52 protein-coding genes and 1 riboswitch (2 of these 53 only partly in view) are annotated in these 56,470 nt (G+C 74.9%); of the genes, 34 read left to right on the top strand and 18 right to left on the bottom strand.

Annotated elements, in window-relative coordinates; translation table 11 throughout:
• Window positions 1-643 carry the 3' portion of an acyltransferase gene (locus tag O7628_RS05105; protein ID WP_278128728.1) on the top strand. Its footprint begins 512 nt before the window's first position, so 643 of the gene's 1,155 nt are visible here — the last part of the coding sequence; its start codon lies beyond the left edge, outside the window; it ends in the stop codon at window positions 641-643.
• Here O7628_RS05105 and O7628_RS05100 read toward each other — a convergent pair.
• Entirely contained in the window at window positions 630-1,439 is an 810-nt protein-coding gene (locus tag O7628_RS05100) for a DUF4097 family beta strand repeat-containing protein (protein WP_278128726.1), read from the bottom strand. The two genes, O7628_RS05105 and O7628_RS05100, sit on opposite strands and share 14 nt — an antisense overlap.
• Window positions 1,440-1,540: 101 nt before the next feature.
• Between O7628_RS05100 and recO the strand changes: the two genes are divergently transcribed.
• Together recO and O7628_RS05090 are read left to right on the top strand one after the other, a co-directional pair.
• Complete coding sequence (gene recO, locus O7628_RS05095; RefSeq protein ID WP_278128724.1) at window positions 1,541-2,353, top strand: DNA repair protein RecO; 813 nt, start codon at window positions 1,541-1,543, stop codon at window positions 2,351-2,353.
• Window positions 2,354-2,361: 8 nt separating this feature from the next.
• Window positions 2,362-3,165, top strand: a complete 804-nt coding sequence (locus O7628_RS05090) for an isoprenyl transferase (protein ID WP_141723764.1) — start codon at window positions 2,362-2,364, stop codon at window positions 3,163-3,165.
• A 105-nt stretch (window positions 3,166-3,270) separates the two neighbouring features.
• Here O7628_RS05090 and gndA read toward each other — a convergent pair whose 3' ends face one another.
• The 4 genes from gndA to O7628_RS05070 all read right to left on the bottom strand — a co-directional run bounded on the left by gndA (window position 3,271) and on the right by O7628_RS05070 (window position 7,746).
• Window positions 3,271-4,716, bottom strand: coding sequence for an NADP-dependent phosphogluconate dehydrogenase (gene gndA / locus O7628_RS05085; protein ID WP_178066088.1), 1,446 nt, complete (start codon window positions 4,714-4,716; stop codon window positions 3,271-3,273).
• Window positions 4,717-4,849: 133 nt separating this feature from the next.
• On the bottom strand, window positions 4,850-5,650 hold the full coding sequence (locus tag O7628_RS05080) for an energy-coupling factor transporter transmembrane component T (RefSeq protein ID WP_278128722.1): 801 nt from the start codon (window positions 5,648-5,650) through the stop codon (window positions 4,850-4,852).
• A gap of 31 nt (window positions 5,651-5,681) precedes the next feature.
• Window positions 5,682-7,118 (bottom strand): ABC transporter ATP-binding protein, encoded by a 1,437-nt coding sequence (locus O7628_RS05075; RefSeq protein WP_278128720.1) that lies wholly within the window; start codon window positions 7,116-7,118, stop codon window positions 5,682-5,684.
• A gap of 37 nt (window positions 7,119-7,155) precedes the next feature.
• On the bottom strand, window positions 7,156-7,746 hold the full coding sequence (locus tag O7628_RS05070) for an ECF transporter S component (protein WP_278128718.1): 591 nt from the start codon (window positions 7,744-7,746) through the stop codon (window positions 7,156-7,158).
• Between the two features lie 69 nt (window positions 7,747-7,815).
• Window positions 7,816-7,921: riboswitch (TPP riboswitch) on the bottom strand.
• A 323-nt stretch (window positions 7,922-8,244) separates the two neighbouring features.
• Between O7628_RS05070 and O7628_RS05065 the strand changes: the two genes are divergently transcribed.
• The 7 genes from O7628_RS05065 (at window position 8,245) to O7628_RS05035 (ending at window position 15,263) form a co-directional block, all read left to right on the top strand.
• Entirely contained in the window at window positions 8,245-9,186 is a 942-nt protein-coding gene (locus tag O7628_RS05065) for a permease (protein ID WP_278136218.1), read from the top strand.
• Window positions 9,183-9,953: a TIGR03943 family protein gene (locus tag O7628_RS05060; RefSeq protein ID WP_278128716.1), complete on the top strand. Its 771-nt coding sequence runs from the start codon at window positions 9,183-9,185 to the stop codon at window positions 9,951-9,953. The genes O7628_RS05065 and O7628_RS05060 overlap by 4 nt, the downstream gene beginning before the upstream one ends.
• A 29-nt stretch (window positions 9,954-9,982) precedes the next feature.
• Window positions 9,983-10,813, top strand: a complete 831-nt coding sequence (locus O7628_RS05055; protein ID WP_278128714.1) for an alpha/beta fold hydrolase — start codon at window positions 9,983-9,985, stop codon at window positions 10,811-10,813.
• Window positions 10,810-11,682, top strand: coding sequence for an AAC(3) family N-acetyltransferase (locus O7628_RS05050; RefSeq protein ID WP_278128713.1), 873 nt, complete (start codon window positions 10,810-10,812; stop codon window positions 11,680-11,682). The genes O7628_RS05055 and O7628_RS05050 overlap by 4 nt, the downstream gene beginning before the upstream one ends.
• On the top strand, window positions 11,679-12,428 hold the full coding sequence (locus O7628_RS05045) for an SIS domain-containing protein (RefSeq protein ID WP_278128712.1): 750 nt from the start codon (window positions 11,679-11,681) through the stop codon (window positions 12,426-12,428). The genes O7628_RS05050 and O7628_RS05045 overlap by 4 nt, the downstream gene beginning before the upstream one ends.
• A gap of 143 nt (window positions 12,429-12,571) precedes the next feature.
• Entirely contained in the window at window positions 12,572-13,075 is a 504-nt protein-coding gene (locus tag O7628_RS05040; protein WP_074474597.1) for a DUF6328 family protein, read from the top strand.
• Window positions 13,076-13,349: 274 nt separating this feature from the next.
• Window positions 13,350-15,263, top strand: coding sequence for an acyl-CoA dehydrogenase family protein (locus O7628_RS05035; protein ID WP_278136217.1), 1,914 nt, complete (start codon window positions 13,350-13,352; stop codon window positions 15,261-15,263).
• Between the two features lie 94 nt (window positions 15,264-15,357).
• Here the strand turns inward: O7628_RS05035 and O7628_RS05030 are convergent, their stop codons facing one another.
• Entirely contained in the window at window positions 15,358-15,525 is a 168-nt protein-coding gene (locus O7628_RS05030) for a hypothetical protein (protein WP_278128709.1), read from the bottom strand.
• 91 nt (window positions 15,526-15,616) lie between these two features.
• Between O7628_RS05030 and O7628_RS32650 the strand changes: the two genes are divergently transcribed.
• Window positions 15,617-16,864: a cellulose binding domain-containing protein gene (locus O7628_RS32650; RefSeq protein WP_347405148.1), complete on the top strand. Its 1,248-nt coding sequence runs from the start codon at window positions 15,617-15,619 to the stop codon at window positions 16,862-16,864.
• A gap of 11 nt (window positions 16,865-16,875) precedes the next feature.
• Here the strand turns inward: O7628_RS32650 and O7628_RS05015 are convergent, their stop codons facing one another.
• From O7628_RS05015 to O7628_RS04980, 8 genes are all read right to left on the bottom strand, one after another.
• Entirely contained in the window at window positions 16,876-18,348 is a 1,473-nt protein-coding gene (locus tag O7628_RS05015; RefSeq protein ID WP_278128707.1) for a cellulose binding domain-containing protein, read from the bottom strand.
• A 520-nt stretch (window positions 18,349-18,868) separates the two neighbouring features.
• Window positions 18,869-19,474: a hypothetical protein gene (locus O7628_RS05010; RefSeq protein ID WP_074474927.1), complete on the bottom strand. Its 606-nt coding sequence runs from the start codon at window positions 19,472-19,474 to the stop codon at window positions 18,869-18,871.
• A 48-nt stretch (window positions 19,475-19,522) separates the two neighbouring features.
• Entirely contained in the window at window positions 19,523-19,918 is a 396-nt protein-coding gene (locus O7628_RS05005; protein ID WP_074474599.1) for a transcriptional repressor, read from the bottom strand.
• The gene (locus O7628_RS05000; protein WP_043966807.1) at window positions 19,915-20,214 is read right to left on the bottom strand and encodes a metalloregulator ArsR/SmtB family transcription factor; all 300 of its coding nucleotides are present in this window, start codon (window positions 20,212-20,214) and stop codon (window positions 19,915-19,917) included. Before O7628_RS05000 ends, O7628_RS05005 begins: the two co-directional genes overlap by 4 nt.
• A 43-nt stretch (window positions 20,215-20,257) precedes the next feature.
• A complete protein-coding gene (locus tag O7628_RS04995) occupies window positions 20,258-21,124 on the bottom strand; it encodes a metal ABC transporter permease (protein WP_074474600.1) in 867 nt (288 codons plus the stop codon).
• 2 nt (window positions 21,125-21,126) lie between these two features.
• On the bottom strand, window positions 21,127-21,888 hold the full coding sequence (locus O7628_RS04990) for an ABC transporter ATP-binding protein (RefSeq protein ID WP_278128703.1): 762 nt from the start codon (window positions 21,886-21,888) through the stop codon (window positions 21,127-21,129).
• The gene (locus O7628_RS04985) at window positions 21,885-22,853 is read right to left on the bottom strand and encodes a metal ABC transporter substrate-binding protein (RefSeq protein ID WP_278128701.1); all 969 of its coding nucleotides are present in this window, start codon (window positions 22,851-22,853) and stop codon (window positions 21,885-21,887) included. The genes O7628_RS04990 and O7628_RS04985 overlap by 4 nt, the downstream gene beginning before the upstream one ends.
• 102 nt (window positions 22,854-22,955) lie before the next feature.
• Window positions 22,956-23,330 carry a DUF6703 family protein gene (locus tag O7628_RS04980; protein WP_347405147.1) on the bottom strand — a complete coding sequence of 125 codons (375 nt, stop codon included), beginning with the start codon at window positions 23,328-23,330 and terminating at the stop codon, window positions 22,956-22,958.
• Here O7628_RS04980 and O7628_RS04975 point away from each other — a divergent pair.
• The 3 genes from O7628_RS04975 to O7628_RS04965 all read left to right on the top strand — a co-directional run bounded on the left by O7628_RS04975 (window position 23,265) and on the right by O7628_RS04965 (window position 25,706).
• Complete coding sequence (locus O7628_RS04975; protein WP_074474604.1) at window positions 23,265-23,606, top strand: antibiotic biosynthesis monooxygenase family protein; 342 nt, start codon at window positions 23,265-23,267, stop codon at window positions 23,604-23,606. The two genes, O7628_RS04980 and O7628_RS04975, sit on opposite strands and share 66 nt — an antisense overlap.
• Before the next feature lie 24 nt (window positions 23,607-23,630).
• A complete protein-coding gene (locus O7628_RS04970; protein ID WP_218107339.1) occupies window positions 23,631-24,206 on the top strand; it encodes a hypothetical protein in 576 nt (191 codons plus the stop codon).
• Between the two features lie 120 nt (window positions 24,207-24,326).
• A complete protein-coding gene (locus tag O7628_RS04965) occupies window positions 24,327-25,706 on the top strand; it encodes a glycine--tRNA ligase (RefSeq protein WP_278128697.1) in 1,380 nt (459 codons plus the stop codon).
• 53 nt (window positions 25,707-25,759) lie between these two features.
• On the opposite strand, the gene O7628_RS04960 is transcribed toward O7628_RS04965, so the two are convergent.
• Window positions 25,760-26,800, bottom strand: coding sequence for a type IV toxin-antitoxin system AbiEi family antitoxin domain-containing protein (locus O7628_RS04960; RefSeq protein ID WP_278128696.1), 1,041 nt, complete (start codon window positions 26,798-26,800; stop codon window positions 25,760-25,762).
• 221 nt (window positions 26,801-27,021) lie between these two features.
• On the opposite strand from O7628_RS04960, the gene dusB reads away from it, so the two are divergent.
• Complete coding sequence (gene dusB, locus O7628_RS04955) at window positions 27,022-28,161, top strand: tRNA dihydrouridine synthase DusB (RefSeq protein ID WP_278136215.1); 1,140 nt, start codon at window positions 27,022-27,024, stop codon at window positions 28,159-28,161.
• Window positions 28,162-28,266: 105 nt separating this feature from the next.
• On the opposite strand, the gene O7628_RS04950 is transcribed toward dusB, so the two are convergent.
• Both O7628_RS04950 and O7628_RS04945 read right to left on the bottom strand, forming a co-directional pair.
• Window positions 28,267-28,920 carry a C39 family peptidase gene (locus O7628_RS04950; RefSeq protein ID WP_278128695.1) on the bottom strand — a complete coding sequence of 218 codons (654 nt, stop codon included), beginning with the start codon at window positions 28,918-28,920 and terminating at the stop codon, window positions 28,267-28,269.
• A 450-nt stretch (window positions 28,921-29,370) separates the two neighbouring features.
• Window positions 29,371-31,119: a beta-N-acetylhexosaminidase gene (locus tag O7628_RS04945; protein WP_278128693.1), complete on the bottom strand. Its 1,749-nt coding sequence runs from the start codon at window positions 31,117-31,119 to the stop codon at window positions 29,371-29,373.
• Between the two features lie 312 nt (window positions 31,120-31,431).
• Here O7628_RS04945 and ppdK point away from each other — a divergent pair, with 312 nt between their 5' ends.
• A complete protein-coding gene (gene ppdK / locus O7628_RS04940; RefSeq protein ID WP_278128691.1) occupies window positions 31,432-34,140 on the top strand; it encodes a pyruvate, phosphate dikinase in 2,709 nt (902 codons plus the stop codon).
• 64 nt (window positions 34,141-34,204) lie between these two features.
• On the opposite strand, the gene O7628_RS04935 is transcribed toward ppdK, so the two are convergent.
• Entirely contained in the window at window positions 34,205-34,705 is a 501-nt protein-coding gene (locus O7628_RS04935) for a roadblock/LC7 domain-containing protein (RefSeq protein ID WP_074474930.1), read from the bottom strand.
• 291 nt (window positions 34,706-34,996) lie between these two features.
• On the opposite strand from O7628_RS04935, the gene O7628_RS04930 reads away from it, so the two are divergent.
• From O7628_RS04930 to O7628_RS04845, 18 genes are all read left to right on the top strand, one after another.
• Complete coding sequence (locus O7628_RS04930; RefSeq protein ID WP_278128688.1) at window positions 34,997-36,316, top strand: deoxyguanosinetriphosphate triphosphohydrolase; 1,320 nt, start codon at window positions 34,997-34,999, stop codon at window positions 36,314-36,316.
• Window positions 36,317-36,392: 76 nt separating this feature from the next.
• On the top strand, window positions 36,393-37,223 hold the full coding sequence (locus tag O7628_RS04925; RefSeq protein WP_278128686.1) for a siderophore-interacting protein: 831 nt from the start codon (window positions 36,393-36,395) through the stop codon (window positions 37,221-37,223).
• A gap of 102 nt (window positions 37,224-37,325) precedes the next feature.
• Window positions 37,326-39,200 (top strand): DNA primase, encoded by a 1,875-nt coding sequence (gene dnaG, locus O7628_RS04920; RefSeq protein WP_278128684.1) that lies wholly within the window; start codon window positions 37,326-37,328, stop codon window positions 39,198-39,200.
• Entirely contained in the window at window positions 39,200-39,754 is a 555-nt protein-coding gene (locus O7628_RS04915) for a hypothetical protein (RefSeq protein ID WP_278128682.1), read from the top strand. Before dnaG ends, O7628_RS04915 begins: the two co-directional genes overlap by 1 nt.
• Before the next feature lie 503 nt (window positions 39,755-40,257).
• Complete coding sequence (locus O7628_RS04910) at window positions 40,258-41,436, top strand: ROK family protein (protein ID WP_278128680.1); 1,179 nt, start codon at window positions 40,258-40,260, stop codon at window positions 41,434-41,436.
• Window positions 41,433-43,007 (top strand): sugar ABC transporter ATP-binding protein, encoded by a 1,575-nt coding sequence (locus tag O7628_RS04905; RefSeq protein WP_074474615.1) that lies wholly within the window; start codon window positions 41,433-41,435, stop codon window positions 43,005-43,007. Before O7628_RS04910 ends, O7628_RS04905 begins: the two co-directional genes overlap by 4 nt.
• Window positions 43,004-44,143 carry an ABC transporter permease gene (locus O7628_RS04900; protein ID WP_278128677.1) on the top strand — a complete coding sequence of 380 codons (1,140 nt, stop codon included), beginning with the start codon at window positions 43,004-43,006 and terminating at the stop codon, window positions 44,141-44,143. The genes O7628_RS04905 and O7628_RS04900 overlap by 4 nt, the downstream gene beginning before the upstream one ends.
• A 140-nt stretch (window positions 44,144-44,283) precedes the next feature.
• On the top strand, window positions 44,284-45,342 hold the full coding sequence (locus tag O7628_RS04895; RefSeq protein WP_278128676.1) for a substrate-binding domain-containing protein: 1,059 nt from the start codon (window positions 44,284-44,286) through the stop codon (window positions 45,340-45,342).
• 20 nt (window positions 45,343-45,362) lie between these two features.
• Window positions 45,363-46,589, top strand: coding sequence for a Gfo/Idh/MocA family oxidoreductase (locus O7628_RS04890; RefSeq protein ID WP_278128673.1), 1,227 nt, complete (start codon window positions 45,363-45,365; stop codon window positions 46,587-46,589).
• Window positions 46,590-47,009: 420 nt separating this feature from the next.
• Window positions 47,010-48,221 carry an inositol-3-phosphate synthase gene (locus O7628_RS04885; RefSeq protein WP_278128672.1) on the top strand — a complete coding sequence of 404 codons (1,212 nt, stop codon included), beginning with the start codon at window positions 47,010-47,012 and terminating at the stop codon, window positions 48,219-48,221.
• Window positions 48,218-49,063, top strand: coding sequence for an SCO3242 family prenyltransferase (locus tag O7628_RS04880; RefSeq protein ID WP_278128671.1), 846 nt, complete (start codon window positions 48,218-48,220; stop codon window positions 49,061-49,063). The genes O7628_RS04885 and O7628_RS04880 overlap by 4 nt, the downstream gene beginning before the upstream one ends.
• The gene (locus tag O7628_RS04875; RefSeq protein WP_278128669.1) at window positions 49,060-50,109 is read left to right on the top strand and encodes a sugar phosphate isomerase/epimerase family protein; all 1,050 of its coding nucleotides are present in this window, start codon (window positions 49,060-49,062) and stop codon (window positions 50,107-50,109) included. Before O7628_RS04880 ends, O7628_RS04875 begins: the two co-directional genes overlap by 4 nt.
• 34 nt (window positions 50,110-50,143) lie before the next feature.
• Window positions 50,144-50,821, top strand: coding sequence for an EboA domain-containing protein (locus O7628_RS04870; protein WP_278128667.1), 678 nt, complete (start codon window positions 50,144-50,146; stop codon window positions 50,819-50,821).
• 2 nt (window positions 50,822-50,823) lie between these two features.
• Complete coding sequence (locus O7628_RS04865; protein WP_278128665.1) at window positions 50,824-51,738, top strand: TatD family hydrolase; 915 nt, start codon at window positions 50,824-50,826, stop codon at window positions 51,736-51,738.
• A complete protein-coding gene (gene eboE, locus O7628_RS04860; protein ID WP_278128663.1) occupies window positions 51,738-52,922 on the top strand; it encodes a metabolite traffic protein EboE in 1,185 nt (394 codons plus the stop codon). Before O7628_RS04865 ends, eboE begins: the two co-directional genes overlap by 1 nt.
• Window positions 52,919-54,310, top strand: a complete 1,392-nt coding sequence (locus O7628_RS04855) for a nucleotide pyrophosphatase/phosphodiesterase family protein (RefSeq protein ID WP_278128661.1) — start codon at window positions 52,919-52,921, stop codon at window positions 54,308-54,310. Before eboE ends, O7628_RS04855 begins: the two co-directional genes overlap by 4 nt.
• Before the next feature lie 32 nt (window positions 54,311-54,342).
• Window positions 54,343-55,422, top strand: a complete 1,080-nt coding sequence (locus tag O7628_RS04850; protein ID WP_074474626.1) for a polyprenyl synthetase family protein — start codon at window positions 54,343-54,345, stop codon at window positions 55,420-55,422.
• 331 nt (window positions 55,423-55,753) lie between these two features.
• Window positions 55,754-56,470 carry the 5' portion of a lectin gene (locus O7628_RS04845; protein ID WP_278128658.1) on the top strand. 2,157 nt of this gene lie beyond the right edge of the window, so only the first 717 of its 2,874 coding nucleotides appear in the window; its start codon is at window positions 55,754-55,756; the stop codon falls past the right edge of the window.

Genomic DNA, 56,470 nt, shown 5'->3' with positions numbered 1-56,470 from the left:
CGGCGCGTGGCTGCTCGGCTTCGCCCACCACGACGGGCTGCTGCGGCGTACGGCCAATCGGGTGCTGGTCCCGGCGGCGCTGGCCCTCGGCGTCGCCGGGGCGGCGTGGATCGTCACCCACCCCGGCCCGCGCGGGTACGACCTGAACGACATCCCGCTGGGCAACGCGCTCTGGTCGGCGGCGTTCATCCTCGTGGCGATCGGCCGGGCCCCGGCGTCGGCGGCCTGGGTGGACCGTTCCGCCGTGGCGGGCCGGGCGGTGACGGTGCTGAACCGGCGGGCGCTCACCGTCTACCTGTGGCACATGCCGTTCGTGGTGGCGCTCACCCCGCTGGTCGACGTGGTCGGTTGGTCCCATCAGGACCCGGTGGGCCTGGCGATCCGGGTGGTGCTGGTCTTCGCGCTGGTCGGCGCGGTCACCGTGCTGGTCGGCTGGGTGGAGGACGTCGCCGCCCGCCGGCCCCCGGAGCTGTTCCCCGGGGGCACCCGCCCCGTGCCGGCCCGAGGGGCCGCCGCCGGCCGCCCCGTGCCGGCCGGCGGCGCCCCCGTGCCCGTCAGCCCCGCGCCGGCCGGGTCCGGCCGGGCAGCGCTGCCCGCGCCCCGCGCCCCCGAGGAGCACACGCTCAAGCTCAGCGCGCGGTGACCGCCACGTCGCCGCTGTCGGCGGCCAGGTCGAGCAGCAGCGACGCGCCCGGATCGTCAACGATGCCCAGCTCGGTCTCGCCGGTGCCGACGTCCGAGCGCACCCGGTACCGGCCGGCGGGCACGACGACCTGCACGTCGCCGCTGCCGGCGTGCGCCCGCACCGAGGCCGGGGCGGACAGTTCGACGGTGACGTCGCCGGAGTCGGTCTCGGCGTCCACCTGGCCGCCCAGGCGGCTGCCCGTGACGTTGCCCGACCCGGCGCGCAGGGTCGCCGGGCCGCGCACGTCGTCGACCTCGACGTTGCCGGAGTCGGTCTCGGCGCGTACCGGGCCGGTCGCCCGGGTGATCTCCAGGTTCCCGGAGCCGAGCCGCACGTCCACCACGCCGACCCGGCTCAGCACGACGTTGCCCGACCCGGTCTCGCCGCTTACGGCGATGCCCTCCGGGGCGGTCACCTCGTAGGAGACCGAGCAGCGGTCGCCGCAGTCGGAGTCGAGCACCAGCTCGTCGCCCCGGATCTCGTACCGGGCCCCGGGCTGGTCGCCGTGGTAGCGCAGCACCCGCTTGATCCGGACCTGGCCGGCGGGGCCGCTGCCGACGACCGTCACGTCGCCCGAGCCCGGCAGCACGGTGACCCGGGCGATCCGCGTCGACTCGACGTCGTCGAAGTCCAGCCGGCGCAGCGACAGGTTGTCGCACCCGGCGAGGAGGACCAGGGTGGCGGCCGCCCCGACGGCGACGGCGCGGGCGGGGAGGGCGGGGCGCGTGGCGTGGACGGTCCGGTGCGAGGCCATGATCGGCACGCTACGGCCGCCCCGGCCCGCCGCGCATCGGGGATCACCCGCCGGGCACCCCGATTCGACCCTGATTCCGCCCGTCGGGGGAGAATGATCGGATGGCCGGGTACCGCCGACAGCTCTACCGCGACGACGCGGTGGTCCTGCGCGTGCAGAAGCTCGGCGAGTCCGACCGGATCATCACCCTGCTGACCCGCCGGCACGGGCGGCTGCGCGCGGTGGCCCGGGGGGTCCGCCGCACCACCAGCAAGTTCGGCGCGCGGCTGGAGCCGTTCGGCCACGTCGACGTGCAGCTCGCCGGCGACCCGAAGGGCAACATCGGCAGCTCGCTGCACAGCGTCAGCCAGGTCGAGGGGATCGACCTCTACGGCAAGCGGTTCCTCGGCGACTATCCGCGCTACACGGCGGCCAGCGCGATCGCCGAGACCGCCGAGCGGCTCACCCCGGTCGAGCGGGAGCCGTCGCTGCGGCTGTTCCAGCTCACCCTCGGCGCGCTCAAGTCGCTCGCCCGGGGCGAGCACGCCACGACGCTGGTGCTCGACGCGTACCTGCTGCGGGGGATGGCCCTGGCGGGCTGGGCCCCCGCGCTGACGGCCTGCGCGGTCTGCGGCACCCCGGGCCGGCACCGGGCGTTCTCCGTGCCGGCCGGCGGCGCGGTCTGCCCGGACTGCCGGCCCCCCGGCGCGGCCCACCCCGCCCCGGCGACCGTCGACCTGATGTCCGCGCTCACCACCGGCGACTGGGTGCTCGCCGACGCCACCGAGACCGGCGTACGCCGGGAGTGCAGCGGCCTGGTCGCGGCGCACCTGCAGTGGCACCTGGAGCGCGCGCTACGCTCGCTGCCGCTGGTCGACCGGGGCGGCCCGACGGCCGGCGGTGCCGCCGCCGTGGACAGGGGGAAGACCGAGTGATCCGTTCGATGAGGGCCGGCCGGCGCGAGCCGGTGCCGCCGACTCCGCACCCGTCGGGCGCCCGGCCCCCGGCGCTGCCGGGCGACGCGCTGCCGAAGCACGTCGCGATCGTCATGGACGGCAACGGCCGGTGGGCCAAGGAACGGGGGCTGCCCCGCACGAAGGGCCACGAGCAGGGCGAGCACAGCCTCTTCGACACCGTCGAGGGCGCGATCGAGCTGGGCATCCCCTACCTGTCGGCGTACGCGTTCTCCACCGAGAACTGGCGGCGCTCCCCGGACGAGGTCCGGTTCCTGATGGGTTTCAACCGGGACGTCATCCGTCGCCGCCGCGACCAGCTCGTCGACCTGGGCGTGCGGGTCGTCTGGTCGGGCCGGGCCGGTCGGCTGTGGAAGAGCGTCATCTCCGAGTTGCAGACCGCCGAGGAGATGTCGCGCGGCAACTCGACGCTGACGCTCCAGTTCTGCGTCAACTACGGCGGGCAGGCCGAGATCGCCGACGCGGCCGCCGCGATCGCCCGCGACGTGGCGGCGGGCCGGCTCGACCCGGGCAAGGTCACCGAGAAGACCGTGGCGAAGTACCTCTACCACCCGGAGGTCCCCGACGTGGACCTCTTCCTCCGCCCGTCCGGCGAGGAGCGGATCTCCAACTTCCTGCTCTGGCAGACCGCGTACGCGGAGCTGGTGTTCCTCGACACCCTCTGGCCCGACTTCGACCGCCGGCACCTGTGGTACGCGTGCGAGCTGTACGCCCAGCGGGACCGCCGGTTCGGCGGGGCGCTGCCCAACCCGGTCGCCCCGCCGCAGCCCTGACCCGCCGCGGCCCGAGTCCTGCCGACCGAACCCGATTGTGCCGACCCGACCGCGCCGGTGCCGCCCCCGAACCCTGGGGCGGCACCGGCGCGGTGGCGTCGCTGCTCAGGCCTCCACTTCGGCGCGGCCCTCGGTGGCCCACAGGGTGTGGAACGAGCCGTCCCGGTCCACCCGGCGGTAGGTGTGCGCGCCGAAGTTGTCCCGCAGCCCCTGCAACAGCGCGGCGGGTAGCCGCTCGGCGCGCAGCCCGTCGAAGTACGCCAGCGACGACGAGAACGCCGGCGTCGGCACCCCGGCCCGCGCCGCGTCGACGACGACCCGCCGCCAGCTCGGCACGCCCGCGCTGACCGCCTCGGCGAAGTACGGCGCGACCAGCAGCGACGGCAGCTCCGGCTCGGCGTCGTACGCCTCCTTGATCCGGTCCAGGAAGCGGGCCCGGATGATGCAGCCGCCCCGCCAGATCGTGGCGGTGCCGCCCAGGTCGATGTCCCAGTCGTACTCGCTGCTGCCGGCGCGGATGTGGTCGAAGCCCTGCGCGTACGCGACGATCTTGCTGGCCAGCAGCGCGCGCCGCACGTCCTCGACGAAGGTGTCGCGGTCCTCGACCTGCCACTTCTCCCCGGCGTCGCCGAAGGCGCGGCGGGCGGCCTCGCGCTGGCCGGCGTGCCCGGACAGCGACCGGGCGAACGTCGCCTCGGCGATGCCGGTGATCGGGATGCCCAGGTCGAGCGCGCTCTGCACCGTCCAGCGGCCGGTGCCCTTCTGCTCGGCCTGGTCGAGCACCACGTCCACGAAGGCCCGGCCGGTCGCCGCGTCGGTGTGCCCGAGGACCTCGGCGGTGATCTCGATGAGGAACGACTCCAGCTCGCCGGTGTTCCACTCCCGGAAGATCTCCGCGATCTCCGCCGGGCTCGCCGACAGCCCCGCCCGCAGCAGGTCGTACGCCTCGGCGATGAGCTGCATGTCGGCGTACTCGATGCCGTTGTGGACCATCTTGACGAAGTGGCCGGCGCCGTCGGGGCCGATGTGCCGGCAGCACGACGTGCCGTCCACCTGCGCGGCGATCTTCTCGAACATCGGGCCGAGCTTCGCGTACGACTCGGCGGAGCCGCCCGGCATGATGCTGGGCCCGAGCAGCGCGCCCTCCTCGCCGCCGGACACGCCGGTGCCGGAGAAGTGCAGCCCCTTGGCGCGCAGCGCCTCCTCCCGCCGTCGCGTGTCGGCGAAGTGGGCGTTGCCGCAGTCGACGATGATGTCGCCCTCGTCGAGCAGCGGCACCAGCTCGTCGATCACCGCGTCGGTCGGTGCGCCCGCCTTGACCATGATGATTACGGCGCGGGGGCGTTCCAGCGAGCCGACGAAGTCCGCCAGGGACTCGGACGGCACGAACGTCCCCTCGTCACCGTGCTCGGCGACCAGGCTGCGGGTCCGCTCCGGCGACCGGTTGTGCACCGCCACCGTGAACCCGTTCCGGGCCAGGTTCCGGGCCAGGTTCCGGCCCATCACCGCCAGCCCCGTCACGCCGATCTGCGCCGTCGCCTGTTGCGTCATCCGTACCCGCCACCTCTCGCGTCGCCTGTAGTGCTGCGACGGTATCGCGCCGCCGGGCGGACCGGGACCGGTGGGCGACGCGGTGTCACAGTGTGGTGGCGTCCGCGCCGCAGCCGCCGCGCTGACCTGCGGGTCAGCCGACCAGCGGGCGGAACGTGCCCAGGGCGACGCTGACCGCCAGCGCCGCGCCGGCCAGCGCCGCCGCCCCGGCGACCAGCAGCCCGTCGGCGGGGCCGAACCGCTGCCGCCGGGCGACCGTGCGGGGCGTGGCCGCGTCGAAGCCCCGGGCGTCCATCGCCACGGCCAGCCGGGTGCCCCGCCGGATCGCGCCGACCAGCAGCGCGAACGCGGTCGAGACGAACAGCCGCAGCCGGGCCACCGGGTTGCGGCCGGCGTCCACCCCGCGCGCCCGCCGGGCCATGCTGATCATCTGCCACTCCTGGCCGAGCAGCGGCACCAGCCGGAACGCCGCCAGCGCCCCGATCGCGAAGCGGGCCGGGGCCCTCGCGTTCTGCACCAGCGCGTCGGCCAGGTCGGTCGGGTCGGTGGTGGCGAAGACCATCACCCCGGGCAGCGCCACCGCGAGCATGCGCAGGGCCAGCCCGAGCGCGGTCAGCAGCACCCCGCTGGTGACCGCCACCGGCCCCGCCTCGACCAGCGTCCGGCCGGTGCGCTCGGCGGCGAACAGGACCAGGGTCACCACGATGCCGGCGGCGCTGAGCAGCAGCGGCGCGGCCCGCCGGGCGAGCACCCCGTAGCGGATGCCGAACAGCGGCAGCACGGCCAGCTCCACGCCGATGGCGACGGCCGGCGCCACCGGGTCGAGGGTGGCGAGCAGGGTGAACGAGAAGACCAGCGCGGCGGCGACCTTCGCCACGGGGTTGCGCCGGGCCAGCGGGGCCCCGGGTGCGGCGACCGGCTCGATGCTGATCACGCGACCACCGCCCGTCGGCGGCCGGTGCCGGTCACGCCGCCACCGCCGCCGGGTCTCGGGTGAGGGTGAGCCGCCGGTCGGCCAGGGCCGCCACGAAGTCCGCGTCGTGGGTGACGGCGACGACGCCGTGCCCCTCGTCGCGCAGCTCGGCGAACAGGTCCACCAGCTCCAGCCAGGTGCGCCGGTCCTGGCCGAAGGTGGGCTCGTCGCAGACCAGCAGGCGGGGCGCGGTGGCCAGGGCCGTCGCCACGCTCAGCCGCCGCGCCTCCCCACCCGAGAGGGTGTACGGGTTCGCGCGCGCCAACCGCGCCAGGCGCAGCCGGTCCAGCAGCCCGTCCACGGTGGCCCGGACGGCGGCCTCGCCGTGGCCGGTGCGGCGCGGCCCGAGGGCCAGCTCGTCGTAGACCGTGCCGGTGACGAACTGGTGCTCCGGGTCCTGGAAGACCGACCCGATCCGGCGGGCCAGGGCGGGCGCCCGCCAGCGGTGCGGCGCGGTGGCGGCGTCCCGCCCGGCCAGCTCCCGGGTCGCCGCCACCCGCCCGGCCCCGGGGCGCAGCAGGCCGCCCAGCAGCAGCGCCAGGGTGGACTTGCCCGCCCCGTTCGGGCCGAGGACGGCGAGCGCCTCGCCGGCGCGTACCGCCAGGTCGGTCGGGGCGAGGCGGGGCGGCAGGGCGGCCCCGTCGGCGGTGAGCAGCGCCGCGCCGGGGGCGGCGGCGGCCCGCCGGGGCGGCACCGTCCGGCCGGGCACCCAGACCCCCTCGGCGGCGAGCGCGTCGCCGTGGGCGGCGAAGACGGCCTCCGGCGGCCCGTCGGCGCGCAAGCCGCCGCCCGGCTCCAGCACCACCACCCGGTCGACCAGCGGCAGCGCCTCGGCGACCCGGTGCTCGACCAGGACCAGCGCGGTGTCGGCGGTGACGGCGTCGGCCACGGCCCGGCGGACCAGCGCCGCCCCGGCCGGGTCGAGGTTGGCGGTCGGCTCGTCGAGCAGCAGCAGCCCCGGCCGCAGGGCGAGCGCCCCGGCCAGCGCGAGCCGCTGCTGTTCGCCGCCGGAGAGGGCGGCGGTCGGGCGGTCCCGGTGGTAGGGGAAACCGACCCGGCGCAGCGCCTCGTCCACCCGGGGCCAGATCTCACCGGCGGGCACGCCGCGGTTCTCCAGCCCGAACGCGACGTCGTCGCCGCAGCGGGCCATCACGAGCTGGCTCTCCGGGTCCTGGAAGACGATGCCGACCCGGTCCCGGTCGGCGCGGGGGTCGACGCCGTCGACCTCGACGACGCCCTCCTGCTCGCCCGAGTCGGCGGAGAGCAGCCCGGCCAGGGCGGCCAGCAGCGTGCTCTTGCCGGCCCCGGAGGGCCCCAGCAGCAGCACCCGCTCGCCGGCCCCGACGCTCAGGTCGACCCCGCGCACCGCCCAGGCCCGCCGCCCGGCGTGCCGCCACCCGAACCCCCGCACCACCACCCGCGCCGTCACCCGTCCCCCTCCCCGGTCGGCATGTGGACCGATCGCGCTAGATCGGGGTGCGGGTGCGGGCGGCGGGGAAGCGGTCCAGGACGCCCGTGGTGAGCAGGGCGCGCAGGAGGGCCCACGCGCCCGCGCCCGCGATGACCGTGGCGCTGACCACGGTGAGCAGGGCGTACGGGAGGCGGTAGCCGGTCAGGTCGTACTCGGCGTTCCACACGAGGAAGTCGAACAGGGCGGCGCCGACGCCGGTGAGCGCCCCGGCGAGCAGCGCGGTCGGCAGCCGGAACGAGCGGTAGCGGAACGCGGCGAACGCCAGCTCCGCGCCGAGGCCCTGGACCATGCCCTGCGGGATCACCGTGCCGGCCCACTGGCTGCCCAGCAGGGCGGACAGGACGGCGGCGACGGTCTCGCAGTACAGGGCCGCGCCCGGCTTGCGGATCACCAGGCCGCCGAGCACGGCCGGCATCAGCCAGACGCCGTAGAGCAGGGTCTGCGCGGGCGGGAAGAACGCGAACGCCCCCTCGGTGGCGCTCCAGACCAGCCCCCAGGCCCAGAAGATGACGCCGAAGGCGACGGCGATCACCGAGGCGACCACGATGTCGATCGTGCGCCAGCGGTTGCTGTCGGTGTGGTTCATGGTGGCTCCCAGTCCTTGACGAACCAGGAGAAGACGCACGCCGCGCCCGGTGCACCGGACGTCGACGCGGCTGGAGGTCGACCGAACTCCCTGCGCTGGCATTACCCAGATCAGGTTCGAGGGTCTGCGGGCGGTGCCCGCACTCTCAGCGCTGTGCGCTCCCCTGTCGGATGTGAAGTTGTCTTCCCGACGCTAACACCCGGGAAGATCACCGGGCAAAGTGATCTTTCCGCAGCTCACGAGGGAGGATCGGCGGAACCCGGTCACCGCCGTCCCGGCGTCGTCCGTCGACCCGGCCCGCCGGGCGCGATAGTGTCGCGCCGCCGGACCTCACCCGCCTCCAGGGAGCAGACCGTGGCGTCGACGACCGACAGCTCCGCGCCGCCCGCCGGCCCCGACGGGCGGGCCCCGGCGACGGGGCCGGGCGGCGGGGACCGGCCGGACGTACCCCAGGGGGAGGCGGCGTCGGGCGGGCCGCGACGGTCGGTCGGCGGCCGGATCGGCTCGGTCGAGGTGCTGGCCGCGCTGCTGGTTCTCCTGATCGTGTTCCGCGCGCAGCTCGCCGCCGCGCTGTCCGCGCCCCGGTTGCAGACCTGGACGACGGTCTTCGTCTCGGTGCTGGTGCAGGCCGTGCCCTTCCTCGTCTTCGGGGTGCTGCTCTCGGCGGTGATCGCGGTCTTCGTGCCGCGCTCGTTCTGGGCCCGGGCGCTGCCCCGGCACCCGGCCCTCGCGGTGCCGGTGGCCAGCGCCGCAGGCGTGGTGCTGCCCGGCTGCGAGTGCGGCTCGGTGCCGATCGCCGGGTCGCTGATCCGGCGCGGCGTGACCCCGGCGGCGGCCCTGGCGTTCCTGCTCGCCGCCCCGGCGGTCAACCCGGTCGTGCTCGCCGCCACCGCCGTCGCCTTCCCCGGCGCTCCGGAGATGGTGCTCGGCCGGGCGGTCGCCAGCCTGGTCGTCGCCATGGTCATGGGGTGGCTCTGGCTGCGGCTCGGCCGCGCCGACTGGATCCGGCTGCCGCGCCGGCCCGAGCTCGACGGCGCGTCGCGGGGCGCGGCCTTCTGGGCGGCCGTGCGCCACGACGTCGTGCACGCCGGGGGCTTCCTGGTCGTCGGCGCGATGGCCGCCGCCAGCATCAACGTGCTGGTGCCGGAGCGCTGGCTGCAGACCCTGGCCGACAAGCCGGTGCTGTCGGTGCTCGCCCTGGCCGTGCTCGCCGTGCTGCTGTCCATCTGCTCGGAGGCCGACGCCTTCGTCGCGGCGTCGCTGTCGCAGTTCTCCCTCACCTCCCGGCTCGTCTTCCTGGTGGTCGGGCCGATGGTCGACCTCAAGCTGATCTCGATGCAGGCCGGCGTCTTCGGCCGCCGGTTCGCGGTCCGGTTCGCCCCGGCGACGTTCGCGGTCGCCGTCGGCGTGGCCAGCCTCGCCGGGGCGGTGCTGCTGTGAACCGGCAGGCGCAGGCCGTCGTCCTGCTGCTGCTCGGCGGCGCGGTGGTCCGGGCCAGCGTCACCGACCTCTACCTGCGCTACGTCAAGGAGGGGCTGCGGCCGTTCCTGATCGCCGCCGGGCTCGTGCTGGTCGTCGCCGCGGTCATGACCCTGTGGTACGACCTGCGCCCCGCCCCGCGCGGCGACGCCCACGGGGCCGACGACGACGGGCCCGGGGCCGGGCCCGGCGGGCACCCGGCCGACGACGACGGGCACGGGCACGGCCACCACGGGCCGCGCGTCGGCTGGCTGCTCCTGCTGCCGGTGCTCGGGCTGCTGCTCGTCGCCCCGCCGGCCCTCGGCTCGTACGCGGTGGGCCAGGCCGGCACCGCGCTCGCCGGCCAGCAGCAGTCGGACTACCCGCCGCTGCCGCCGGGCGACCCGGCCCCGGTCACCGTCCTCGACTACGCCTCCCGCGCCCTGTTCGAGCGGGGCGCGTCGATCGGCGAGCGGCGGGTCCGGCTCACCGGGTTCGTCGCGCCCGGCCCCGACGGTCAGCCGATCCTGGCCCGCATGGTGCTCTCCTGCTGCGCCGCCGACGGCCGCCCCGTCAAGCTGGGGATGACCGGCGACGTGCCCCAGGGGCTGCCGCCCGACACCTGGGTCGAGGTCACCGGCCGCTACAGCGACCGGGTCGGGCGGGACCCGGTCAACGACGCCGAGATCCCCTACCTCGCGGTGGAGTCCTGGCGGGAGGTGCCCGCCCCGCGGAACCCGTACGAATGACCCACCCCGCCCTGGGTAGGCTGCCGATCATGCGGATCGATGCGCGAGGGCTGACGTTCGAGGTGCACACGGGCGGGCCGGCCGACGGCGAGCCGGTGCTGCTGCTGCATGGTTTCCCCCAGCACAGCGGCGAGTGGGACGAGGTCACGCCGGCGCTGCACGCCGCTGGGCTGCGCACGTACGCGCTCGACCAGCGCGGCTACTCGCCCGACGCCCGGCCGGCGGAGGTCGAGGCGTACCGCATCCCGGAGCCGGTCGCCGACGCGGCGGCGGTGCTCGACGCGCTGGGCGTCGACGCGGCCCACGTGGTCGGGCACGACTGGGGCGCGATCGTCGCCTGGGGGCTGGCCGCCGCCCACCCCGACCGGGTGCGCACCCTCACCGCCGTGTCGGTCCCGCACCCCGCCGCGATGGCGCACGCGCTGGCCACCGACGCCCGGCAGAAGGCCCGCTCGTCGTACATGGCGTTGTTCCGCAGGCCCGGCACGGCCGAGCGGGTGCTGCTGGCGTTCCGGGCCGCCGCCCTGCGCCGGCTGCTCGGCGACGTCGGCGACGCCGCCCGGGTCGCCCGGTACGCCGACCCGATGCGCGCACCGGGCGCGCTGACCGCCGCGCTGAACTGGTACCGCGCGATGTCCGGGAGGGACCTGGCGGCGGTCGGGCCGGTGCCGGTGCCGACCACCTACGTGTGGAGCGACCGCGACTCGGCGGTCGGCCGGGCCGCCGCCGGGGCCTGTGCCGCCCACGTCACCGGCGACTACCGCATGGTCACGCTGGCCGGGGTGTCGCACTGGATCCCCGACGCCGCACCCGGCCCGCTGGCCGAGGCGATCCTGGCCCGCGCGGCCACGGCCCGATGACGCCGAGGCCGGCCGCCCGGCCGCACACCCGCGCCTCGCTCGCCGCGCAGCTCACCGACCTGGGGGTACGCCCCGGCGCGGTGGTCCTCGTGCACGCCGGGCTGAAGGCGCTCGGGTTCGTCTGCGGCGGCGCGCAGGCGGTGGTCCTCGCCCTGCGCGACGCGCTCGGCGAGCGGGGCACGGTCGTGGTGCCCACCCACACGCCGGAGAACAGCGACCCGGCCGAATGGACCAACCCGCCGGTGCCGGCGCAGTGGTGGCCGGTGATCCGGGCCGAGACGCCCGGCTTCGACCCGGCGGTCACCCCGAGCCGGTTCATGGGGGCGCTGGCCGAGACCGTCCGCGGCTGGCCGGGTGCCCGGCGCAGCGACCACCCGCAGGTCTCCTTCGCCGCCCTCGGGCCCGCCGCCGGGCGGATCGTGGCCGGGCACCCGCTGGCCGGGATGCTCGGCGAGGACTCCCCGCTGGGCCGGCTCTACGCCGCCGACGCCGACGTGCTGCTGCTCGGCGTCGGCCACGACTCGAACACGTCGCTGCACCTGGCCGAATACCGGCAGCCCGCCCCGCCGACCCGGCGGGAGGGCGCGGCGGTGCGCACCCCGGACGGCGGCCGGCGCTGGGCGGGGTGGGACGACATCGTGCTCGACGAGAGCGACTTCCCCCGGCTCGGGGCCGACTTGGAGGCGACCGGCGCGGTGCGGGTCGGCCCGGTCGGCGACGGGACGGGGCGGCTGATGCGCCAGCGGGCGGCGGTCGACTTCGCGGTGGACTGGCTGGCCCGCCACCGGGCAACGGCGGCCGGCGGCCGGACAAGGACCGACGCTACCGGCGGGACGGCGGACGGCAGCCGGGGGACGGAGGACGCATGACGGTCAGCGCCGAGGACTACCTGGCGGTGGTGACGGAGACGATCGGCCGGGTGTCGGCCAGCCAACGGGAGGCGGTGGGCCGGGCGGCCGACCTGATCGCCGACGCGCTGCGCGCCGACGGGGTGGTCCACGCGTTCGGCACGGGCCACTCCGAGGCCCTCGCCATGGAGATCGCCGGCCGGGCCGGCGGCCTGGTGCCGACCAACCGGATCGCGCTGCGCGACGTGGTGCTGCGCGGCGGGGCGTCGGCCGACGTCCTGGGCCCGCGGCTGGAGCGGGACCCGACGGTGGCCCACCGCCTCTACGAGCTGGCCCCGGTCCACCCGTCCGACGTGTTCGTGGTGGCCTCCAACTCCGGGGTCAACGGGGCGATCGTGGAGTTCGCGGCGCTGGTGACCGGGCGGGGGCACCGGCTGGTCGCCATCACGTCGGCGCAGCACTCGGCGCGGATGGCGTCCCGGCACCCGTCGGGGCGCAAGCTGGCCGACTTCGCCGACGTGGTGCTGGACAACGGCGCGCCGTACGGCGACGCGACCCTGCCGCTGCCCGGCGGCGGCGCGGTCGGCGCGGTCTCCTCGATCACGGCGGCCCTGCTCGCGCAGCAGATCACCGTCGAGGTGGTGGCCCGGATGCTCGCGGCGGGGGAGCCGCCCCCGGTCTACCTGTCGGCCAACATCGCCGGCGGCGACGCGCACAACGACGCCCTGGAGGCCCGGTACGCGGGCCGGATCCGCCGGGGGGCGTGACCGCTTCCGATCGGGCCCGACCGCGCCCCGCCGTCGCGCGTGGGCCCGGGTGTGAACGGGTTTCGCCGTCGGGCCGATCGGGCAATGGCGATGCTGCCGGCGGGCCGCACCCGTCGGCACTATCGTCGCCCCGGAGGTAACGCGTGTCCAAGGAAACCGAGCGGCAGCGCTGGCAGCGCAACTTCGCCGACCTGCTCCAGGAGCTGCGGGTCGCGCAGACCGGCGTGCAGATCCTCTTCGCCTTCCTGCTGACGCTGCCGTTCAGCAACGGTTTCACCCGGACCAGCGACTTCCAGAAGGACGTCTACATCGTCGCGCTGCTGTCGGCCGCCGCCGCCACCGCGATGATCATCTCGCCGGTGGCCTTCCACCGGGCGCTGTTCCGGCAGGGTCGCAAGCCGGAGCTGGTCCGCTTCGCGCACCGGATGGCCAGCGGTGGGCTCGGGTTCATGCTCGTCTCGATGGTCAGCGCGGTCCTGCTGATCACCGACTTCGTGTTGGACCGGGGCATCGCGTTCGTGCTCACCGCGGTCACCGCCGTGTGGTTCCTGACCTTCTGGGTCCTCCTGCCGTTCGCCCGCCGCAACTGGGGCGAGGACGACATCGACGACGACGATGACGACCCGCAGACGCTGACGGGCGACTGACCGCGCCCGCTCCGACCAGCGGCGACGCGGTCGGAAATCCGAAGTGCACGCGACGCTACCCCTGGGTAACAACCGGGGGTAGCGTTGCTCTGTCGAGCACGTTGACGCATCCGGACCGAGGTTCGAGGAGGCCGCCGTGACCACGACGCAGAACAGTCGACCCGCGCCCGACCCGGCCGAGCGGGCCACCCCGGACGCCGGCCCGCCGCCGGCGCAGGGGAGCGCGGGGGCGGACGACGCCGGCCCGCCGCCGGCCCCGGGCGGCACCGGCCCGCTGCCGGCGGAGGCCGGGCAGGTGTCCGAGAAGGAGGCCCGGCAGGTCGCCGAGGCGGCCCGCGAATCCGCCTGGGACCGGCCCAGCTTCGGCAGGGAACTGTTCCTCGGGCGGTTCCGGCTCGACCTGATCCACCCGTGGCCGCAGACCAATCCGGCCGAGGACGCCCGCGCCGAGGAGTTCCTGGGGCGGCTGCGGGCGTACCTGGCCGCCGAGGTCGACGGCGCGGCGATCGAGCGGGACGCCCGCATCCCCGACGAGGTGTTCCGGGGCCTGGCCCGGCTCGGCGCGTTCGGCATGAAGATCGACCGGAAGTACGGCGGGCTCGGGCTGAGCAACCTGCACTACTGCCGGGCGCTGATGCTGGCCGGCTCGGTCAGCCCCGCGATCGGCGCGCTGCTGTCGGCGCACCAGTCGATCGGCGTGCCGCAGCCGCTGAAGATGTTCGGCACCGCCGAGCAGAAGCAGCGCTTCCTGCCCCGGCTCGCCGCCGGCGAGGTGTCGGCGTTCCTGCTCACCGAGCCGGACGTCGGTTCCGACCCGGCGCGGCTGGCGACGACCGCCGAGCCGACCGCGGACGGTGCCGGCTACCGGCTCAACGGGGTGAAGCTCTGGGCCACCAACGGCACCGTGGCCACGCTGCTGGTGGTGATGGCCCGGGTGCCGGCGGCGCAGGGGCGGCGCGGCGGGATCACCGCGTTCGTCGTCGACGGCGACGCCGAGGGCATCACCGTGGAGCGGCGCAACGAGTTCACCGGCCTGCGCGGCCTGGAGAACAGCCTCACCCGGTTCCACGACGTGTTCGTGCCGGCAGAGAACGTCATCGGCGGCGAGGGCAAGGGCCTCAAGATCGCCCTGACCACCCTCAACACGGGGCGGCTCTCGCTGCCGGCGATGTGCGTCGGCGCGGGCAAGTGGTCGCTGAACGTGGCCCGGGAGTGGGCCGCCGACCGCGTCCAGTGGGGCCGGCCGGTGGGCGAGCACGAGGCGGTCGCCCAGAAGCTCGCCTTCGTCGCCGCCACCACGTACGGCATGGAGACCATGCTCGACCTGTGCTGCCTGCTCGCCGACGACGACCGCAACGACATCCGGATCGAGGCGGCGCTGGTCAAGCTGTACGCCAGCGAGATGGCCTGGAAGATCGGCGACGAGCTGATCCAGATCCGGGGCGGGCGCGGCTACGAGACCGCAGACTCCCTGGCCGCCCGGGGCGAGCGCCCGGCGGCGGTCGAGCAGTTGCTGCGGGACCTGCGGATCAACCGGATCTTCGAGGGCTCCACCGAGATCATGCACCTGCTGATCGCCCGGGAGGCCGTCGACGCCCACCTCTCCGTGGCCGGCGACATCATCGACCCGGACGCCGGGCTCGGCCGCAAGGCGAAGGCGGGCGCGCGGGCGGGCGCGTTCTACGCGCGGTGGCTGCCGACCCTCGCCGTCGGCCGGGGCCAGGCCCCGACGGCGTACGCGGAGTTCGGTCCGCTCGCCGGGCACCTGCGGCAGGTCGAGCGGTACAGCCGCAAGCTGGCCCGGTCGACGTTCTACGCGATGTCCCGCTGGCAGGGGAAGATGGAGCGCAAGCAGGCGTTCCTCGGCCGGGTGGTGGACATCGGGGCGGAGCTGTTCGCGATGAGCGCGGTCTGCGTCCGGGCGTACGCGGAGAAGGACACCCGCCCGGAGAACGTCGAGCTGGCCGACCTGTTCTGCCGCCAGGCCCGGCTGCGGGTCGACGCCCTGTTCACCGGCCTGTGGGCCAACACCGACTCGGTCGACGTGGTGGCGGCGCGGCGGATCCTCGCCGGCCGGTACGCCGCCCTGGAGGACGGGGTGATCACGCCGCCGGCCGACCTGCCCTGGGTGGCCCGCTGGACGCCGGGCCCGTCCACCGCCGACGACGTCCGCCGCCGCATCAGGTGAAAGGAAGGGCCCCCTGTTAACGCTCTCTGCATAGCAGGGGGCCCCTGTTAACCACCGGGCCGCGCGGGGTGGACCGCCGCGCCGGGCGGGGGTGTCAGCGGGCGACCGCCCAGGCCAGCACGGCCGCCAGGATGAGCCCGTTGAGCAGCGCCAGCACCAGGTACGCCTGCGGCGGGATCTTGCGGCCCCGCTTGACGAAGCTCACCAGCACGGCGGCGTACGCCAGCAGCAGCACGGCGACGACGATCAGGAAGTAGAGCACCGCTCCACCCTAGACGAGCGGCTCGGCGGCCGGCCGACGGTCGGCCGCCGAGCTGGGCCGGGCGGCGGGCACGGCCGGGTAGCATGCGCGTATGAATCGAATCTCATCAATCAATAAGTGGGGCGCGGCGTATCGGCGTGCCGCCGGGGTGGTCGCGATCGCGCTGGCGGTCCTGGCGGGCGGGGTGGCCGTCGCGGCCGGGGCCGCCACGGCGGCGGCCACGGGCTGCCGGGTCGACTACAAGGTCACCAGCGAGTGGCAGGGCGGCTTCGGCGCGGACGTCACCGTCACCAACCTCGGCGACCCGGTCTCCGGCTGGACGCTCACCTGGTCCTTCGCCACCGGGCAGCGGGTCACCCAGGCGTGGAACGCCACCGTCACCCAGAGCGGGGCGGCGGTCAGCGCCAGGGACGCCGGCTACAACGGCGCGATCGCCACCAACGCCAGCGTCGGCTTCGGCTTCAACGGCGCATGGACCACGGCCAACCCGGTGCCGACGGCGTTCTCGCTCAACGGGGCCCCGTGCACCGGCGCGCCGACCGCCACGCCGTGCGCGCCGCCGTCGACCCCGTCGGCCACCCCGTCCCGCACGCCGACCCCGACGCCCTCGACGCAGGCCCCCGTCACCGTCTGGCTGGCCGGCGACTCCACGGTCGCCAACCCGTCCTCAAGCGGGGCCTGCCCGGTCGGCTGGGGCAACCAGTTCGGCCAGTACCTCAACGCCAACGCGACCGTGGTGAACAGCGCGGTCGGCGGGCGCAGCATCCAGACCTGGCTGTACGACCCGAACGTCACCACCACGAAGAACTCGGCCGGGGAGTGCGTGGTCAGCCCGGAGACGTACTCGACCCGCTGGCAGGCCATGCTGAACTCCGGCACCGGGATGAAGGCCGGCGACTACCTGTTCATCCAGTTCGGCATCAACGACGGCGACCCCAACTGCAACCGGCACGTCGGCTCCGCGCGGTACAAGCAGCTGCTCGGCGTGATGGCCAACGCGGCCAAGCAGCGCGGCGCGCGCCCGGTCTTCCTCACGCCGGCCGCCGCGATCACCTGCTCGGGCGGCACCGCCGTCGGCAACCGCGGCTTTCTCACCGAGACGTTCGACGCGGGCGCGGCCAACAACGTGCCGGTCATCGACCTGCACCGGCTGAGCTACACGCTCTACAACCGGCTCGGGCTGTGCCCGAACAACGGCGACTACGGCTCGGGCGCGGTGGGCGCGTTCTTCTGCAACGACCACACGCACTTCGAGGCGGCGGGGGCCCGGCAGATCGCCGGCGTGGTCGCCACCGCGTTGCGCGACCAGCAGATCGGCCTGGCGGCCTACCTGCGTTGACGGGTGACGGGTCAGGAGAGCGCGCAGGCGGCGCCGTTGAGGGTGAAGGCGGTCGGCCGGTTGTTCGCGCCGGGGGCGTCGGCCAGGAAGCCGAAGCTCACCGTCGCGCCGGCCGCGATCGTGCCGTTCCAGCTCGCGTTGGTCGCCCGCACGGCGCCGCCGCTCTGCGTGTAGCTGGCGTTCCACGCCTGGCTGATCCGCTGGCCGTCGGCGAACGTCCACTGCACCGTCCAGCCGTCGACCGGCGCGGCTCCGGTGTTGCGGACGGTCACCTCGCCCTGGAAGCCGCCCTGCCACTGGCCGGTGACCGCGTACCCGACGGAGCAGCCCGTCGTGCCGGCGGGCGGGGTGGTGGCCGGCGGGGTCGTGGCGGGCGGCGTCGTGGCGGGCGGGGTGGTGGCGGGTGGGGTCGTGGCCGGCGGGGTGGTGGTGCCGGGCGTCGGGGTGCCGCCCAGCTTCGCGGCGACGACCGGGGCGAGCCGGGCCGCGATCGCCCGGTGCCCGGCGTCGTTCGGGTGCACCGAGTCGCTCAGCCCGTCGGCCGGCAGCCACCCGGTGGTGTCCACGTAGAACACGTTGCGGTCCCCGCCGCCGGTCACCGCCGCGACGGCGGCGGCCGTCTCCGCGGCGTACCGGCCGCTGAAGGTGCGCAGGGCGAAGATCGCCGCGCGCGGGTACTTGCCCCGCACGGTACGGATGAACGTGGCGTACTGGCTCTGGAAGTCCGCCCCGCTCACCCCGTGGCCGCGGTCGTTGGTGCCCAGGTTGATCACGACGGCGTCGGCCTGGTAGCGGCTGAAGTCCCAGTTCGGGCTGGTGGCCGCGTAGCCGGTCTTGAGGAACTGCGCGGCCACGCTGACGCAGCCGTCGGCGGTGGCCACCAGGCAGCCGCCGCCGTAGCCGAGCTGGGTGTGCTCGGTGCCGAGCTGCTCGCCGGTCAGCCAGCCGTACGCGGTCAGCGCCACCCGCGACGACGTGGTGCCGAGCGTGATGGAGTCGCCGACGAACTCGATCAGCCGGGGCCGCACCGGGGTCGGCAGGGTGGTCGCGCCGGAGTCGAGGGTCAGCCCCTGGAACACCGCGTCCCCGGTGTACGAGCCGCCCACCACCCGGTACGACACCAACAGCGTGTGGTTGCCGGCGCGCAGCTGGGTCGGGGTCAGGTTGACGGTGCCGCTGACGTTGGTCAGGTAGGTGAAGTCGGCCCCGTCGATGCTGTAGTAGAGGTCGATGGTGCGGCGTTGCCGCAGCTTGACCGTGGTGCCGGTGAACCCGGTCTTCAGGTAGGCCCCGGCCCAGTTCGGCACGTACGCGGTGCTGTTGCTCCTGTCCCAGCGGCCGACGAACACGATGTTCGGGTCCGTGGGTGAGCCGTCGCCGGTCGCCGCCCGTGCCGGCGGCAGCCCGAGGAGCGTGGCGGCGAGCATCGCCACCACGCCGATGACGCCGGCCGCGACGATCGACCGCCTGCGAGACACGGACATGGGTCGCTCCCTCCCGGCACCCGGCACCGGCGTGGGGCAGGCATCCCAAGGCGCACGCATCGATGTCTATCTAATCCTCTTCCGCTGGGGCGCACAACCGCGGCGGACGCGACGGTCGCGGCGGCGCTTGCGGGCTGGCCCGCGTGGTGGTCACCCTCCGCAACAAGTTGCCGCTGCTTTCTCGGTGCTGATCGATCTGGCCCTGCGTCACGGCCTTGCCGTGCCCGACACGTCTCCTCGCTCCCTTTGCTCTGCACCCATCCACGCAAGACCCGGCTTGAGCAGCCGGGGTGCGAGATCGCGGCCCCGTCGAGGGGGCGGCGTGTGGTCGCGCTGCGTGACTGCTGCGCATGTGGGTGCAGAGCAAAGGGAGCGGAGAGGGTGGCGGCGTCGGGGCGGCGGGTCACGCGGTGTCACGTGCCGCCGGGGCGTCGGCGCGGAGGCCCGAGGCCCCGCCGGTCCACCCGGCAGGCCCGGCAGGCCAGGCAGGCCGGCAGGGCGGGGAGGCAGGGCGGGCCGGTCAGCGGCCCGTGCGCAGGCCGAGTCGGCGCAGCTCCAGCGCCGCGAGCGCGTCGACGGTGGCGTCGTCGCCGCGCCGCCACGCCTCGGCCACGTCCGGGGCGATCCGGGCCAGCTTGCCCAGCGGCTGCCCGGCCAGCGCCCGCAGGGCCAGCAGGTCCCGCCCGGCGGGGGCTACGGCCAGCGCCTTCGCCGAGGCGGCGCGGCGCATCCAGCGCAGCCGCAGCGGCAGCCAGCCGAACAGCACCAGGCCGAGCGGGAAGACCAGCACCGCGATGCTGAGCGCCAGCGCGAGCTGGCCGACGAGGTCCTGCTGGTCGCGGCCCGCCTCGGCGACGGCCCGCGCCGCGTCGGCGGCCTTCGTGAACGGGGCGGTCAGCTCGTCGCCCACCAGCGGCAGCCGGCCGACCTTGCCGCCGGCCTCGGCCAGGTTGTCGGCCAGGCCGCCGCCGGCCCCCTCCAGCTTCTGCCCCGGCACGGCGAGCTTCTGCACCAGGTCGTGCACCCAGCCGGCGAAGCGGATCGCGGCGTACACCCAGGCGAGGACGAGCAGGTCGGTGAGCAACTGACGGGCGGCGGTCGGGAAGCGATCGGCGTAGATTTTCACGCCGCACAGCGTGCCACGGCCGCCCCGGCTCGGCACGGGTCGGAATTGTCAGCCGGTGCAGGCCGGGCAGGTGCCGAAGATCTCCAGGGTGTGGCTGACGTCGGCGTACCCGTGCTGCGCGGCCACCCGCTCCGCCCAGGTCTCCACCGTCGGCCCCGCGACCTCGACCGTGCGCCCGCAGACCCGGCACACGAGGTGGTGGTGGTGGCCCTCGCTGCACCGCCGGTAGAGGTGCTCGCCGCCCGGCGGGCGCATCACGTCGATCTCCCCCGCGTCGGCGAGCCCCTGGAGGGTGCGGTAGACGGTGGTCAGCCCCACCCGCTCGCCGCGTTCGCGGAGCATGGCGTGCAGGTCCTGCGCGCTGTGGAAGCCCTCCACCTCGCCCAGCAGCGCGCTCACCGCGGAGCGTTGCCGGGTGTTCCGGACGGCGGTGCCCTCGCTCATGATGCCTCCCCGGCGTGACTGACCGCGTCGGCCACGATGTGCGCGACGTGCTCGTCGACCAACGCGTACGCGATCTCGCGGCCACGCCGGGAGCCCCGGACCACGCCGGCCCCGCGCAGCACCCGCAGGTGCTGGGAGACCAGCGGCTGGGCGGCCCCGAGCTTCTCCACCAGCTCGTGCACGCACCGTTCACCCTGCGCCAGCTCGCTCACGATCGCCAGTCGGATGGGGGCCGAGAGCGCGCGCAGCAGCTCACCGGCGCCCTCGTATGCCTCGTACCCTGATCCGCTGGTCACTGGACAACGGTAACCAATACCGCCGACACGCCGGGGCGCAGGATCAACGAAGCACCACCTCGTGGGGCTCCGGTGCCGGCGCGCAGGACTCCGCGCGCCGGCGGCGCAGCGCCCGCCAGGCCGCCGCGGCGACCGCGACGACGAGGAAGGAGGCGATCGCCAGCAGCACCACGGAAGCCCCCGGCGCGGTGTCGGCGTTGGCGGCGACCCAGACGCCGGAGCCGGCGGCGAACAGCCCGAGCGCCATCGCCGCCGTCATCGTGGCCCGGAACCCCCGGGTGACCTGCTGGGCGGTGGCCACCGGGACCACCATCAGCGCGCTGATCAGCAGCACCCCCACGGCCCGCATGGCGATCGTCACGGTGACCGCGGTGCCGACCGCCAGCAGCAGGTTCAGCGCCCGCACCGGCAGGCCGGCGACCCGGGCGTACTCCTCGTCGTGGCAGACCGCGAACAGCGCCGGGCGCAGCGCCAGCATGGTGACCAGGATCGCGGCGCCGAGCACCACGATGGTGGTCAGGTCCTGCGGCGAGATGGTGGTCAGCGACCCGAACAGGTACGCGTTGAGGTTGGCGCTGGTGGCGTCGGAGAGCCCCACCAGCATCACCCCGCCGGCGATGCCGCCGTAGAACAGCAGCGCCAGCGCGAGGTCGCCGGAGGTGCGGCCCCGGGCCCGGACCAGCTCGATGGCGACCGCACCGAGCGTCGCCACGACCACCGCCACCAGCACGGGGGAGCGGTTGAGCAGCAGCCCCGCGCCGACCCCGGTCAGCGCCACGTGCCCCACCCCGTCGCCGATCAGCGCCAGCCGGCGCTGCACCAGGTAGATGCCGAGCGCCGGGGCGGCCAGGCCGATGACCAGCGCGCCGATCAGGGCCCGCTGCATGTACGGGTACTGGAAAAGCTCCATGCTCAACTGCTCCACAGCCCTGCGGGCTCGTCGGGTGCGTGCGGGTGCACGTGGTCGTGGTCGGGGTCGGCGTGGTGCCCGGCCGGTTCGGGGACCGCCCCGTCGTGCGCGATCCCGCCCTGGTGCACCACCACGGCGCGGCTGATCAGCGGGCGCAGCGGACCGAGCTCGTGGGCGACCAGCAGCACCGTCCCGCCGCCGTCGAGGAAGCCGCGCAGCGCCCCCGCGAACGCCTCCTGGCTGGCCGCGTCGACCCCGGCGGTCGGCTCGTCGAGGACCAGCAGCTCCGGCTCGCCGGCCAGCGCCCGGGCGATCAGGGTGCGCTGCTGCTGGCCGCCGGAGAGGGTGGCCACCGGGTCGCCGGCCCGGTCGGCCAGGCCCACCGACGCCAGCGCGGCGGCGACCGCCGCCCGGTCGGCCCGCCCCGGTGGGCGCAGCACGCCCCGGCGGGCCAGCCGGCCGGAGGCGACCACCTCGCGGACCGTGGCGGGGACCCCGCCGCCCGCGCCGAGCCGCTGCGGGACGTACCCGATGCGTTTCCACTGCCGGAACCGGCGCAGCGGGGTGCCGAACAGCGAGACGGACCCGGCGTGCAGCGGGACCAGCCCGAGCACCGCGCGGATCAGGGTGGACTTGCCGGAGCCGTTGGCGCCGAGGACGGCGACGACCTCGCCGGCGTCGACGGCGAGGGAGACGTCCCGCAGCACGGGGCGGCCGTCGTAGCCGACCACCCCGTGCGCGACGGTGATGACAGGTTCGGTCACGAGCAGCTCAACGCCGTCCTCAGGGTCTGCAGGTTGGTACGCATCACCGAAAGGTAGTCCTGCCCGCCGCCGTCGGCCGACAGCCCCTCCAGCGGGTCGAGCACCGCGGTCTGCGCGCCGACCTCGCGGGCGATGGTCTCGGCGACCTTCGGGCTGACCAGGGTCTCGAAGAAGATCGTGGTCGCGCCGTGCTCGCGGGCCTCCCCGGCCACCTCGGCGAGGCGCTGCGGGGAGGGCTCGGTCTCCGGGGTGAGCCCGGTGATGCCGACCTGTTCGAGCCGGTAGCGCTCGGCGAGGTAGCCGAACGCGGTGTGGCTGACCACGATCTCCCGCCGCTGGCAGGTCTTCAGCCCGGCGGCGAAGTCGGCGTCCAGCTTCTCCAGCTCGGCGCGCAGGGTCTTCGCCCGCGCGGTGTAGTCGGCGGCGCGCTCCGGGTCGGCCCTGCCGAGCCGCTCGGCGAGCTGGTCGGCGACGCCGGCGAGCCGGGTCGGGTCGAGCCACAGGTGCGGGTCCTTGCCGCCGCTGCCCTCCTCGTCGGCGTGCTCCTGCTGGCCCGCGCCCTCGCCCCCGTGGTCGTGGCCGCCGGCGCTCGCGGCCAGCAGCGGCTGCACCCCGGCCACGTCGAAGGCCCGGTCGCCGCCGCTCTGCGCGATCGCCTCGTCCACGGCGGGCTGGAAGCCCTTGAGGTAGACGATCAGCTCGGCCCGGTTGACCTCGCCGACCTGGCTCGGGGTGAGCTCCAGGTCGTGCGGCTCGGCGCCGGGCTTGGTCAGGTTCGTCACCCGGACCGCGTCGCCGCCGACCCGCTCGGCGACGAACTGGAGCGGGTAGAAGGCGGCGGCCACGTCGACCCGCTGCGGGTCGACGCCGGCCGTGCCGTCGTCGGCGCAGGCGGTGGCGGCACCGAGCGCGACCAGGGCGGTCGCGGCGGCCAGGACACGTACGGTGGGGCGGCGGAGCATCATGCCCCCAACTCTCCGCGATAACGAAATTGATTGTCAAAAACGCATGCTTGCATGCGAGCGGGTCTTCTGCTAATGCCGACTCTGCCACCCGGGCAGGGCGGCTCAGAGCAGCTTCGCCAGCGCCACGGCCACCAGCAGGGTGAGCATCACCAGCCGGATCACCCGGGTCGCCGGGGCCTGCACCGGCCAGGTGGTGACCAGCAGCGCCACCAGCGCGGCGGCGAGCGCCAGCAGCAGCGCCCCGCCGAGCGCCCCCGGCGCGAACAGCCCCACCAGCACCAGCACCAGGGCGACCAGGAAGACCGTCGTCGGGTTCGCCCGGGCCAGCCGGAGCGGCAGGGAGCGCTGCGTACGCTGCATCCCACAGACTCTACGAGGCTCACCCCCACCGGCCCTACGAGGAGGACCCGGGTGCTGGTCACCAACCGGTTCGTGGTCGACGAGGACGTCGCCCCCGCCTTCACCGAACGCGCGCACGCCGCCCTCGCCGCGCTCGCCGCCCGCCCCGGCTACCTGCGCGGGGAGCTGCTGCGGGCCCTCGACGACCCCCGCCACTGGTGCCTGGTCACCGAGTGGGAGTCCGTCGGGACGTACCGGCGGGCGCTCGGCGGCTTCGACGTGAAGGTGCACGCCACGCCGCTGCTGGCCGAGTCGCTGGACGAGCCGTCCGCGTACGAGACGCTGGCCGGCGCGGCCCCCGGCGGGGCCGTGGAGGTCAACCCCAGTGATCGGGCCGCTGATCCGCTGCGCTGAGCCGCCGGGCACTACCCTGCACCTATGACCGCACCCGGACCGTCCGGTCCACCCCCGTACCCCGTGGCGCCCGGGCCCGACGGCCCGCCGGCCCCCGGCGTGCCGCCGACGCCGTCGGAGCCGCAGGTCCCCGCGCCCCCGGCCGGCCCCGGGGTGGTCCCGCCGTTCGCCGCGCCCCCCACCGAGGGACGCCGCGCCCGCCTGTGGCTCGGCCTCGGCGCGGGGGCGCTCGCGGTGCTGATCTGCTGCGGCGGGGGCGGCACGGCCGTGGTGGGCCTCGCGGTCAGCAACGTGCAGGCCGTACGCGAGCAGGGCCGGTCGGTCACCGACGACTACTACCGGGGGCTGGCCGAGCGCAAGTACGACCAGTCGTACGACGCGCTCTGCGACGACGCGCAGCGGCGCGAGTCCCGCCAGGAGTTCGAGCGGCGGGTCGCCGCCGAGCCGCAGGTCGACTCGTACCGGGTGGGCGACGTCGACACGGTCAACCTCACCGTGCCGGTCTCGGTCACCTTCAGCGGCGGCGACCGGGGCGAGCAGGAGGTCACCCTCACCCCCGACGGGGAGACCGGCGCCATGGAGGTCTGCGGGGTGAGCTGACCACCGCCCCCGGTATTCTGCTGGGCCCGGGGTCCCCACGGCCGTACCGTGGGTCCCGAACCGACCGTTCCATCCACCGCGCGCCCCCGCCGACCGCCAGCCGGCGTAGGAGGAAACAACATGCCAGCCGACCGTATCGACGCCGTCGTCAGCCTCGCCAAGCGCCGGGGCTTCGTCTTCCCCTCCAGTGAGATCTACGGGGGCACCCGGTCGGCGTGGGACTACGGCCCGCTCGGCGTGGAGCTGAAGGAGAACGTCCGCCGGCAGTGGTGGCGGACCATGGTCCAGCAGCGCGACGACGTCGTCGGCCTGGACTCGGCGGTCATCCTGGCCCGCAAGGTCTGGGAGGCCAGCGGCCACATCGCCGAGTTCGTCGATCCGCTCACCGAGTGCCAGTCCTGCCACAAGCGGTTCCGCGCCGACCACCTGGAGGAGGCGTACGAGGCCAAGCACGGCAAGCCGCTGACCTCGCTGACGGAGCTGAACTGCCCCAACTGCGGCAACAAGGGCACCTTCACCGAGCCGAAGATGTTCAACGGCCTGATGAAGACCTACCTCGGCCCGGTGGAGAGCGACGAGGGCCTGCACTACCTGCGCCCCGAGACCGCCCAGGGCATCTTCGTCAACTACAAGAACGTCGAGACGGTCGCCCGCAAGAAGCCGCCGTTCGGCATCGCGCAGGCCGGCAAGTCGTTCCGCAACGAGATCACCCCGGGCAACTTCATCTTCCGCACCCGCGAGTTCGAGCAGATGGAGATGGAGTTCTTCGTCGAGCCGGGCACCGACGAGCAGTGGCACGAGTACTGGCTTCAGGAGCGCTGGAACTGGTACCTCGACCTCGGCCTGTCGGAGGAGAACCTGCGCTTCTACGAGCACCCCAAGGAAAAGCTCTCCCACTACTCGAAGCGCACCGTCGACATCGAGTACAAGTTCCAGTTCGGCGGCAGCGAGTTCGCCGAGCTGGAGGGCATCGCCAACCGCACCGACTTCGACCTGTCCACGCACAGCAAGCACTCCGGCGTCGACCTGTCGTACTTCGACCAGGGCAAGGGCGAGCGCTGGATCCCGTACGTGATCGAGCCGGCCGCCGGCCTCACCCGCGCGGTGCTGGCGTTCCTGCTGGAGGCGTACGACGAGGACGAGGCCCCGAACACCAAGGGCGGGGTGGACAAGCGCACCGTCATGCGCTTCGACCCGCGCCTGGCCCCGGTGAAGGTGGCCGTGCTGCCGCTGTCGCGCAACGAGGCGCTCTCGCCGAAGGCCAAGCAGCTCGCCGCCGACCTGCGCAAGCGCTGGGTGGTGGAGTTCGACGACTCGCAGGCCATCGGCCGCCGCTACCGCCGCCAGGACGAGATCGGCACCCCGTTCTGCGTGACCGTCGACTTCGACACCCTCGACGACAACGCGGTGACGGTGCGCAACCGGGACACCATGGCCCAGGAGCGCATCGGCCTGGACCAGGTGGAGCGCTACCTGATCGAGCGCCTCCCCGGCTGCTGACGGTGCAAGGAAGGGCCCCTTCTTAACGTTTCCGGTATAGAAGGGGCCCCTTCTCACCGCCCCTCCCTGGGGGACGGGGCGTCCGCCGGGGGCGGGGCCTCCGCGAGGGGTGGGGCGTCGGCGAGGGGTGGGGCGTCGGCGGGGCGGGGCGCCACGCGCACCCGGGTCGTCGCGCCGAGGCCGCGCCGCGACGCGTACGCGTCCTCCACCATGCGGCGCACGCGCTCCGGCTCCCGGCGGATCTGCGCCGGCGTGAAGTGCAGGATCAGCACCCCGTGCCGGCTCAGCTCGTTGTGCCGGTCCAGCGTCCGCGCCCAGTCGGCCGGGCTGAAGTGGAACTCCTGCGAGTCCACCTCCAGGGCCACCGCAGCGTCGGCCAGGTAGCCGTCCGGGGTCGGCAGCACAGCGCCGTCGCCGCTGACCAGGCGCGCGTTCCACCGGATCTGCGGCACCACCCGGCTGCCGGCGAGGCACTCCCGCAGCTCGGCCTCCGGCGCCGACCGGGTGCCGTCGACGACCTCCGCGAACGCCTTCCGGACCAGCGCGGTCCGGCTGCGCCTCGCCCGGCGGATCTCCTCGTCCAGCGCGGGCAGGTCGGCGTACCCCCGTTGCACCGCCTCGGCGACGATCGCGCGGACCGGCCGTAGCTCGCGCAGGTCGCGGGCCGCGTCGACCACGGCGCGGGCGGGCGAGCACACCGGGTAGAGCGCCGTCCGCCGGGCCCGCTCGTCGAGCGCCAGCGCCCGGGAGATCACCGCGTGCCCGGCCGACCGGCGTCGCGCGTGGTGCGGCACGATCAGGTGTACGTCGTCGCTGCGCGGGCTGTAGCGGAAGCCGTACCAGGTCAGGGCGGCCAGCCCGGTGAGCTGCGCCTGCCCGCCCGCGTAGAGGGCGGCGGAGATGCGCCGCTGCTCGTCGGTCAGCGCGCCGGTGAACAGGGCGTACGTCGCCGGGAGGACCCGCTGCCAGCGGCCCCGGCGGGCCTGCCGGTAGAGGTGCATGTCGTCGAAGCCGGCGGCGAGCAGTTGCGCCCGCGTGACGATCTGCTGCTGGCCCTGCGCGGCCCGGTCCAGCTCGGGTGAGAAGTCGGCCATGCCCCGCAGCATGGCCGCGCCGCCCCCGCACTGTCCCGCCCGAGGGCCCCGCCTGTGGACAACGACCGGCCCTGTGGACAAGCCCCGCCAGCCCGGCGGATGTGCTACGGGCGGTTGTTAACAGGGGTCCCCTGCTATGCAAAAGGCGTTAACAGGGGGCCCCTCCTTACACTTGGCGGGTGAGTGGGAGCGGAAGGCAGGGGAGCGGGCCGGGCGGCGGGCTGCGCATCGGGCGGCACGAGGTGTGGCCGCCGGTGGTGCTCGCCCCGATGGCCGGGATCACCAACGTCGGCTTCCGCCGGCTGTGCCGGGAGCAGGGCGGCGGCATCTACGTCTGCGAGATGATCACCACGGTCGCGTTGGTCGAGCGGAACCCGAAGACGCTGCGGATGATCGCCTTCGGCGACGACGAGCGCCCGCGCAGCCTCCAGCTCTACGGCACCGACCCGGAGATCACCGCCGCCGCCGTGCGGATCGTGGTGGAGAAGGACCTCGCCGACCACATCGACCTCAACTTCGGCTGCCCCGTCCCGAAGGTCACCCGCAAGGGCGGCGGGTCGGCCCTGCCCTGGCGACGCCGGCTCTTCGCCCGGCTGGTCAGGGCCGCCGTGGACGCCGCGTCGCCCGCCGGGGTGCCGGTCACCGTGAAGATGCGCAAGGGCATCGACGACGACCACCTGACGTACGTCGAGGCGGGGCTCGCCGCCCAGGACGCGGGCGTCGCGGCGGTGGCCCTGCACGGGCGTACGGCCGCGCAGCGCTATTCGGGCACCGCCGACTGGGACGCCATCGCCACCCTCAAGCAGGCGCTCGACGTGCCGGTGCTCGGCAACGGCGACATCTGGGAGGCCGACGACGCGCTGCGGATGGTGGCCCACACCGGCGTCGACGGGGTGGTGATCGGGCGCGGCTGCCTGGGCCGGCCGTGGCTGTTCGCCGACCTGGAGGCCGCGTTCGAGGGCCGGCCGGAGCGGCGGCTGCCCACCCTCGGCGAGGTGGCGGCGACCATGCGCCGGCACGCCGAGCTGCTGGTCGACCAGTTCACGGCGGGCGCGCGCAACCCGGCCCGGGGCGAGCGGGACGGCTGCACGGACTTCCGCAAGCACGTGGCCTGGTATCTCAAGGGCTTCCCGGTCGGCAGCGAGCTGCGCCGCGAGCTGGCGATGATCGAGAGCCTGGCCCAGCTCGACGACCTGCTCGGCAAGCTCGACCCGGCCGAGCCGTTCCCGGTGGCGACGCTGGGTCAGCCGCGCGGCCGGACGAACTCGCCCGGCAAGGTCTTCCTGCCCGACGGCTGGCTGGCCAGCCGGGACGACGACACGGTCCCGGAGGGCGCGGAGCTGGCCGACTCCGGCGGCTGACGGTTTGCAGGGGCCCCCTGTACAACAGAAAGCGTTAACAGGGGGCCCTTCCTTACGCCGAAGGGCCCGACCCCGGGACGGGGTCGGGCCCTTTCAGGTAGTGCGTCAGGAGGCGTAGCCGCGGCTGGCGATCCAGTGCGCCAGGGCGTCGACGTCGATGCGGTAGCTGGCCTGGTCCGGGTTGGCCGAGTCGGCGATCGTCACGGTCTTCCCGCCCTCGGAGTAGCCGACGACGCTGATGTAGTGGCCGCCCTCGAAGGAGTGGCTGACGCCGTCGGTGTCGGTGGCGGTGCCGGCGATGTTGGCCACCACGGCCCGGCCGTCGTCGACCGCGCGGACGATGTCGGCGCGCAGCTTCTCGACGTGCTTACCGTCTACCTTGTCGGCCGGGAGCTCCGTGCTGTGGTACGCCTTGCGGCCGGTCTCCTTGTTGAGCACGGGGGTGATGTCGTTGATGGAGTCGGTGCCGGCCTCGGTGGTGCCCATCTCCTTGGCCATGGTGTCCACGTCGATGTTCTTGCCCTGCACGCTCAGCGCGTTGCGCGCCGCCGCCGGGCCACAGTAGAAGAAGTTGGGCTGCGCCTCGTAGCGCACGTCCAGCTGACGCTCACCCGCCGGCCGACGCTCCGCCTGCACCGACGCGGCAACCCGCTCCGCAGGAGCGGCCTGCGCGGCCAGCGCCGGCCCGGCGATCCCACCGGCGGTCGCAGCGATTCCGGCAACGGTCAGAGCGGTACGACGAATCAGATCGGTACGCATAACGGCGACTCCTCTGCTCGGGGGAGAAGACACGGCACCGCGAAAGGGGGACACGCGCGGCGGCACCGCGAAGAAAAGTCCGGGGGAAGGACGACCCGGCGGCGGGGGCCTGCTCGGGCGTCCGGAGGGTGTAACGACCCCGACCCCACCGGCATTCCGGGGTTCCCGGCCCCGGCGTCCCGGCGCGCGGGGCGGAGGCGGGGCGGTTCAGGGGCCCGACCGGGCGGCGGAGCCCCGGTCGCATGCCAGATACAACGCCCCCACCCCCACCCCGATTCCGCCGTCGCGGTGACCCGGGCCACGGGACGCGACGGCGCGAACCGGGCATCCTGCGGGTCAGGGCCCTGCCCGGGTGGCTGGCCGGCTCCGCGACGCGACACGCCGAGGCGGTTCCGCCGCAGCCGGCCACCAACCGCCGAGACCCGCCGGGTCGGGGCGGGCCGGTCGGCGTCAGGGCAGGTCGGCCGTGGGGGCGGTCGGCTGCGACGCCGGACGAGGGCTGGGTAGGCCGGTGGGGCCAGTGGTCGGCCAGGGGATCTCCGGGGCGGGGTGGAAGGTGATGCCGGCGGTGTGCCAGCGGGGGCCGTGCCCGGCGAGGCGACGGCGGAAGGACGCCCAGTCGTGGGTGTGCCGGGGCGACCAGCCCAGCTCGGCGAGGGCGGGCAGCCGGGGCAGCAGCATGAACTCGATCTCGGCCAGCGAGGTCACCGACTCGGTCCAGAGCGGGGCCTCCACGCCGAGCACCGCGTCCGCCGGCACCCCGGCCAGGTGCGTCCCCGGATCCCACCCGTACGCCCGTTCCACGTCGACGAGGCCCGCCCAGTCGTGCCCGATCGGGGTGTCCGGGGCGTACTTCATGTCCAAGTATGCGTGGTTTCCGGGGGAGAGGATCACCCGCGCGCCGCGCCGGACCGCCTCGGCCGTCGCGGGGTCGTCGCCCGTGGTGCCCCACCACTGGAGGACCCGCCCGTCGGCGTGCCCGGCCGGGGCGATCTGGTGCCAGCCGACCACGGTCTTGCCGGTGCCGGCGACGATGCCCTGCGCCCGCTCGACGAAGCGGGCGTACGCGTCGGCCGGGACCTTGAACGCCTCGTCCCCGCCGATGTGCAGCCACGGCCCGGGGGTGAGCGCGGCGACCTCGCCGAGCACATCGGCGACGAAGGCGTACGTGCGCTCGTCGTCCGGGTCGAGATAGCTGAAGCCGACCTCGGTGCCCGTGTACGGCGGCGGCGCGACCCCGTCCGGCGCGAGCTGCGGATACGCGGTCAGCGCCGCGTTGGTGTGGCCGGGCAGGTCGATCTCCGGGACGACGGTGACGTGCCGGCGGGCGGCGTAGGAGACGATGCGCCGGTAGTCGGCCCGGGAGTATGCCCCGCCGGGGCCGCCGCCGACCTGGGTCGCCCCGCCGACGGTGGCCAGCCCCGGCCAGCCGTCGACGGCGATCCGCCAGCCCTGGTCGTCGGTGAGGTGCAGGTGCAGGTGGTTGAGCTTGTACCGGGCCAGGTGGTCGATCACCCGCAGCACGTCGGCGACGCCGAAGAAGTGCCGCGCCACGTCGAGCATCGCGCCCCGGTAGGGGAACCGGGGCCGGTCGACGATCACCCCGCCGGGCACCGCCCACCGGGCGGCCACGGGGGTGGGGCTCTCGATCGCGGGCGGCAGGAGCTGACGCAGGGTCTGCACGCCGTGCAGGAGGCCGGCCGGGGTGGCGGCGGTGATGCGTACCGCGTCGGGGGTCACGTCGAGCCGGTAGCCCTCCGCGCCGAGCTCGGCGACCGGGCCCGGGGTGGCGGGCCCGGCGACCGAGCCGTCGCCGGGCGCGGCGGAGAGCTGGAGGGCCAGGCCCTCGGCGGGCGGCGCGGCGTCGGTCACCGGGAGCGGGTAGCCGGTGGCGGGCCGCAGCAGGTCGGCGAGCTGCTCGGCGACGTCCCGGGCGGCCGGGTCGGGGCTGACCCGGACGGCCGCGTCGGCGGGGAGCGTGAAGTCGGCGGCCGGGTCGGGCTCGACCCGTTCCGGGGCGGGGACCACGTCGCCCAGCCCGACGGGGGCCGGCGGCGCGAGCCGGTCGGCGGCTGCGCGGGCGGCGGCGCGGGCCAGGTCGGCGGCGGCCGGCTCGTGGCCGGTCGGGTCGACAGCCGGGCCGGTCGGGTCGAGCGGGCGGCGGCCGGGCTCGGCGGGGCGGGGCGCGGTGGGCGGCACGGTGCGGACTCCGGGGGTGTATTCGCGAGGGATATGGCAAAGGTGAAGTTCGGCAGAACCGGTGCGCTCAAGAGTACGAGGGGACCCGAGAATTGCGTGATCGTGCGCGTGGAAACGTTCCCAACAACCGGTACGGACGCGGATAGTCGTGACGGTTGTGCCGATTGTCACCAAGTAGCCCCAGGTCACGCGATGTTCGCTTAGCCTTCGCCCACCGATCGGCGACGACACCGGATTAGCGGTGGTCGGCCCTGGGGTATCGGAAAACTGAACCTTCGTTAAGTGTCAGTCCGGCGCGCGTGGGAGGCTCTGGTGACATCGCAAGAGACGGTCGATCACAAGTACGTCTACGACTTCGCCGAGGGCAACAGGGACCTCAAGGACCTGCTCGGCGGCAAGGGGGCCAACCTCGCCGAGATGACGAACCTCGGCCTGCCGGTGCCGCCCGGCTTCACCATCACCACCGAGGCCTGCCAGGCGTACCTCGCCACCGGACGGGAGCCGGACGGGCTCGCCGGCCAGATCGAGGCGCACCTGGAGTCGCTGGAGCGGGGGATGGGCCGCCGCCTCGGCGACCCGCACGACCCGCTGCTGGTCTCCGTGCGCTCCGGGGCGAAGTTCTCCATGCCGGGCATGATGGAGACCGTCCTCAACGTCGGCCTCAACGACCGCAGCGTCGTCGGGCTCGCCGCCCAGGCGGGCGGCAACGAACGGTTCGCCTGGGACTCCTACCGCCGGCTGATCCAGATGTTCGGCAAGACCGTCTGCGAGGTGCCGGGCGAGGAGTTCGAGCACGCGCTCGACGAGGCCAAGCGCGCCCGGGGCACCACCAGCGACCTCGACCTGGACGCCGACGACCTGCGGGGGCTGGTCGACGCGTACAAGAAGATCTTCCTCAAGCACACCGGGCGCGACTTCCCGCAGGAGCCCCGCGAGCAGCTCGACCTGGCCATCCGCGCGGTCTTCGAGTCGTGGAACGCCGAGCGCGCGGTGCTCTACCGCCGGCAGGAGCGCATCCCCGCCGACCTCGGCACCGCCGTCAACGTGGTGGCCATGGTCTTCGGCAACCTCGGCCCGGACTCCGGCACCGGCGTCGCCTTCACCCGCGACCCGGCCAGCGGCGCGCAGGGCATCTACGGCGACTACCTGGCCAACGCCCAGGGCGAGGACGTCGTCGCCGGCATCCGCAACACCGTGCCGTTGCAGGACCTGGAGCGCCTCGACAAGCGGTCCTACGACGAGCTGCTCGACATCATGGCCCGGCTGGAGGGGCACTACCGGGACCTGTGCGACATCGAGTTCACCATCGAACGCGGCAAGCTCTGGATGCTCCAGACCCGGGTCGGCAAGCGCACCGCCGCGGCGGCGTTCGTCATCGCCGGCCAGCTCGTCGACGAGGGCCTGATCGACCTCGACGAGGCGCTGCACCGGGTCAACGGCGCGCAGCTCGCCCAGCTCATGTTCCCCCGGTTCCAGCTCGACCACGACTTCGAGCCGGTCGCCAGGGGCGTCGGGGCGTCGCCGGGCGCGGCGTCCGGCAAGGTGGTCTTCACCTCCGCCCGCGCCGTCGAGCTGGCCGCCGAGGGCGAGGCGGTGATCCTGGTCCGCCGGGAGACCAACCCCGACGACCTCAACGGCATGATCGCCGCGAGGGGCATCCTCACCTCGCGCGGCGGCAAGACCAGCCACGCCGCCGTGGTCGCCCGGGGCATGGGCAAGACCTGCGTCTCCGGTGCCGACGAGATCGACGTCAACGTGCCCGCGAAGCGGTTCACCGTCGCCGGGCAGACCGTGCACGAGGGCGACGTCGTCTCGATCGACGGCACCACCGGCAAGGTCTACCTCGGCGAGGTGCCGGTCACGCCGTCGGAGGTGGTGCGCTACTTCGAGGGCACGCTCGACCCGCACGAGGCCGACGACGCGCTGGTCAAGGCCGTGCACCGGATCATGACGCACGCCGACGCGGCCCGCCGGCTGGCGGTGCGCGCGAACGCCGACACCGGCACGGACGCCGCCCGGGCCCGCCGCTTCGGCGCGCAGGGCATCGGGCTGTGCCGCACCGAGCACATGTTCCTCGGCGACCGGCGCGAGCTGGTCGAGCGGCTGATCCTGGCCCGCACCGACACCGAACGCGCCGACGCCCTCGCCGCGCTGCTGCCGTTGCAGCGCGACGACTTCGTGGAGATCTTCCGCGAGATGGACGGCCTGCCGGTCACGGTGCGGCTGATCGACCCGCCGCTGCACGAGTTCCTGCCCCCGCTGGAACAGCTCGCGGTCGACGTCGCCGTCGCCCAGGAACGCGGCGAGGACGTGGCGAAGGAGGAGGCGCTGCTCGCCGCCGTCCGGCGGATGCACGAGGAGAACCCGATGCTGGGCCTGCGCGGGGTGCGGCTCGGCCTGGTCATCCCCGGCCTGTTCGCCATGCAGGTGCGGGCGATCGCCGAGGCCGCCGTGCGGGTCACCCGCGACGGCGGGTCGGCCTGCCCGGAGATCATGGTTCCGCTGGTCGGGGCGGTGCAGGAGCTGGAGACGGTGCGCGCCGAGGCCGAGAAGATCATCGCCGAGGTGGTCGGGGACAGCGGCGTCGAGGTGCTGATCGGCACGATGATCGAGGTGCCCCGGGCGGCGCTGACCGCCGGCCAGATCGCCGAGGCGGCGCAGTTCTTCTCCTTCGGCACCAACGACCTGACCCAGATGGGCTGGGGCTTCTCCCGCGACGACGTGGAGGGGGCCTTCTTCTGGCGCTACCTGGAGCTGGGCATCTTCGGCATCTCGCCGTTCGAGTCGATCGACCGTGACGGCGTGGGCCGGCTGGTGCGGATCGCCGCCGAGGAGGGCCGGGCCGCCCGGCCGGGGCTGAAGCTCGGCGTCTGCGGCGAGCACGGCGGCGACCCGGAGTCCGTCCACTTCTTCCACTCCGTCGGTCTGGACTACGTCTCCTGCTCGCCGTTCCGGGTGCCGGTGGCCCGCCTGGAGGCCGGTCGCGCGGCGGTCGAGACGGTCGGCTCCGACAGCCGCTGAACCGTCGGCCAGGCGCCGGCCCCGGTGGGGAAGCCGCACGCATCCCACGCCGGGGCCGGCGGGCTCAGATCGGCGGACGCCGCCAGCCGGTCGCGCGGGGCGCGTTCGGCGTGCGCCCCGGCAGCGTCGCCATCGGGGTCCGCATGGCCAGCGGCGCGCGCGGGTCGGGCGCGGGCATGCTGACGGGCGCGCTGCGCTCCTGGTCGAAGGCCGAGCCGGTCCGGGCGGCCACCTCGCGGGCCTCCCGGTGCAGGGCCTCCAGGTCGGTGCGGGCCCCGGTGACCAGGGTCAGCAGGGCGTGCCGGCCGGCCGGGTAGGTCACCACGCAGCCCCGGGCGGTGAACACGACCGACTCCTGGAACTCGCCGTGCCGGACCGTGTCGGCGACCCGGTGGCCGAGGCCGAAGCTGGCCGCGGCCAGGGCCGCCAGGTGGGTGGCGTCGGTCGTCGGCAGGTCGCTGGAGATGAGCAGGCCGTCGGTGCCGGCGAGCACGCCCCCGGCGACCTCCGGCCGGCGCTGGCGTAGCCCTCGGAGTTCCGTTTCCAGCACCGTGTCAGCGTCCACGAGCGTCACTTCCCGTCGTCCGATTCATCAGGTTCGGATCTGATTCAGGTGGGCGGATCATCGGTAACGTTCTGCTCTGGGAACGCTACCGGTCGCCATGGTGGACCGCGACCCGTCACGGTCGGCAATTAGCCGACAACTCTCGACTGATCGGCTGTTGCGCGTCGCCGGGCGGGGACTCGTCGCGCGTCGCCGGGGGGCGGGGAGCCGACGCAGCGCCACCGGCGGTCGCCGGGCGTAGCCTGGTGGCTCTCGCGAACGATGTCGTAGCGCCGGTGGAGGGTGGACCGCATGACCAGCGCCCGGGACGCGGGCTCCGCCGGCGACGCGGGCGGCTCCGACTGCTCCGCCGGCCACCCGGGCGGCTCCGACCAGCACCGCCGGGGCGGCTGCGGCGGCGCGCGGTGGGTCGACGAGCCGGCGAAGGACACCGGCGCCGGCCGCTCGCCGTACGAGCGGGACCGGGCGCGCGTGCTGCACTCGGCCGCGTTCCGCCGGCTCGCCGCGAAGACCCAGGTGCACACCGCCGGCACCGACGACTTCCTGCGCACCCGGCTCACCCACTCGCTGGAGGTGGCGCAGATCGCCCGCGAGATGGGCGCCCGGCTGGGCTGCGACCCCGACGTGGTGGACACCGCCGGGCTGGCCCACGACCTCGGCCACCCGCCGTTCGGGCACAACGGCGAGGCCGCCCTCGACCAGCTCGCCGCCGCGTGCGGCGGCTTCGAGGGCAACGCGCAGACGCTGCGGGTGCTCACCCGGCTGGAGGCCAAGGTGCTCGCCCCGGGCGGCGGGTCCGCCGGGCTCAACCTGACCCGGGCGTCGCTCGACGCCACCACGAAGTACCCGTGGCCGCGCCGGCCGGCGGGCGGCAAGTTCGGGGTGTACGCCGACGACCGGCCGGTCTTCGACTGGCTGCGCGCCGGCGCGCCGGCCGGGGGGCGGCGCTGCCTGGAGGCGCAGGTGATGGACTGGGCCGACGACGTGGCGTACTCGGTGCACGACGTCGAGGACGGCGTCCACGGCGGGTACGTGGGCCTCGGCCCGCTGCTGGCCGACCCCGACGAGCGGGCCGCGCTCTGCGCCGACGTGGCGGCCACCTACTCCGGGGAGTCCCCGGCGGACCTGGCCGCCGTGCTGGTCGAGCTGCTCGCCGACCCGGTGCTCGCCCCCCTCGCCGGCTACGACGGCAGCCACCGGGCCCAGGCCGCGCTGAAGGCGACTACCAGCGTGCTCACCGGCCGGTTCGTCTCGACGGTGGTGGCCGCCACCCGGGAGCGCTGCGGGCCCGGCCCGCTGCGCCGCTACGCGGCCGACCTGGTGGTGCCGCGCCGGGTCCGGGCCGAGTGCGCGCTGCTCAAGGGCCTGGCGCTGCGCTACGTGATGCGCCGCCCCGGTGCCCGGCACCGCTACGAGCGGCAGCGGGAGGTCCTCACCGAGCTGGTCACCACCCTGACCCGGCGGGCCCCCGAGGCGCTGGACCCGGTCTTCGCCCCGCTGTGGCGCGACGCCCCGGACGACGCCGCCCGGCTGCGCGTGGTGATCGACCAGGTCGCCTCGCTCACCGACCCGGCCGCCGTCGCCTGGCACGAGCGGCTGCGCGTCGGCTGAACGCCGGGGCCGGGTGCGGGCGGGCCGCCGACCCGGCCGGTGGGCGACCTGGCGAGCTTAGGCTAGCCTAAGCCGCATGACGGAGCGCCCGAAGAAGGTCACCACCGCGCGGGTCCTGCGGACCTGGCGGCCCACCCCGCACGTGATCCGGCTGGTGCTCGGCGGGGAGGAGCTGACCGGCCTCCCGGTGGGCGAGCACACCGACCACTACGTGAAGCTCGTCTTCCCGCCGGACGGGGTGACCTATCCGGAGCCGGTCGACCTCGCGGCGATCCGCCGCCTGCCCGCCGACCAGTGGCCGCGGCTGCGCGCGTACACGGTGCGAGCCTTCGACGCGGCGGCCAACGAGCTGACCATCGACGTGGTGCACCACGGCGACGAGGGGGTGGCCGGCCCCTGGGCGGCCCGGCTGCGGCCCGGCGACCCGGTGCGGTTCGTCGGCCCCGGCGGGGCGTACGCGCCGAGCCCCGACGCCGACTGGCACCTGCTGGTGGGCGACGAGAGCGCGCTGCCGGCGATCGCCGCCGCCCTGGAACGGCTCCCGGCGGACGCGCCGGCGCGGGTCTTCCTGGAGGTGGCCGACGCCGCCGAGGAGCAGCCGCTGCCCAGCAAGGGCGACGTCGAGCTGACCTGGCTGCACCGGGGCGACCGGCCGGTCGGCGAGGCGCTGGTGGCGGCGGTGCGGGCGCTGGACTTCCCGCCCGGCACCGTGCACGCCTTCGTGCACGGCGAGGCGAACTTCGTCCGCGAGCTGCGCCGGCTGCTGCGCGTCGAGCGCGGCGTGCCCCGCGAGTGGCTGTCGATCTCCGGCTACTGGCGGCGGGGGATGGACGACGAGGGCTGGCGCTCGACCAAGCCCGACTGGAACCGGCAGGTCGAGGCCGACGAGGCCACCACGCCCGCCTGACGCGGTGATCCGGGGCGGCGCGGGACGCGCCCGCCCGCCGTCCCCCCGACGCCGCGCGGGTCACCCCGGCAGGGCAGGATGTAGGGCCGAGGGGGGTGGCGAATGGCTGGGCGGATCCGCGACGAGGACATCGCGCTGGTCCGGGAGCGCACCTCGATCGCCGAGGTCATCTCGGACACCGTGACGCTCCGGTCGGCGGGCGGCGGCAACCTCAAGGGGCTGTGCCCGTTCCACGACGAGAAGAGTCCGTCGTTCAACGTCTCGCCCGCCCGCAACGTCTGGTACTGCTTCGGCTGCGGGGCCGGCGGCGACGCGATCAAGTTCCTGATGGACGCCGACCACCTCAGCTTCGTCGAGTCCGTCGAGCGGCTCGCGGCCCGCGCCGGCATCCAGCTGCGGTACGTCGAGAACGACCAGTCCGCCCCGCGCGCCGCCCGCCCCCAGCAGGGGCAACGGCAGCGCCTGGTGGCCGCGCACGCCGCCGCCGTCGAGTTCTACCAGGCGCAGCTCGGCACGGCCGGGGCCCGACCGGCCCGGGAGTTCCTCGCCCAGCGGGGCTTCGACCGGGCCGCCGCCCAGCGCTACGCCTGCGGCTTCGCCCCGGACGCCTGGGACCTGCTCACCAAGCACCTGCGGCAGCAGGGCTTCACCCACGACGAGCTGGTCACGGCCGGGCTGTCCCGCCCGTCGCGCTCCGGCACCCTGATCGACCGGTTCCGTCGCCGGCTGATGTGGCCGATCCGCGACATCACCGGCGACCCGATCGGGTTCGGCGCCCGCAAGCTGTTCGACGACGACGACGGCCCGAAATACCTGAACACCCCCGAGACGCCGATCTACAAGAAGTCGCACGTCCTCTACGGCATCGACCAGGCCAAGCGGGAGATCGCCAAGCAGGGCAAGGTGGTCGTCGTCGAGGGCTACACCGACGTGATGGCCTGCCACCTGGCCGACGTCCCGACGGCGGTGGCGACCTGCGGCACGGCGTTCGGCGCGGACCACATCTCGGTGCTGCGCCGGCTGCTGCTGGACACCGACGACGTGGCCGGCGAGATCATCTTCACCTTCGACGGCGACGCCGCCGGGCAGAAGGCGGCGCTGCGCGCGTTCGACGACGACCAGCGCTTCGTCGGGCGCACCTTCATCGCGGTCAGCCCCGACAACATGGACCCGTGCGACCTGCGCCTGGCAAAGGGCGACCTGGCCGTGCGCGACCTGGTCGCCCGCCGCGAGCCGCTTGTCGACTTCGCGCTGCGCCACGTGATCAACCGGTACGACCTGGACACCGTCGACGGCCGGGTGGAGGCGATGCGCCGGGCCGCGCCGATCGTCGCGAAGATCAAGGACCGGGAGAAGCGCCCCGAGTACGTCCGCAAGCTCGCCGGCGACCTCGGCATGGAGATCGAGCCGGTGCAGCGGGCCGTGCTCGCCGCCGCCTCCGGCCAGCCCGCCGGCGGCGCGGCGGCGGCACCGGCGCGCGCCGCCCGGCCCGCGCCCGCCACGGACAGCCCGATGTCGCTGGTCGAGCGGGAGGCGCTGAAGCTCGCCCTCCAGGAGCCGGTGCTGGCCGGGCCGATGTTCGACGCGGTCGAGGCGGCGGAATACCACCACCCGGTGCACGTGGCCGTGCGGGAGGCGATCGCGGCGGCCGGCGGGGCCGCCGCCGCCACGCAGGGCGCGGTCTGGGTCGAGGCGGTCCGCGACGCCTGCGCCGACCTCGCCGCCCAGGCCCTCGTGGGCGAGCTGGCCGTGGAGCCGCTGCGCATCGACGGGGAGCCCGACCCCCGGTACGTCTCGGTGACCATCGCCCGGTTGCAGTGGGGCTCGGTGACCGGCCGGATCCGGGATCTCAAGTCGAAGATCCAGCGGGTCAACCCGGTCAGCAACAAGGACGAGTACTTCGCGCTGTTCGGGGAGCTGCTGTCGTTGGAGCAGCACGCGCGGGCGCTGCGCGAGCAGGCCGCGGGAGGGCTGTGATGGGGCTGTTGCGCCGTAAGCCGAAGCTGCCTCCGGCGGCGCGTCCGCCGCTGTCCGACGCCGAGCGGGTGCTGGCCTGGGCCGCCGCCGGACCGGGCACGGGCGGTGCCGAGGGCGGTGGCGGTGGCGTGCTGGTCGCCACCAACCTGGGGCTCTGGCTGCCGGGGCGGGACGCCCGGTTGGGCTGGCACGACGTCCTCAAGGCCGTCTGGTCGGGGCGGGAGCTGACCGTCACCCCGGCCGAGCGGGTCGCCGAGCGCGCCGGGTACGTGGTGGTGGCCGACGGCCCGGCCGAGACGTACCTGCTGCTCGCGCCGGCCGAGCTGCCGCACCAGGTGCGGGCGCGGGTGACGCGCTCGGTGGCGTACACCCAGCACCACCCGGTGCCCGGCGGCGCGGGCCGGATCGCCGCCCGCCGCGTGCCCGGGGTGGATGGTCTGACCTGGACGGTGCGCTACGACCCGGGGACCCCGACCGACGACGAGCCGGTGGTCGCGGAGACCGACCGCCTGGTCGCCGCCGCCCGCGCCGCCACGGCCCCCACCGACCTCTAGGGGCCGGCGACGCCTGCCCGGCAGGTCACGCAGCGCCACCCGGCGGCCGGGAGCCGCCCCTGGTTCCCGGCCCTTTGCTCTGCACCCACCGACGCGTCGGGTCACGCAGCGCTACCCGACATCCGCGGGCCCGCCCGCCGCGATGTCGTAGCTGCCCTGTTCGGTCGGGCGCTGCGTGCGTGGGTGCAGAGCAAAGGGAACACGGCCTGTTGTGCCAGTTCGACAGGCCGCCACGCAGCGTGAGTTTCCGCCGTGACCCGCCCCAGCGGGTCCGTCTTCACGCACGGTGACGCGGGCGCTGGCGAGCGGGGTCCCGGCCGTCCGTTGTCCGCATCTCCCTCGACTTTTCTAGATCGACTACTTGCTTTTGTTCGAACGGACGAAAGTTGTGGTCGGATTGGCCGAAGCTCTGGACAGTGGCCGCAGAACGCTTCTACTGTGTCGCACACAACACGTCGCGATTTCGTCGATGTGAACGACTCCGATGCGGAGGTGAGTTGCCGGTGCGAACGGTGGAGCCCCTGCACCTGCGGCTGTTGCGGTTGCTCCGCGACGAGGGAGCCGTGTCCCGGGCGGAGCTGGGCGACCGGCTGGAGATGGCGCGCCCCCGGCTGCTCGCCGAGCTGGAGCGGTTGGTGGACCTCGGCTACGTCGCCGAGGCCGGCCTCGCGGCGTCGCGGGGCGGACGCCGGTCGACCCTGGTCGAGCTCAACCCGCAGCTGCGCTTCGCGGCGGTGGACCTCGGCGCGAGTTCGATCGACGTCGAGGTGGTCAACGGCCGGCTGGAGCCGATCGCCGCGTACGCGGAGCCGGCCGACATCCGCAACGGTCCGAAGGTGACCCTCCAGCGGGTGAACGAGCTGCTGCACAAGTTCCGGGTCGACGGGGCGTACGAGCGGCTGCACGCCGTGGGCATCGGCGTCCCCGGGCCCGTGAGCTTCCGCGACGGGGTGCCGGTCTCGCCGCCGATCATGCCGGGCTGGGACCGCTTCCCCGTCCGCGAGCTGCTGACCCGCGAGCACGGCTGCCCCGCGGTGGTCGACAACGACGTCAACATCATGGCGATCGGCGAGCGGCACGGCGGCGTCGCCCACTCGGTGGACGACTTCCTGTTCGTCAAGATCGGCACCGGTATCGGGTGCGGGATCTACCTCAGCGGCGAGGTCTACCGGGGCACCGACGGCTGCGCCGGGGACATCGGCCACATTCAGGTCGACACGCACGGGCCGACGTGCTCCTGCGGCAACGCCGGCTGCCTGGAGGCGCTGTTCAGCGGGGCCGCCCTGGCCCGCGACGCGAACGCCGCCGCGCGCAACGGCTCCTCGCCGGCGCTGGCCGAGCGACTGTCCACCCGGGGCGCCGTCACGGCGGAGGACGTCGCCGAGGGCGCCATCGAGGGCGACGTGGTCTGCATCCAGCTCATCCGCGACGGCGGCCGGCGGGTCGGCGGCGTGCTGGCCGGGCTGGTCAGCTTCACCAACCCGTCGATGATCGTGATCGGCGGTGGGCTGGCCAGGCTGGGCCACATCCTGCTCGCCGAGATCCGCAGCGTGGTCTACCGCCGGTCGCTGCCGCTGGCCACCGGCAACCTGCCGGTCGTCCTGTCCGAGCTGGGCGCGCGCGCCGGGGTGGCCGGCGCCGCCGTGCTCGCCAGCGATGTGGCCTTCGGGGAGGCGTCATGAGCCAGGACGACAACGCGGCCCCGCTGGTCGAGGCCCCCGCCGACACCGTCGCGGGCGAGGTGGTGCTGCGGCTGACCGACGTGGTGAAGACCTTCCCCGGCGTACGGGCGCTGGGCGGGGTGCAGCTCGAGGTGCGGGCCGGCGAGGTGCACTGCCTGCTCGGCCAGAACGGCGCGGGCAAGTCCACCCTGATCAAGGTCCTCGCCGGGGTGCACCGCCCCGACTCGGGCCAGGTGCAGTGGCGGGGCCAGCCGGTCGAGTTCGCCAACCCGCAGGCCGCCATGCGCGCCGGCATCGCCACGATCTACCAGGAGCTCGACCTGGTCGACGACCTGTCGGTCGCCGAGAACGCGTTCCTCGGCCACGAGCCGCGCCGGGGCGGTTTCGTCCGCCGCGGCCACATGGCCCGCCGGACCCGGGAGATCCTGGGCCGGCTCGGCCACGGCGAGATCCCGCCGGGCCGGATGGTGCGGGCGCTGCCGGCGGCCGGCAAGCAGATCGTCAGCATGGCCCGGGCGCTCTCCCACGAGGCCCGACTGATCATCATGGACGAGCCGAGCGCGGTGCTGGCCCACGACGAGGTGGGCAACCTGTTCCGGATCATCCGTGAGCTGACCGCGCAGGGCATCGCCGTCATCTACATCTCCCACCGCATGGAGGAGATCCGCGAGATCGGCGACCGGGTGACCGTACTCAAGGACGGCCGGACCACGGCGGCGAACCTGCCGGCGCGCGACACCCCGACCAGCGAGCTGGTCGCGAAGATGACGGGCCGCAACATCGAGTACGTCTTCCCGGACCGTCCCGCCGACACCGGCGCCGGCGCGGAGCTGCTCCAGGTCGACGGGCTGACCCGGGCCGGGGAGTTCGCCGATGTGTCGCTGCGCGTGCGGGCCGGCGAGATCCTCGGCATCGCGGGGCTGGTCGGCTCCGGCCGCTCCGAGCTGCTGGAGACCATCTACGGCGCCCGCCGCGCGGATGCCGGCACGGTCCGGATGGGCGGGCGCGCGTTGCGCCCCGGCAGCGTCGGCGCGGCGGTGCGGGCCGGCATGGGGATGGCCCCCGAGGAGCGCAAGAGCCAGGCGCTGCTGCTCGGTGAGCCGATCTTCCGCAACGTCACGCTGGCCACGTTCGGCCGGTTCGCCCGCCTCGGCTTCACCGACGCCGGGCGGGAGCGGGCCGAGGCGGAGGGGGTCGCGGACTCCCTGGAGCTGCGTCCCCGCGACGTGCGCCGGCCGGTGCGGACCCTGTCCGGCGGCAACCAGCAGAAGGTCGTGGTCGGGCGGTGGCTGCTCGGCGGCACGAAGCTGCTGCTGCTCGACGAGCCCACCCGGGGCGTCGACGTGGGCGCCCGGGCGGAGCTGTACCAGGTGATCCGGGGGCTGGCCGCCCAGGGCGTCGGGGTGCTGCTGGTCTCCAGCGAGGTGCCCGAGGTGCTCGGCCTGGCCGATCGGGTGCTGGTGATGCGCGAAGGCCGGATGGTGCGCGAGGCACCCGCCGGCGAACTGGACGAAGACACGGTGCTCGACCTCGTCATGGCGGGGTCGCTGATGGAAGGCGCACCAGCATGACCGATAGCACACCCACCGCCACCCCGGAGCGGCCGGCGGAGCTGCCGGCCCAGTCCCCGCCCGTGGACCCCGCCGCGACGGCGGCGGCCGCCAAGAGCCCCGGTCATCACGGGGCCGCCCCGGCCGCCGGCCGGCTCTCCTTCTGGCGCGGCGACAGCGGCGAGGGCGCCCGGCGCAACCTCGGCCTGATCGGCGTCCTCGTCGTGCTGGTCGTGATCGGCATCGCCACCCGCCCCGACCTGTACGGCAACTCGAGCTGGGTGTGGGACAACATCCTCACCATCCTCAAGCTCGCGTCCGTGGTCGGCGTGGTCACCGTCGGCATGACGTTTGTGATCATCGGCGGCGGCATCGACCTGTCGGTCGGCGCGATCGTGGCGCTGGCCGGGGTGTGGGCCACCACGCTGGCCACCCAGAGCTACGGCGCGGGCGGCATGATCTTCACGGCGCTCGCCGTCGGGCTGGGCGTCGGCCTGGTCAACGGCCTGCTCGTCTCCTACGGGAAGCTGGTGCCGTTCATCGCCACCCTGGCCATGATGGTGGCCGCCCGGGGCCTGGCGGCGGAGATCTCCGACAAGCAGACCCAGGTGTCGAGCAACAGCGTGATCAACGGGATCGCCAGCACCAGCCCGCTCGGCATCCCCCTGCTGGTCTACATCCTCGCCGCCGTGGTGATCGCCGGCTGGGTGCTGCTCAACCGGACGACGTTCGGCCGGCGCACCGTCGCCGTCGGCGGCAACCCGGAGGCGGCCCGGCTCGCCGGCATCAACGTGCGGCGGCACACCGTGCTGCTCTACGCGCTGTCCGGTCTCTGCTGCGGCATCGCCGCGATCATGCTGACCGCGCAGGCCAACTCCGCCCAGGCGGCGATGGCGAACCTCTACGAGCTGGACGCGATCGCCGCCGCGATCATCGGCGGCACGCTGCTCAGCGGCGGGCGGGGGACCATCGTCGGCTCCCTGCTCGGGGTGATCATCTTCTCCACCATCACCAACCTCTTCGCCATCAACGGCCTCTCCACCGAGGCCCAGAACATGGTCAAGGGCGGGATCATCGTGGCCGCCGTCCTGATCCAGCAGTTCCAGTTCCGCAGCTTCACCCAGTTCCTCGGCCGCAACCGCCTCACCACCACCTGATCCGCCCGAGGCACCCGAGCACCACCCGCACCACCACCCGAGGCACCACACCGCCCAGCACATCCGGCGACCGTCGCACCGACGGTGGCTCGGCGCACCACACCCTTCTTCCGCCCACCACCCTCTTCCAGGAGGTCGTCATGACCCAGCACAGTCGGGACCTGTCCCGTCGGCGGCTGCTGTTCGGCGGGGCCGCGCTCGGCGCGGGCGCGCTGCTCACCGCGTGCACCAGCAACGAGGCGGCGCCCACGGCGGCGCAGACCAAGGTGGCCGAGGCCGCCTCAGGCGGCAACAGCACCCCGGGCAAGCAGGTGACCATCGGCTTCTCCGCCCCGGCCGCCGACCACGGCTGGATCGCCGCCATCACCAACAACGCCAAGGCGCAGGCCGGCGCGTACTCCGACGTCAAGTTCACGTCGGTCGAGGCCGGCGCGGACGCGGCGGCCCAGCGCGCGGCGCTGTCCACCCTGGTCGCCCAGAAGCCGGACGTCATCGTGCTGCTGCCGCACGACGGCAAGGAGCTCAACGCCTTCGGCCTGGAGGCCATGAAGGCCGGCATCCCCGTGGTCAACCTGGACCGGGCCTTCCCCGACGCCCGGGCCTACCGGCTCCAGATCAAGGGCGACAACTACGGCATGGGGGTGGCCGCGGCCACCTTCATCATCGACCAGCTCAAGGCCAAGGGCGTCAGCAACCCGATCATCGGCGAGATCCCCGGCATCGACTCGCTGGAGCTGACCCAGGAGCGCTCGAAGGGCTTCGCGGACACGCTCGCCGCGAGCGGCTTCAAGGTGGCCAACCGGCGGCCGGCGGAGTTCACGGCGGACTCCGGCCAGCAGGCCGCGACCGGCCTGTTCCAGGCGCTGCCGAAGATCGACGCGGTCTGGAACCACGACGACGACCAGGGCATCGGGGTGCTCGCCGCCGTCAACCAGGCCAACCGCAAGGAGTTCTTCATGGTCGGCGGCGCCGGCTCGAAGAAGGCGATGGAGGACATCCAGGCCGACAACACGGTCCTGAAGGCCACCGTCACCTACAGCCCGTCGATGGCGTCCTCCGCGATCTCGCTCGCCCGGCTCATCGGCCAGGGCAAGGGCATGTCCGACCTGGTGGAGCTCCAGGTGCCCAAGGAGATCGTGCTGGCGTCCGAGACGATCACCAAGGAGAACGCGAGCAACTACCTCAAGCTCGGGTTCTGACACACGGGGGGAGACCCACCTTGTCCACTCACCACAGTCAACTGCGGGTCGGGATGGTCGGCTACGCGTTCATGGGCGCCGCGCACTCACAGGCGTGGCGCACCGTGAACCGGGTGTACGACCTGCCGGCGCAGGTGCGGATGTCGTTGGTCTGCGGCCGGGACACCGGCAAGGTGGCCGAGGCCGCCGACCGGCTCGGCTGGGACGGGTACACCACGGACTGGCGTAACCTCGTCGAGTCCGACGAGATCGACGTGGTCGACATCTGCACACCGGGGGACAGCCACGCCGAGATCGCGCTGGCCGCGCTGGCCGCCGGCAAGCACGTGCTCTGCGAGAAGCCGCTGGCCAATACGGTCGCCGAGGCCCGCGAGATGGCCGCCGCGGCGGTCGCCGCGCAGGCGTCGGGGGTCCGGTCCATGTGCGGCTTCACCTACCGCCGGGTCCCGGCGGTCACCCTGATGCGGCAGATGATCGCCGACGGAAGACTCGGCACCATCCGCCACGTCCGGGCGGCGTACCTCCAGGACTGGATCGTCGACCCGCAGTTCCCGCTGGTCTGGCGGTTGCAGAGGGACAAGGCGGGCTCCGGCGCGCTGGGTGACATCGGTGCGCACATCATCGACATGACCCAGTACGTCACGGGCCAGCGGATCACGGGGGTCAGCGCGATCACCGAGACGTTCGTCAAGCAGCGTCCGTTGCCGGCGGAGTACAGCGGCCTGGCCGCGCAGGCCGCCGGCGACGGCGCGGCCGACGGTCCGGGCCCGGAGACGGGACCGGTCACCGTGGACGACGCGGCGGTCTTCGTGGCCCGGCTCGCCGACGGCGCGCTGGCCACGTACGAGGCGAGCCGCTTCGCCACCGGCCGCAAGAACGCGCTGCGGATCGAGATCAACGGTTCGCTGGGCACCCTGGTCTTCGACCTGGAACGCCTCAACGAGCTGGAGTTCTACGACGCGACGCGGCCCGCCGCCGAGCAGGGCTTCACCCGGATCCTGGTGACCGAGGCCGAGCACCCGTACATGTCGGCGTGGTGGCCGCCGGGCCACATCATCGGCTACGAGCACAGCTTCACCCACCAGGCGCGCGACCTCGTCGAGGCGATCGCCACCGGCGTCGACCCCGCGCCGTCGTTCGTCGACGGATTGCAGGTCCAGCTCGTGCTGGACGCGGTGACCCGCTCGGCGGAGCAGGGCTCCAGCTGGACCGACGTGGAGCCGGCGTTGGAGGCGGTCGCCGCCTGACCGGACGGCGGCGCGGCCCGCGGGCCGCACCGCCCGACCAGAGGCTTTCCGGACCGGCCGGCGAGGGACCCGCCGCGGTTGCGCCCCGCGGCGGGGACGGGGTCGGCTCCGGAGGGCGTGCGTCGGCGGGCACCCGCCCGGCGCGCACGACAGCACGACGGCTTCTTCGGCGCGGCCGGACCGGGATTCCCCGGTCGCGCCGGAGGGCCGGGCACCACGCACCACGCACTGCGGGGGAGACAGGGACGGGACGCCGACCGACCCTGCCTGCCAGCTCCGTCCGCCGCCCGATCCGGCGAACCCGCCCGGCACCGATGTCGCCGCTTTCGGCGCCGGACGTGGGGAGTCGGGCCGGGCGGCCGGGCGGGGCGCATAACATCGACATGGATCTATGCTGGGACCACTGGCGGAAGGAGCACCATGCGTACGGGTGTCTGGCTGGTGGGGGCGCGCGGCTCGGTCGCGACCACCAGCATCGTCGGGGCGCTCGCCCTGCGGGCCGGGCTCACCGGCCCGACCGGCTGCGTCACCGAGCTGTCCGAGCTGCGGGGCCCCGCGTGGCCCTCGTTCGCCGACCTCGTGTTCGGCGGTCACGACGTGGCCGCCACCCCGCTGGCCAAGCGGGCCGAGGCCCTGGCCGACGCCGGGGTGGTCCCGGCCCGGCTGGTCGCCGCGCTCGGCGAGGAGCTGGCCGCCGTCGACGACGACGTGCGCCCCGCCCCGGTGGGCGGGACCCAGGCCGACCGGGCCGCGGCCGTCGTCGCCGACCTCGCCGCGTTCCGCGAGCGGCACGGGCTGGACCGGGTGGTGGTGGTCAACGTCTCGGCCACCGAGCCGGCCGCCCGCCCGCACCCCGCGCACGCCGACCCCGACGCCCTGGCCGCCGCGCTCGCCGCCGGCGAGGAGGTGCTGCCGCCCAGCTCGCTGTACGCGTACGCGGCGTTCACCGCCGGCTGCCCCTACGTGGACTTCACCCCGTCGACCGGGGCCCGGCTGCCCGCCCTCGCGGCGCTGGCCGCCCGGCACGCCGTGCCGTACGCGGGGCACGACGGCAAGACCGGGGAGACCCTGCTCAAGTCGGTGCTCGCCCCGATGTTCGCGATGCGGCACCTCGCGGTGCGCTCCTGGTCCGGCACGAACCTGCTCGGCGGCGGCGACGGCGCGACCCTGGCCCAGCCGGACGCCAACGCCGCCAAGGTCGCCAGCAAGCAGCGCGTCCTCGGCGAGATCCTCGGGTACGTCCCGCAGGGCGACACCCGTATCGACTACGTCGAGGAGCTGGGCGACTTCAAGACGGCCTGGGATCTGATCACCTTCGCCGGCTTCCTCGGCACCGGCATGCGGCTGGAGTTCACCTGGCACGGCTGCGACTCCGCGCTGGCCGCACCGCTCGTGCTCGACCTGGCCCGGATCACCGCCGCCGCGCACGCCGCCGGCCGGCACGGGCCCCTGACCGACCTTGCGTTCTTCTTCAAGGACCCGCTCGGCCCCGCCGACTCCGGGCCGGACGCGGGTGCGACCGCCGACCGGGCCCCCGGTCACGCGCTGGGCGAGCAGTGGGCCCGGCTGGCCGCGTTCGCCGCCGACCTGCACGCCGGGGCCGGGACGTCGCCGGCCGGCGGTGCCGCGTGAGCACCCTCGGCGACCTGGCCGAGCTGGTCCGCGCCCCGGCCGGGCTCTCCGTGCCCGGCGACGTGCTGGCCGGCGCGGCGGCGGCCGGCGCGCTCGGTCGGCGTACGCCCGGCCTGGCCGCCGCGTCGGTGCTGCTCTACTGGGCCGGGATGGCCGCCAACGACTGGGCCGACCGGGGCCTCGACGCGGTCGAGCGCCCGGAGCGGCCCATCCCCAGCGGCCGGGTCAGCCCGCCCGCCGCGCTCGGCGTCGCCGCCGGCCTCACCGCCGCCGGGGTGGCCCTGGCCGTCGCGGCGGGCGGCCGGCGCGCCGCCGCCGTCGCCGTGCCGCTGGCCGCCGCCGTCTGGGCGTACGACCTGGCAGCCAAGAACACCGCCGCCGGCCCCGCCGTGATGGCGGCCTGCCGGGGGCTGGACGTGCTGCTCGGCGCGACCGGCGGCCGGCTGTCCCGGGCCGTGCCGGCGGCGGCCACCGTCGCCGCGCACACCTGGACGGTCACCGCCCTGTCCCGCCGCGAGGTCGGCGGGACCGACCGGGTCCTGCCCGGCGCGACCCTCGCCGGCACGGCCCTCGTCGCCGCCGCCGCGGTGGGCCCCCGGCCCGCCGCCGCCCCGGCGGCCCTCGCCGCCGGCTACCTCGCCCGCTACGGCGGGGCGCAGGCCCGGGTGCTCGCCGACGGTTCGGCGGGGCGGGTCCGGGCCGCCGTCGGCGCGGGCATCACCGGGCTGCCCGCGTTGCAGGGCGCGCTGACCGCTCGGGCCGGCGCGGGGCTGCTGGGCCTCGCGGTCGCCGCCGCCGCGCCGCTGGGCCGGCTGCTGGCACGGAAGGTGTCCCCGACGTGACCGCCGACCCGCCGGCCGACCCTGCCACCGCCGGCCGACCCGCCGCCCCGGCCGGGCCCGGCTCGCTGCGGTTCGGCTACGGCACGAACGGCTTCGCCAACCACCGGCTCGACGACGCGCTCGCCGTCGTCGCCGACCTCGGCTACCGGGGGGTGGCGCTCACCCTCGACCACGACCACCTCGACCCGTTCGCCCCCGACCTGGCCCGCCGCACGGCCGCCGTGGCCCGCCGCCTCGACGCGCTCGGGCTCGCCGTGGTGGTCGAGACGGGGGCCCGGTTCCTGCTCGACCCGTGGCACAAGCACGCGCCCACCCTGCTGCACGACGACCCGGCCCGCCGCGTCGAGTTCCTCCGCCGGGCCGTCGCGGTCGGCGCGGACCTGGGCGCCGAGGCGGTCTCCTTCTGGGCCGGGGTGCGCCCCGCCGACGTCGCGCCGGCCGTCGCCTGGGACCGCCTCGTGGCCGGCTGCGCCACCGTCTGCGCGGCGGCCGACGCCGCCGGGGTGCGGCTCGGCTTCGAGCCGGAGCCGGGGATGCTCGTCGAGGACATCGCCGGCTGGCGGCGGCTGCGCGACGCCCTGGGCCGCCCGGCGGCGTTCGGCCTCACCCTCGACATCGGACACTGCCGCTGCCTGGAGCCGGTCGACGTGCCCGACTGCGTCCGGTCCGTCGGCGCGCACCTGGTCAACGTGCAGATCGACGACATGCGCCGGGGCGTGCACGAGCACCTGGAGTTCGGCACCGGCGAGATCGACTTCCCGCCGGTGCTCGCCGCGCTCGCCGAGGTCGGCTACGCCGGGCTGGTCGCCGTGGAGCTGCCCCGGCACTCGCACGCCGCCCCGCAGGTGGCCGCCCGGTCCCTCGACTTCCTCCGCGCCGCCGCCGAGCGCGCCGTGGCCGCCGGGCCCGCCCCCGCCGGGCCCGCCCCCGCCGGGCCCGCCCCCGCCGGGCCCGCCCCCGCCGGGCCCGCCCCCGCCGGGCACGCCGCCGTGGCGCGTGCCGCCGCCGGGCCCGGCACACCGTCCGACCACCCCGGCGGCGGCTGAGCACCGTCCGCACCAGCTCGGAAGGGAGAGCGGGATGACACCCGAACGACTACGCGCCGCCCTGCGCGGCGTACCGGACCCGGAGTGGCTGGACGCGGCGGTCGAGCGCGTCGCGGCCGAGCCGGCGACGGTCGCGCGGTTCGTCGCCGCCGCCGCGCGCCGCTGCGGCCGGGGCCCGCTGCCCGACGCCCCCGGCTGGACGGCCGACGAGGCGGCCCGCGTGCTGCTGCTGGCGGCGCTGCCCGCCGACCACGCCGGCCACGCCGCCGACGTCTACCGGCACGGCGACGCCGCCGAGAAGCGGGCCGTGCTGCGGGCCCTGCCGCTGCTGCCGATCGGCGCGGAGTGCGAGCCGCTGCTGCACGACGCGATCCGCACCAACGACACCCGGCTGATCGCCGCCGCCCTCGGCCCGTACTCCCGGCACCTCGACGCGGACGCCTGGCGGCAGGCCGTGCTCAAGTGCGTCTTCACCGGCGTGCCGCTGGCCGTGGTGCACGACCTCGACGCCCGCGCCGACGCCGGGCTGGCCGCCATGCTGGGCGGGTTCGCCGTCGAGCGGCGCGCCGCCGGCCGGGAGGTGCCGGCCGACGCCGCCGCCCTGCTCGACCGGCTCACCGCCGCCGCGAGCCCCACCGCGAGCCCTGCCGCAGGCCCCGCCGCGGACCCGGTCGCGGACCCCGCCGTACCGTCCGACGCCCGGAAGGCGTGACCATGCGCATCTTCGACCCGCACATCCACATGACCTCGCGCACCACCGACGACTACGAGCGGATGGCCGCCGCCGGGGTCCGGGCCGTGGTGGAGCCGGCGTTCTGGCTGGGCCAGCCGCGCACCAGCCCGGACAGCTTCGCCGACTACTTCGACTCGATCATCGGGTGGGAGCCGTTCCGGGCCGCGCAGTTCGGCGTCCGGCACCACGCCACCATCGCGCTGAACCCGAAGGAGGCCAACGACCCGCGCTGCCGGCCGGTGCTCGACCTGCTGCCCCGCTACCTGGAGAAGGACGGCGTGGTCGCGGTCGGCGAGATCGGGTACGACTCGATGACCCCGGCCGAGGACGAGGCGTTCGCCGCCCAGCTCGCCCTGGCCGTCGCACACGAGCTGCCGGCCATGGTGCACACCCCGCACCGGGACAAGGCCCGGGGCGTGGAGCGCAGCCTCGCGGTGGTCGCCGAGTCCGGCATCGACCCGGGCCGGGTGGTGCTCGACCACCTCAACGAGGTGACCGCCGGCCTGGTCCGGGACTCCGGCTGCTGGCTGGGCTTCTCCATCTATCCCGACACCAAGATGTCGCCGCCGCGGATGGTGGAGCTGCTGCGGCTGTACGGCACCGAGCGGATGCTGGTCAACTCGGCCGCCGACTGGGGCCGGTCCGACCCGCTGCTGACCCGGGCCACCGGCGAGGCGATGCTGCTGGCCGGGTTCACCGCCGACGACGTCGACCGGGTGCTGTGGCGCAACCCGGTCGAGTTCTACGCCCAGTCCGGCCGGCTCGACCTGACCGGCGTCGACGACGCCGACGGCCCGGGCGGCACCGCCGGGCAGCCGGGGGCGGGCGGCGCCGGCGGGGCGGCCCCGGCCGGCGGCACGTTCGCCGGCAACTCGATCCTGCGCGGCGGCAGCTGATGCGGCTGCGCCACGGCGGCGGCGAGACCGTCCACCTCGGCTACTGCACCAACGTGCACCCGGCCGAGGACCTCGCCGGCATCCTCGCCCAACTGGACACCTACGCCGTGCCGGTGCGCCGCGCCCTCGACTCCGACCGGCTCGGGCTGGGGCTGTGGCTGGCCGCCCCGGTGGCCGCCGCGCTCGCCGCCGACGAGGGCCTGCGCCGCCGGCTGCGCGCCGAGCTGACCGCGCGCGGGCTGGAGGTGGTGACGCTCAACGGCTTCCCGTACGCGGCGTTCCAGGCCCCGGTGGTGAAGCACGCCGTCTACCACCCGGACTGGACGACGCCCGAGCGGCTCGCGTACACCCTGGACCTGGCCCGGGTGCTGGCCGACCTGCTGCCCGACGACGCGGCCCGGGGCTCGGTGTCCACCCTGCCGCTGGCCTGGCGCACCCCGTGGGACACCGACCGGGCCGACGCGGCGCGGCGGCGGCTCGACGCGCTGGCCGCCGGGCTGGCCGGGATCGAGCGCGACACCGGCCGCACCGTGCGGGTCGGCTTCGAGCCGGAGCCGGGCTGCGTGGTGGAGTCCACCGGCCAGGCCGCCGCCCTGCTCGCCGGCACCGACCCGGCGCGGCTCGGCGTCTGCCTGGACCTGGCCCACCTGGCCTGCGCGTGGGAGGAGCCGGCCGCCGCCCTGGGCCGGCTCGCCGCCGCCGGGCTGCCGGTGGTGAAGGTGCAGGTGTCCGCCGCGATCGAGGCCCCGGCCGGCGCGGTGGAGGCGCTGCGCCCGTGGGTGGAGCCGCGTTTCCTGCACCAGACCCGCGCGGCCGGCTGCGGCCACGCCGCCGACCCGGCCGACCCGGCGTACGCCGCCGACGACCTCGACGCGGCCCTGGCCGCGTCGCTGCCCGGCGCGTGGCGGGTGCACTACCACGTGCCGCTGCACGCCCCGCCCGAGCCGCCGCTGACCGCGACCGTGCCGGTGCTGCGCGCCGCGCTGGCCGCGCTGTTCGCCGGCCCGGTCGCCGGCTGCGACCACCTCGACGTCGAGACGTACACCTGGGGGGTGCTGCCGGCCCAGCGGCGGCCCCGCGACGCGGCCGAGCTGGCCGCCGGGATCGCCGCCGAACTGGCCTTCGCCCGCGACGAGCTGGTCGCCGTGGGCCTCACATCACTCGGGACGGGGGTGCTGCGGTGAGCAGGCGACTGGTGGTGCTGGACGTGGTGGGCCTGACCCCACGCCTGCTGGCCCACATGCCCCGGCTGCGGTCGGTGGCCGACGGCGGTTTCACCGCCCCACTGGGCACGGTGCTGCCGGCGGTCACCTGCGCGGTGCAGTCCACGTTCCTCACCGGCGAGCCGCCGGCCGGGCACGGCATCGTCGGCAACGGCTGGTATTTCCGGGAGCTGGGCGAGGTGCTGCTCTGGCGGCAGCACAACGCCCTGGTCGGCGGGGAGAAGCTGTGGCAGGCCGCCCGGAAGGTCGAGCCGGGCTACACGGTGGCCAACGTGTGCTGGTGGTACGCCATGGGCGCGGACGTGGACTGGACGGTCACCCCCCGCCCGGTCTACTACGCCGACGGCCGCAAGGAGCCCGACTGCTACACCGACCCGCCCGAGCTGCACGACGCGCTGACCGCGAAGCTGGGCACGTTCCCGCTGTTCACGTACTGGGGGCCGGGGGCCGGGCTGCCGTCGTCGGCGTGGATCTGCCGGGCGGCCGAGCAGATCCTCGCCGACCACGCCCCCGACCTGACCCTGGTCTACGTCCCGCACCTCGACTACGACCTGCAACGGTTCGGGCCGTCCTCGCCGCAGGCCGCCGCCGCGGCGGCGGAGCTGGACAAGGTGCTCGGCCCGCTGATCGACGCCGCCCGCGCCAAGGGCGCCACGGTGGTGGCCCTGTCCGAGTACGGCATCACCGACGTCGCCTGCCCGGTGGACGTCAACCGGCTGCTGCGCGCCGAGGGGCTGCTGCGGGTCCACACCCAGGACGGCATGGAGTACCTGGACCCGTGGACGTCCCGGGCGTTCGCCGTCGCCGACCACCAGATCGCCCACGTGTACGTCCGCGACCCGGCCGACGTGCCGGCGGTGGCGAAGCTCTGCGCGGGGCTGCCCGGGGTGGCCGAGGTGCTCGACGCCGAGGGCCAGGCCGCGTACGGGCTGGCGCACCCGCGCAGCGGCGAGCTGGTGCTGGTGGCCGAGCCGGACGCCTGGTTCACGTACTACTACTGGCTCGACGACGCCCGCGCCCCCGACTTCGCCCGGCTCGTGGAGATCCACCGCAAGCCCGGCTACGACCCCGCCGAGTTGTTCTTCGACCCGGCCGCCCCCGGGGCGGCGAAGCGCCGGGCCGCGACCGCGCTGGCCCGGAAGAAGTTGGGTATGCGGTACCTGATGAGCGTGGTGGGGCTGGACGCCGGCGCGCGGGCGGTGCGCGGGTCGCACGGCCGGCTGCCGGCCGACCCGGCCGACGGTCCGGTGCTGCTCTGCTCCGACCCCGGCCCGGCCCGCGACGCGGTGGCGGCGACCGAGGTGAAGGCGCTGCTGCTGGAGCTGGCCGGCCTGACCCGCCACGGGTGAACCGGCCTCGCCACTGAACAGGGAGAAACAACATGACGGTGACGGCCGCGCCCAGCGACGCGAGCGGCCTGCGCACCCGGGTCGACACCGAGCTGGCCGCCTTCCTCGACCGGCAGGCCCCCGACTGGCCCGACGGCGCGCCGCGGGGCATCTTCGCGGCCCTGCACCGGTTCGTCCTGGCCGGCGGCAAGCGGCTGCGGCCCCAGTTCTGCTACTGGGGCTGGCGGGCCGCCGGCGGCCAGGACGACGGCGGGGACGGCACCCCGATCCTGGTCGCCTCGGCGGCGCTGGAGCTGTTCCACGCCTTCGCGCTGATCCACGACGACATCCTCGACCACAGCGACCGGCGGCGGGGCGCGCCGTCGGTGCACCGCATCTTCGCCGACCTGCACACCCGCTCCGCGTGGCGGGGCGACCCGGAGGCGTACGGGCGCAACACCGCCCTGCTCTGCGGCGACCTCTGCGCCGCGTGGGCGGACCAGATGTTCCACGAGTGCGGGCTGGGCCGCGACGAGCTGCAACGCGGGTACGCGGTGTTCGCGCTGATGCGTACCGAGGTGATCGCGGGGGAGTACCTGGACCTGGTCTCCGGGGTGGGCGACGGCTCGGTGGCCAGCGCGCTCACCGTGATCCGGCTCAAGGCCGCCCGCTACACGGTGACCCGGCCGTTGCAGATCGGCGCGGCCCTGGCCGGCGGCCCGCCGGAGCTGGCGGAGGCGCTGGCGGAGTTCGGCGACCCGCTCGGCGACGCCTTCCAGCTCCGCGACGACGTGCTGGGCGTCTTCGGCGACCCGCAGGTCACCGGCAAGTCCGTCCTTGACGACCTGCGGGAGGGCAAGCCGACGGTGATGATGGCGCTGGCCCGGCAGGCGGCGGACCGGGCGCAGAGCGCCCGGCTGCGGGAGCTGTTCGGCAACGCCGACCTGGACGACGACGGCGCCGCCGAGCTGCGGGCCATCATCGAGGCCACGGGGGCCCGGGACGAGATCGAGCGGATGATCCGGATGCGCGCCAAGGCGGGCCTGCGGGCCCTGGCCGACGCGCCGCTCGCCCCCGCCGCCCGGGAGGCGCTCGCCGGGCTGGCCGCCCGGACCATCGTCCGGACGGTCTGACGCCCCCCGCCCCGGGCCGCCGGTGCTGGGCGGCAGCCCGCTCGTGCGGTGCCGGCGGCAGCCGCACATTTTCGAAACATCCTCGACACAACCGCGCACATAGATTAATGTAAATGTGCTGCGAACCGGTTCGACGAGGTGTTTCCAGTGGGCACGGTGCCCTCGTCGACGAGCTGCCGGCCGCCATCTCCGTCCCCGCGTGCCGACGGTCTCGTCCCTGTCGACGAGCGCAGCCCGCCGAGGAACGTCCGCCGCTGTGCCGAAGGGACGTCCGCTGCGGCAGCCGGCGCGACGACGCGCCTCCACCACCGGCCAGAGAGGGCACCCCTGCATGTATAGAAGACTTCGTCACCACCGCCGCGCCACCGGTCACCACGGCCCGGCCCGCAGCTGGGCGGCGGCGGGCACCGCCCTGCTCACGGTGTTCGCCGCGGCCACCGCCGTGACCGTGTCGGCGGCGCCGGCCGCCGCGCACACCATCAACGCCAGCGACTTCCAGCAGGTCGAGCTGGCCCGCGGCGTCTCCGAGATGGGCGAGCCGATGTCGCTGGCCGTGCTGCCGGACCGGTCGGTGCTGCACACCGCCCGCAACGGCACGGTGCGGCGCACCGACGCCACCGGCACCACCCGGACCATCGGCACGATCCCCGTCTACACGCACGACGAGGACGGGATGCAGAGCCTCGGGGTCGACCCGAACTTCGCCACCAACCGGCACATCTATCTCTACTACGCCCCGCCGCTGTCCACCCCCGGCGGCGACGCGCCCGCCACCGGCACCAACTGGTCCGCCTGGCAGGGCGTCAACCGGCTGTCCCGCTTCACCCTGAACTCCGACTTCACCATCAACATGTCCAGCAAGGTCGACATCCTCGACGTCGGCACCGACCGGGGCATCTGCTGCCACGTCGGCAGCGACATGGACTTCGACGCCGCCGGCAACCTCTACCTGTCCACCGGCGACGACAGCAACCCGTTCGACTCCGCCGGCTACTCGCCGCTCGACGAGCGCACCAACCGCAACCCGGCGTACGACGCGCAGCGCAGC

The organism is Micromonospora sp. WMMD956 (assembly GCF_029626125.1).
Classification (GTDB): domain Bacteria; phylum Actinomycetota; class Actinomycetes; order Mycobacteriales; family Micromonosporaceae; genus Micromonospora; species Micromonospora carbonacea.
This window is presented reverse-complemented; position numbering and strand designations above follow the sequence as displayed.

What these genes read in the sequence shown, in the direction of transcription:
- O7628_RS05100 (WP_278128726.1), bottom strand. Translation starts at nt 1,439, where the DNA reads ATGGCCTCGCACCGGACCGTCCACGCCACGCGCCCCGCCCTCCCCGCC.
- recO (WP_278128724.1), top strand. Translation starts at nt 1,541, where the DNA reads ATGGCCGGGTACCGCCGACAGCTCTACCGCGACGACGCGGTGGTCCTG.
- O7628_RS05090 (WP_141723764.1), top strand. Translation starts at nt 2,362, where the DNA reads ATGAGGGCCGGCCGGCGCGAGCCGGTGCCGCCGACTCCGCACCCGTCG.
- gndA (WP_178066088.1), bottom strand. Translation starts at nt 4,716, where the DNA reads ATGACGCAACAGGCGACGGCGCAGATCGGCGTGACGGGGCTGGCGGTG.
- O7628_RS05070 (WP_278128718.1), bottom strand. Translation starts at nt 7,746, where the DNA reads ATGAACCACACCGACAGCAACCGCTGGCGCACGATCGACATCGTGGTC.
- O7628_RS05055 (WP_278128714.1), top strand. Translation starts at nt 9,983, where the DNA reads ATGCGGATCGATGCGCGAGGGCTGACGTTCGAGGTGCACACGGGCGGG.
- O7628_RS05050 (WP_278128713.1), top strand. Translation starts at nt 10,810, where the DNA reads ATGACGCCGAGGCCGGCCGCCCGGCCGCACACCCGCGCCTCGCTCGCC.
- O7628_RS05045 (WP_278128712.1), top strand. Translation starts at nt 11,679, where the DNA reads ATGACGGTCAGCGCCGAGGACTACCTGGCGGTGGTGACGGAGACGATC.
- O7628_RS32650 (WP_347405148.1), top strand. Translation starts at nt 15,617, where the DNA reads ATGAATCGAATCTCATCAATCAATAAGTGGGGCGCGGCGTATCGGCGT.
- O7628_RS05015 (WP_278128707.1), bottom strand. Translation starts at nt 18,348, where the DNA reads ATGTCCGTGTCTCGCAGGCGGTCGATCGTCGCGGCCGGCGTCATCGGC.
- O7628_RS05005 (WP_074474599.1), bottom strand. Translation starts at nt 19,918, where the DNA reads ATGAGCGAGGGCACCGCCGTCCGGAACACCCGGCAACGCTCCGCGGTG.
- O7628_RS04995 (WP_074474600.1), bottom strand. Translation starts at nt 21,124, where the DNA reads ATGGAGCTTTTCCAGTACCCGTACATGCAGCGGGCCCTGATCGGCGCG.
- O7628_RS04985 (WP_278128701.1), bottom strand. Translation starts at nt 22,853, where the DNA reads ATGATGCTCCGCCGCCCCACCGTACGTGTCCTGGCCGCCGCGACCGCC.
- O7628_RS04970 (WP_218107339.1), top strand. Translation starts at nt 23,631, where the DNA reads ATGACCGCACCCGGACCGTCCGGTCCACCCCCGTACCCCGTGGCGCCC.
- O7628_RS04965 (WP_278128697.1), top strand. Translation starts at nt 24,327, where the DNA reads ATGCCAGCCGACCGTATCGACGCCGTCGTCAGCCTCGCCAAGCGCCGG.
- O7628_RS04960 (WP_278128696.1), bottom strand. Translation starts at nt 26,800, where the DNA reads ATGGCCGACTTCTCACCCGAGCTGGACCGGGCCGCGCAGGGCCAGCAG.
- O7628_RS04950 (WP_278128695.1), bottom strand. Translation starts at nt 28,920, where the DNA reads ATGCGTACCGATCTGATTCGTCGTACCGCTCTGACCGTTGCCGGAATC.
- O7628_RS04930 (WP_278128688.1), top strand. Translation starts at nt 34,997, where the DNA reads ATGACCAGCGCCCGGGACGCGGGCTCCGCCGGCGACGCGGGCGGCTCC.
- O7628_RS04925 (WP_278128686.1), top strand. Translation starts at nt 36,393, where the DNA reads ATGACGGAGCGCCCGAAGAAGGTCACCACCGCGCGGGTCCTGCGGACC.
- dnaG (WP_278128684.1), top strand. Translation starts at nt 37,326, where the DNA reads ATGGCTGGGCGGATCCGCGACGAGGACATCGCGCTGGTCCGGGAGCGC.
- O7628_RS04915 (WP_278128682.1), top strand. Translation starts at nt 39,200, where the DNA reads ATGGGGCTGTTGCGCCGTAAGCCGAAGCTGCCTCCGGCGGCGCGTCCG.
- O7628_RS04905 (WP_074474615.1), top strand. Translation starts at nt 41,433, where the DNA reads ATGAGCCAGGACGACAACGCGGCCCCGCTGGTCGAGGCCCCCGCCGAC.
- O7628_RS04900 (WP_278128677.1), top strand. Translation starts at nt 43,004, where the DNA reads ATGACCGATAGCACACCCACCGCCACCCCGGAGCGGCCGGCGGAGCTG.
- O7628_RS04895 (WP_278128676.1), top strand. Translation starts at nt 44,284, where the DNA reads ATGACCCAGCACAGTCGGGACCTGTCCCGTCGGCGGCTGCTGTTCGGC.
- O7628_RS04885 (WP_278128672.1), top strand. Translation starts at nt 47,010, where the DNA reads ATGCGTACGGGTGTCTGGCTGGTGGGGGCGCGCGGCTCGGTCGCGACC.
- O7628_RS04870 (WP_278128667.1), top strand. Translation starts at nt 50,144, where the DNA reads ATGACACCCGAACGACTACGCGCCGCCCTGCGCGGCGTACCGGACCCG.
- O7628_RS04865 (WP_278128665.1), top strand. Translation starts at nt 50,824, where the DNA reads ATGCGCATCTTCGACCCGCACATCCACATGACCTCGCGCACCACCGAC.
- eboE (WP_278128663.1), top strand. Translation starts at nt 51,738, where the DNA reads ATGCGGCTGCGCCACGGCGGCGGCGAGACCGTCCACCTCGGCTACTGC.
- O7628_RS04850 (WP_074474626.1), top strand. Translation starts at nt 54,343, where the DNA reads ATGACGGTGACGGCCGCGCCCAGCGACGCGAGCGGCCTGCGCACCCGG.